Here is a 57,027-nt window from a genome sequence, read left to right as displayed (position 1 = left end):
TAGGCCAGCGTGGCATAGCCCATGGCCACGCCGATGTTGCGCAGCACGGTCGAATCGGTCAGGTCACGCTGCCAGCGCGAGATGGGCAGCTTTTCGGCCAGGTGCTTGAGCAGGGCGTTGGCCAGGCCCAGGTTGCCTTCGGCATTCTCGAAGTCGATGGGATTGACCTTGTGCGGCATGGTCGAGGAGCCGATCTCGCCGGCCTTCAGGCGCTGCTTGAAGTAGCCCAGGGACACATAGCCCCAGACATCGCGCGAGAAGTCGATGAGGATGGTGTTGGCGCGCGCGATGGCGTCGAACAGCTCGGCCATGTAGTCATGCGGCTCGATCTGGATCGAGTAGGGCTGGAAGCTCAGGCCCAGACCCTGGGGCTCGGGCGACTCGATCACGTTCTTGCTGAAGGCTTCCCAGTCGAACTCGGGCCAGGCGGAAAGGTGGGCGTTGTAGTTGCCGACGGCGCCGTTCATCTTGGCCAGGAGCTTGACCTCGGCGATGCGGGCAGAGGCCTTTTCCAGGCGCACCAGCACGTTGGCGATTTCCTTGCCCACGGTGGTGGGGCTGGCGGTCTGGCCGTGCGTGCGGCTGAGCATGGGCACGGCGGCATAGGCATGGGCCATCTCGCGCAGCTTGGCCGTGATGCCGGAGATTGCGGGCAGCAGCACGCTGTCGCGGCCGGCGCGCAGTTGCAGCGCGTGGCTGGTGTTGTTGATGTCTTCGCTGGTGCATGCAAAGTGCACGAATTCGGCGGCCTTGAGCAGCTCGGGACGGCCGTCGAACTTGCCCTTGATCCAGTACTCCACGGCCTTGACGTCGTGGTTGGTGGTCTTTTCGATGTCCTTGATGGCCACGGCATCGGCCTCGGAGAAGTTCTTCACCAGGTCCTGCAGATAGACGCGCGCGCCTTCGGACAGGGGCTTGAACTCGGCAAAGCCGGCATCCGACAGGGCGATGAACCAGGTGACCTCCACCTGCACGCGGCGGTGCATGTATCCCATCTCGCTCATGATCGGGCGCAGAGGAGACAGTTTGGCGGCGTAGCGGCCGTCGAGCGGGGACAGGGCGGAGATGTGCGGCAGATTCATGGGCCGTGATTGTAGGTGCGCGCGGCAAAAACGGGGGCCGAGGGGGAGATCGCCGGGCAGCGCATAGAATCTGCTGCCCGCCCATGGGCCGCCTCTTCGCCACGGAAAATTGCCATGAAACTGATAGGTTCCTCCACCAGCGCCTACGTACGCAAGGTACGCGTCGTACTGGCAGAGAAAAGGCTCGACTATCAGTTCGTCGAGGAAAACCCCTGGAGCCGCGAGCTGTCGCCCGGCACCGGCAACCCGCTGGGCAAGGTGCCGCGCCTGGTCATGGACGGCAGCGATGCCATGTTCGACTCGCGCGTGATCGTCGAATATCTGGACACACTTTCCCCGGTAGGCAAGCTGATCCCCGGCACGGGGCGCGAGCGCGCCGAGATCAAGACCTGGGAAGCACTGGCCGATGGCCTGCTGGATGCCGGGGCGCTGGCCCGCCTCGAAGCCACCTGGGATGGCCGCAGCGAAGAACAGCGCTGCCAGGCCTGGATAGACCGCCAGCTTGCCAAGGTGCGGGCTGCACTGAACGTGATGTCCCAGGGGCTGGGCGACAAGCCGTATTGCTGCGGCATCCACTTCACCCTGGCCGACGTGTGCGTGGGCTGCGCCCTGGGCTGGCTGGACTTTCGCTTTCCCGAGCTGGACTGGCGCGCCGACCACCCCAATCTGGCCGCACTGCAGGCCAAGCTGGCCGAGCGTGCCAGTTTTGCAGCCACGCGCCCTCCCCAGCCCTGACGCCGCACCAGCCCGGGAATGCAAAAAGGCCACCCGATAGGTGGCCTTTTTGCTGGCATAAAAAAGTTGCGAAGCATCCCGAAACGAATAAAGAGAGGGAGGGAGGAGAAGCGCTTCGGGCGGAACAGTTCAGGACTGTGGCCCCAGAGGCTTCGCAACGTGAAATTCGGTCTGGATACTCTCTCTCAACAAGCTGTTCAATAGATGAGCTACTTTTGCAGAAGTTCCAGGGGTCGTGGGCAGGAAAAATGTAACATTTTGAGGATGCCCGCGATCCTGCTGTAGGCCAATTTCCACGGATGCTGAAGTGAAGGCGTTCGCAGCCGCAAGCCGCCTTCTTTGCTTCACATCGTCAAGCCGCAACGGCGTTGGCGAAAACCGCATCCCACAAGGCCTTGACGGGCGCACTCAGCGGCTCGGCCTGCCCTGGCACCAGCTGTGCCGAGCGCTCATCCAGCCGTGCCACGTGCTGCAGGCGGCGCAGCTCGCGGTAGGCCCGGGCCGCCTGCTGGCCTACGCCGGCCGGGATCAATCCTGCCTGTTCGGCGCGCTGCAGCAACGCGATATTGCCGAGGTTGGCCATCAGTTCCGGGTGCGAGGCCGATTGCGAGAGCACGAGGTACTGGACCGCGAATTCCACATCGACCATGCCGCCCGGGCTGTGCTTGACATCGAACAGGCCGCCGCGCACCGGATGGGCGCCGCGCACGCGTTCGCGCATGGCGACGATTTCGTCGCGCAGCGCCGAGGCGTCGCGAGGCGCGGTGATCACAGCCTCGCGCACGGCATCGAAGCGGGCCTGCAGATCGTCGCTGCCCAGCACGAAGCGCGCCCGCGTCATGGCCTGGTGCTCCCAGGTCCACGCCGTGTTGCTGCCGCGCTGCTGCTGGTAGTTGGCATAGGAGGCGAAGCTGGTCACCAGCAGGCCCGAGTTGCCGTTGGGGCGCAGCGCGGTGTCGATCTCGAACAGGTCGCCCTCGCCCGTCTTGACGGCCAGCCAGTTGATGAGCTTGCGCACAAAGGCGGCATAGATCTCGGAGGCGTGTTCGTCTTCGTCATCGAAGACGAAGACGATGTCCAGGTCGCTGCCGTAGCCCAGCTCCTTTCCGCCCAGCTTGCCGTAGCCGATGATGGCGAACTGCGGCGACTCGCGGTGGCGGTTCTTGAGCCGGCTCCAGCACCAGCTGGCCGTCACCCGCAGCACGCAGTCGGCCAGCGCGCTGAGATCGTCCGCCACCTGCTCGACCGTGATGCGGCCTTCGATATCGCGCGCCAGCGTGCGAAAGACCTCGGCATGGTGGGCGCGGCGCAGCAGGTTCAGCAGGGTTTCGTCATCGTCCTCGCCCGTGGCCTGCAGCGCGGCCAGGCGCAGGGCCAGCTCATGCTCGAAGTCCATGGGCGAGAAACGCTCGCCCAGCATGGCTTCGTTGGCCAGCTCGTCGATCACGCCCGGGTGCTGCTGCAGGTAGCGCGCGGGCCAGCGTGCCGCGCCCAGCAGGTCCAGCAGCCGCTCGTGCACGGCGGGGCGCTCCAGCAGCAGGGCCAGATAGCTTTCACGGCGCAGCAGCGGCTCCAGCCAGTTCAGAAAGCGCAGCGCGGCGTCTTCGGGCACGCTGCGCTCGGCCACCCATTGCGCCGTGCGCTGCACGAGTCGAAACAGCCGGCCGCGCGCCTCGTCGCGCAGGTTGGCGATGCGGGCATTGCCGCGCCAGTCGGCCACATGGGCGGCCAGGGCTGGCGGCAACTGCTCCATGAGGCCGTCTATCTCGCGCGGCGTGCCCTGGGCGGGGCTGCGCGCGCCATTGCAACGGCCCGAGCCGCACTGGGGCTGGGCCGAGCCGCCCAGCAGGGTGTCGAATTCCTCGGCCACCTTTTCGCGATGGGCATCGAGCTGGTGCAAAAAGGCGCAGGCATCGGCAAAGCCCATGGTGCGCGCAATCCATTCCAGGTCATCGTCGCGGGTGGGCAGCACATGGGTCTGCTGGTCGTCCAGGTACTGGATACGGTGCTCGACACGGCGCAAAAAGGTGTAGGCCGAGCCCAGGGCGTCGGCCACTTCCTGGCTCATGAGGCCGGCGCGCGCCAGGCGGCCCAGCGCCTCCAGCGTGGGGCGGCAGCGCAGTTCGGGGAACTGGCCGCCACGCACCACCTGCAGCAGCTGCACGGTGAATTCGATCTCGCGGATGCCGCCGCGCGAGAGCTTGACGTCATTGGAGCGGCCCGGATGGCCCGCGCTGCGCCGCGCCGCATGCTCGCGGATCTGGCGGTGCAGCGAGCGCAGCGCATCAAAGACCGCGTAGTCCAGGTAGCGGCGAAAGACAAAGGGCAGGACCACGGCACGCAGCGCCTGCACCTGCTGGGAGCGCACGCAGTCCATGGGCGCCACGACGCGGCTCTTGAGCCAGGCAAAGCGCTCCCACTCGCGTCCATGGGTCTGCAGATACTCCTCCAGCGAGGCCAGCGAGACGGCCGAAGGCCCCGAGTTCCCGTTGGGACGCAGCGCCAGGTCCACGCGGAAGACAAAGCCGTGCTCGGTGGTGTCGCCGATCAGGCCGTAGATGCCCTTGACCACGCGCGCGAAGTACTCGTGGTTGGAGATCACCCCGCGCCCATCGGGCAGGCCGGCGGTGTCGCCGTCCTGCTCGTAGACGTAGATCAGGTCGATGTCGCTGGAGACGTTGAGCTCGCGTGCGCCCAGCTTGCCCATGCCGATGATCCACAGCTGCACTGGCCGGCCGTCGGGGCCTTGAGGCGCGCCATGGCGCGCGTCGAGCTCGGCGCGCGCCTGGATGCAGGCGCGCTCCAGCGCCAGCTCGGCCAGCTCGGTCACGGCGCGCGTGACCACGGCCAGCGGCGCCTGCTGCTCGCAGTCGAGCACCATGGTGCGCTCCATGACCAGCTGGCGCAGCACACGCAGCGCAGCCGACAGGTCCAGGCCACGCTCCAGCAGTGCCGCCAGGGCCTGCTCCATGGACGCGCGCTCGGGCGGACCCGGCGGCAAAAGGCTCAGCTCGTCGCCATAGCGACGGTGCAGCCGTTGGTGAAAACGGGAATAGGCGGCCTGTGCGGGGACATTCAAGGCCGTACCTGCCATTGCGTGAACTGAGGATTGCATACGGAACGCGAAAGAAGCGGCCACTCACGCGCAGAGGGATTGCAGCAACCCTTGGTTACCGCCCAGGCCCTGAGGGCGCCGGTCATAATTCCCGTCATAGCTGATGCCGCCGATGATCGAACCGAAACCGCACCCCACACGCCTGACCCGTTGGATGGCCGGCCTTGCGCGGTGGTCACTGGGGCTGGTCCTGGCCTTCTGGCTGGTCCTCGCCTCCGTGTGGGGGGTGCTCCATGGCTGGATTGTGCCGCGAATCGGCGAATGGCGTCCTCAGCTGGAATCCCTGGCCTCACGCACGCTGGGCCTACCGGTTCGCATAGGCAGCATCACGGCCCGCAGCGAGGGATTGGTCCCCCGCTTCGAGCTGGGCGACGTGGTGGTGCAAGACCCCGAACATTCGGCAGACGCCCTGCGCCTGCCCAGCGTGGTGGTCGCCGTTTCGGCACGCTCGCTGATGCGCCTGGGCGTGGAACAGATCTACATAGACCGTCCTGAACTCGTGGTGCGCCGCGCGGCCGATGGCCGAGTCTTCGTGGCCGGCATCGAGATCAGCCCTTCGGCCGGCGGGGACAATGCCGCCGCCGACTGGCTGTTTTCGCAGACCGAACTGGCGCTGCGCGGCGGCAGCCTGCTGTGGTTGGACGAACTGCGCCAGGCTCCGCCGCTGGCCTTGCGCGATGTGGACCTGGTGCTGCGCAACAAGGGCTGGGGCCACGGACTGCGCCTGGATGCCACGCCGCCCGAAGGCTGGGGCGAGCGCTTCATGCTGACCGGCCTGTTCCGCGAGCCGCTGCTGTCCACGCACGAGGGCAACTGGCGCCGCTGGAGCGGCCAGGCCCATGCGATGTTCACGCGGATCGACCTGTCCCAGCTCGGCCAGTACATAGACACCTCTGGCTTGCGCCTGCAGCAGGGCCGGGGCGCGCTGCGCGCCTGGATAGACCTGCGCCAGGGCCAGCCCGTGGGCGCCATGGCCGACGTGGCCGTGAACGCGCTGCAGCTGCAGTGGCGCGAAGAGCTGCAGCCGCTGAAGCTGCAGGCCGTGACGGGCAGGCTGAGCGTGCAACACCAGGACGGCTGGCGCTTCGCTGCGCAGAACCTGGAATTTTCCACGGGCGATGGCCTGCACTGGCCGGCTGGCAATCTGCGCGCGCGCTACAACCCCGCCGGCGCCAGCACGCAGGGGGCGCTGGGTGAGCACGGCGAGTTCCAGGCCGATGGCATTGACCTGGCCATCCTCACCCAGTTGGGCCAGCGCCTGCCGCTTCCAGAGCAGGTGCAGCAGCACCTGGCCGATCTGGCACCGGCCGGCCGTCTGCACCAGTTCCAGGGAAGCTGGCGCGGCCCGCTGGAGTCCTTGCAGCAGTACAAGGCCAGTGGCGAACTGCAGCAACTGTCGATCAACGGCGTGGCATCGTCCGAAGGCCCCGCGGCGCCGGGCATGCCCGGCCTCAAGGGCCTGAACGCGCGCTTCTCGCTGGACCAGGACGGCGGCCAGGCCCAGCTGGAGATGGAGGGCACAGAGCAGCGGCCGGCGTCGCTGTCGTTCCCCGGCGTGTTCGAGGAGCCCGAGATCCCGCTGCACCGCCTGCAGGCCAGCCTGCGCTGGCAACTGCGCGGCCAGGCCATCAGCGTGCAGGTGCCCAGCCTGCGCTTTGCCAATGACGACACCGAAGGCGAGGCCCGCGCGCAATGGCATACCGGCGACGGCAGCGACAGGCAGCCGCGCTTTCCCGGCGTGCTGGACCTGCAGGGCCAGCTGCGCAACGCCGATGGCACGCGCGTGCACCGCTACCTGCCGCTGGAGATTCCCGCCGACGCGCGCCACTATGTGCGCGAGGCCATACACGCCGGGCGCGCGAGCACGGTGAACTTCAAGGTGCGCGGCAACCTGGACCACGTACCCGCCGACAAGCCCAGCCAGGGCGAGTTCCACATCGCGGCCAAGCTGCATGACGTGCACTATGAATATGTGCCGCCCCATCTGCTCACGCATGGCGAGGCGCCCTGGCCGGCCCTGGTCGATCTGTCCGGCGAGCTGGTGTTTGACCGCTCCTCCATGGCCGTGCGCAATGCGCGCGGCCAGTTCGCCGGCTATCCGCAGCTGCAGATGCGCGACATCCAGGCCAGCATTCCCAACCTGGCCCACACCGAGGTGGCCGTCACCGCCAAGGGCCAGGGCCCGCTGGCCGACATGCTGGGGGTGGTGAAGACCTCGGCCCTGTCGGCGCTGACCGGGCACGTACTGGACGGCAGCGAGGCCACGGGCGCCGCGCAACTGGCCCTGCAACTGCAATTGCCCATCGACCATCTGGACCGCAGCAAGGTGTCCGGGCAGGTCACGCTGGCGGGCAACTCGCTGCAGCTCGATGACGAGACACCGCACCTGAGCCAGCTGCGTGGCGCCGTCAAATTCTCCGACACCGGCTTCTCGCTGGTCGGCTTGCAGGCGCGGGCCCTGGGCGGTGAACTGCGTGCCGATGGCGGCATGCAGGCGCTGGCGCGCAATGCGCCAGCCACCGAATCGTCCGTCAAGGTGCGGGTGCAGGGCACGGCCACGGCACAGGGGCTGCGCGATGCCAGGGAACTGGGCTGGGTGGCCGACCTGGCCCGCCATGCCGAGGGCCAGTCGCCCTATTCCCTGCTGCTGAAGGTGCGCCGTGGCACGCCCGAAATCCAGGTCCAGTCCAGCCTGCAGGGCATGCGCATCAACCTGCCGGCTCCGCTGGGCAAGGCCGCCGAGTCCATCCAGCCGTTGGCCGTGAGCCACCAGCTCGCGCCCGCCAGCTTCGCCGCGCCCGATGCCCCGCTGCGCGACCAGATCAGCGTGCAACTGGGCGACACGGGCTCGGTCTTCTATGAGCGCGACATCAGTGGCAAGCACAGCCGCGTGCTGCACGGCAGCATCCTCATCGGCCAGGAAGCGGGCACGGCCCCCACATCGGGCCAGGGCGTGCAGGCCCATGTGCAGTTGCCGCTCTTCAATATCGACGACTGGCTGGCGCTGGCGCCGCAGTCCAACGGCGCCAGGCCAGAGCCCGCCGACGCCGCCACGGACCCTGCGCGCGAATACCTTCCCGATCGGCTGAGCCTGCGCGTCAAGCAACTGCAGGCCAAGGGGCGGCAGCTGCACGATGTGGTGGCGGGCATTTCGCGCGATGGCGGCTCGTGGCACAGCAACCTCACCTCCCAGGAGCTGGATGGCTATGTGGGCTTTCGCGAAGGCACGGACGCCCAGCCCGAAGGGCAACTGGTCGCCCGGCTGTCCCGCCTGACGGTGCCGGAGGCCAAGTCCGAACGCGTGGACGCCCTGTTCAACGAAGGGCCGCGCCAGCTGCCGGCGCTGCAGATCGTGGTGGACGACATGCACCTGTCGGGCCATGCGCTGGGCCGCCTGGAGGTCGAGGCCCGCAACCGCCCCGTGCCCGGCAACGCGGCGGCACGCGAATGGCAGCTGTCGCGCTTCAACATTTCCACGCCCGAGGCCACGCTGACGGCCAACGGCCAGTGGCGCCTGCCCCAGGGGCAGTCCGAGCATCCGGGGCGCAGCCAGCTGCAGTTCCAGCTGGACCTGCGCGACGTGGGCAAGCTGCTCACGCGCTTTGACATGCCCGGCGTGGTGGGCAATGGCAAGGGGAGCCTGCAGGGCTCGGCGGGATGGACGGGCTCGCCCATCACGCCCGATTTCCGCAGCCTCTCGGGCTCCATGCACCTGGATGTGCAGACCGGCCAGTTCCTCAAGGCCGAACCGGGCCTGGCCAAGCTGCTGAGCGTGCTCAGCCTGCAGGCGCTGCCACGCCGGCTGACGCTGGATTTCCGCGATGTCTTCAGCAACGGCTTTGCCTTCGACTTCATGCGCGGCGACGTGCAGATCACCGATGGCGTGGCGCGCACCAACAACATGCAGATGAAGGGCGTCAACGCCGCCGTGCTGATGGAAGGCACGGCAGACCTGGTCCAGGAGACGCAGAATCTGCACGTGGTGGTGGTGCCCGAGATCAACGCGATGACCGCCTCCCTGGTGGCCACGGCCATCAACCCCGTGATCGGCCTGGGCAGCTTTCTGGCGCAGGTGCTGCTGCGGGGCCCGCTGATTGCGGCAGCCACCAAGGAATTCCGCATCGACGGCAGCTGGGATGATCCCCAGGTCACTGCCTTGCCGCGCCGCCGGGCCGCAACGCCCTCTGACACACCGTCGCGCACGCCCTCCACCGCCACCGAGTCAGCCCCTTCAGGAGAGAACCCATGAAAATCGCAGCCCTGCAAATGGTGTCGGAACCCGATGTGCGCGCCAACCTCGACCAGGCCATGGCCCTGCTGCGCCAGGCGCGCGAGCAGGGCGCCGAACTCGCGGCCCTGCCCGAATACTTCTGTGCCATGGGCCTGCGCGATACCGACAAGCTGGCCTACCGCGAGAGCTTCGGCCAAGGCCCCATCCAGGACTTCCTGGGCCGCGCCGCGCGCGAGCTGCAGCTGTGGATCGTCGGCGGCACCCTGCCTCTGGTGGCCGATGACGATGCCCACGTGCTCAACAGCTCGCTGGTGTTCTCGCCCCAGGGCGAATGCGTGGCGCGCTACGACAAGATCCACCTGTTCCACTACGACAACGGCCGCGAGCGCTACACGGAGGCCGCCGTAGTCCAGGCCGGCCACACGCCCGTGACCTGCGACATCACCTCGCGCGAGGGCGAGTCCTGGCGCCTGGGCCTGAGCGTGTGCTACGACCTGCGCTTTCCCGAGCTGTACCGCCGACTGGCCGAGCAGGGTGCCGACCTGCTGCTGGTGCCCGCCGCCTTCACCCACATCACGGGCCTGGCCCACTGGGAGGTGCTGCTGCGCGCCCGCGCCATCGAAAACCAGGCCTACCTGCTGGCGCCCGCCCAGGGCGGCCACCATGAGAACGGCCGCCGCACCTGGGGCCACAGCCTGCTGGCCGACCCCTGGGGCATGGTGCTGGCGCAGCAGGCCGAGGGTGCCGGCGTGGTGCTGGGCGAGATCAAGCGCGAGCGCCTGGCGCATGTGCGCCGCCAGTTGCCGGCCCTGGAGCACCGCGTCCTGTGAATCCGCTGCACCTGTCCACGCCCGCCCCTGCCGAAGGCCGCTGGCCCTGGCGCCGCTGGCGCACTGCCTGGCGGCGCTGGTCGCTGTGGAGCCTGCTGGTCGCTTTGGTGGCCAGCATGCTCATCACCATGGTCTGGCTGGCCGGACGCTATGAGGCCTCCCAGGTCCAGGACAAGCTGGAGCGCGACACCGCCAATGCCGTGGCCGACATACGCGCCGCCCTCAACCGCAACCTGCAGGACCTGCAGGCGCTGAACGCGCCCGACAACGACCCTGCCGAGTGGAAGACCCGCGCCGCCGAGCTGCTGCAGGTGCGCCGCGAGCTGATGCGCATCGAATGGCGCGATGCGGGCCTGCAGATCCGCTCCCATGCCGAGACGCCCTACCGCAACGTGCAGTGGGAAGACCAGCTGCGCACGCAAAACACCCATCCGGAGGCCGTGCTGACCTGCACCCACGCGCGCCGCCTCAACGGCCCGGCCTACTCGCCCAGCTACTTCCAGCTGCTGGCCGAAGGCCTGGGCACGGAGATGATGGAGGTCTGCCTGCCATTGACGCAAAGCGGCCACATCATCGGCTTTGTCATCGGCACCTACAGCCTGCAAAGCCTGCTGATCACCCAGGTCAGCAAGAACCTGCCGCGCACCCAGGAAGTGTCCTTCACCGAGCCGGACGGCACGCGCCTGGCCCTGCTGGGCGCCTCCTGGCGCGGCACGCGCATGTTCACGGCGCAGCAGCTGCTGGACCTGCCGGGCAGCACCCTGGTGCTGCGCATGGACAGTTGGCACCGCGCGCCCAGCGTATTCCCCAACGTGCTCACGGCCCTGGTGACGCTGATGTCCATCGCCCTGGTGTCCGTGGTCGCCGTGCTGGTGCGCGACAACCGCCGACGCCTGCGCGCCGAGCGCGATCTGGGCGATGCGCTGGCCTTTCGCAAGGCCATGGAGGACTCGCTGGTCACGGGCCTGCGCGCGCGCGATCTGCAGGGCCGCATCAGCTATGTGAACCCGGCCTTCTGCAGCATGGTGGGCTTCACGGCCGAGGAACTGCTGGGACTGAGCATTGCGCCCTACTGGCCGCCCGAGCGCGCCGAGATCTACGCGCGCCGGCGCGACAGCCGCCTGTCCGGCAACGCCCCGCCGCCGCGCGAGGGCCATGAAAGCATCTTCATGCGCAAGGACGGAACGCGCTTTCCGGTGTTGATCTTCGAGGCGCCGCTGATCAATGCCCAGGGCCAGCACACCGGCTGGATGAGTGCCTTCATCGACATCAGCGAGCAAAAGCGCATGGAAGAGATCTCACGCGCCTCGCAGGAGCGCCTGCAGGCCACGGCCCGCCTGGCCACGGTGGGCGAGATGGCCTCGCTGCTGAGCCATGAACTCACCCAGCCGCTGGTGGCCATCTCCAGCTACGCCACGGGATCGCTGAACATGCTGGGGAGCGACGATGGCACGGGCACGGGCACGGGCACGGGCACAGGTGCAGGTGCGGGCAGCGCCATCTCGGACCATGAAGCCCGGCTGCGCCAGCAACTGCAGGACCTGCGCATGGCCATGGAGCGCATCAGCTTCCAGGCCGACCGCGCAGGCCGCGTGATCAAGAGCGTGCGCGATTTCGTGCGGCGGCGCGACCAGTCCCGCGAAGTCATAGGCGCCGCCGAACTCATAGACGCCGTGCTGCCGCTGATCAGCCTGCAGGCACGCAACCTGGGCGTGCGCGTGACCACCGACATCGAGCCCGGCCTCCCGCCCGTGCTGTGCGATCCGACCATGATCGAGCAGGTGCTGCTCAACCTGGCGCGCAACGGCATGCAGGCCATGGACTCGCCCGAGACCATGGAGCGCGAGCTGCAGCTGCGCGTGCGCCGTGCGGCCGCCAGCACGCGCCGCAGCTGGGTGGAGTTCGCCGTCATCGACTGCGGCACCGGCATTCCCCAGCATGTGGCGGAGCAACTGTTCACGCCCTTTTTCACCACGCGCAACGAGGGCATGGGCCTGGGCCTGAGCCTGTGCCGTACCGTGGTCGAGCAGCATGGCGGCCACCTGCAGCACAGCCCCCACAGCCCGCGCGGGACCGTCTTCGCCTTCACGCTGCCGGCGCACAGCCCTGCGCAGGTGCAGGCATAGATGGCACCAATGGAACAAATGGAACAATAGGCCCATGGAACCTGTACCCGACGCCACCGTCTACATCGTCGACGACGACACCGATGTCCGCGAAGCGCTGGCCTGGCTGCTGCGCTCGCGCCGCCTGCTCAGCGAATGCTATGACAGCGCAGAGGCCTTCGACGCCATGCTGCAGTCGCGCCCACCGCCACGCAATCCCTGCTGCCTGCTGCTGGACATGCGCATGGGCGGCATGAGCGGGCTGGCGCTGTTCAACCTCATGCTGGAACGCAACCAGATCGCAGGCATGCCCGTGATCTTCCTGACCGGCCATGCCGACGTGCCCACGGCCGTGGACACCGTCAAGCGCGGCGCCTTCGACTTCTGCGAGAAGCCTTTCTCGGACAATGCCCTCGTGGACCGCATCGAACAGGCGCTGGAACTGTCGGCCCAGCACCAGGCTGAAACCCGTGCGCGCGAAGCCGTGCGTGCACGCTTCAACGAGCTGACGGAGCGCGAGCGCGACGTGATGCGCCTGGTGGTCGAGGGCATTCCCAACAAGCTCATCGCCGACCAGCTGGACATCAGCGTGCGCACCGTCGAGGTCCACCGCGCGCGCGTCTTCGACAAGATGCAGGTCAAGTCGGCCGTTGAACTGGCCAACCTGCTGCGCACACACGGCTGACCCCTTCAGAAATACGTGGCAATCACGTCCACCACGTCATAGCGGTCATTGACGACGGCCAACTGCCGCCATTTGTCAAAGGTCAGGCAGGGGTGGGAGATGCCGAAGGCCAGCATGTCGCCTATGCGCAGGCCATCGTCCTCGGCCACCTTCAGGAAAGCATGCTGGTCCATCATGGCCGTGACCTCCCAATGCGGTGGCGCCGCCACGGGCGCGGCATCGCCGGGGCGGTAGCGCAGAGCGGGCCGGGGAGGCACGGCCTCGAAGGCCGTATCGCGCTTGCCCAGCGCCACGATGGCGCGGCCGGGCTCGGGCAGCGACTGCACATAGGCCCAGACCTGCAGCGCAGGCTGCAGGCTGGCACGCATCTGCTGCGCCACGGGATTGGTCTGGTCGATGCGCCGCTGCGCTGCCTGGTAGATGCCCGCGTCATGCGTGAGATAGCAGCCCGGACGCAGCACCAGATCCAGCGGACCGCCGATGTCGGCCTTGCCGAACTCCTGGGCCACCACGTCATACCAGGCCGAGCCGGCGCCGGTGAGCACGGCCGGGCTGCGCTGCAGCCGGCCCTCGCCCGCCAGCCGCTGGAGCCAGTCCACGGCGCGCCGCAGCAGGGTGCGGATGGGTTCTTCTTCCTTGAGCACGCCCTCGTAGACCTCGATCCCGGCCAGTCGCACGCCGGCACCGGCCCGAGCCAGCGCGTCCAGCAGCGGCTGCATCTGCGCATCGGAGCGAACGCCCGTGCGCCCGCCGGGCGGGCCCAGTTCGATCAGCACCTGCACGGACCGGCCCGCTGCGCCAAAAAAGGCGGCCAGCTGCTCGACCTGCTCGGCACAATCGACCAGGCAGAAGAACTCGAAGCCGGGATCGGCCAGCAGCTCGGCCACGGCCGCCATGTTGCGCCGGCCGATCAACTGGTTGGCCATGAGCACGCGGCGCACGCCATGGGCATGGGCCACGCACGTCTGCTGAGCGGTGGCCAGCGTGATGCCCCAGGCGCCCGCGTCGATCTGCTGGCGGAACAGGCGGGGCGCCATGGTCGTCTTTCCGTGGGGCGCGAGCTGGGCGCCGTAGGCATCCACAAAGCGCTGCATCCAGGCCAGGTTGTGCGACAGGCGCGACTGCGACAGCACGGCCACCGGCAAACTCAAGTCTTCCCGCAGCAGATTCCAGCCCTGCGCGGCAGCGTCCTGCGGCGTGCAGGGGGCGGACAGCGCGCCCAGGCCCTTGTCGAGCGGGCTGACCACGTCGGCCGCGCCCGCTGTGCTTGCTTCACTCATACGACTCCCCATTGATGGATGGGAGCCAGCATAGGGCAATGCCGGTGCCCGCCCACGCAAAAACGCCCCGCGTTGCGGGGCGTTGCATCTGGCACAGAGACCGGGTCAGCGGGGCTGCTGGTACTGGGGCTGGTATTGAGGCTGCTGGTACTGCGGCTGCTGTTGATACTGTGGCTGCTGTTGGTGCTGCTGCGGGATCTCGCCCACGAAGATCTCCACGCGGCGGTTCATGGCGCGGCCGCTGGCCGAGTCGTTGGAAGCCACGGGCTGGTGCGAGCCACGGCCTTCGGTGGCGATGCGGGCGCCCGAGACGCCGCGCATGGTCAGGTAGTTGCGCGTGCTGTTGGCGCGGTCCAGCGACAGCGGATTGTTGATGGCGTCAGAGCCGGTGCTGTCCGTGTGGCCGATGATGCGCACCTCGGCATTGGGGTTGTTGCGCAGGCCCTCGGCGAAGCGGTCCAGGATGGGAGCGAAGTTGCCCTTGATGTCGGAACGGTTGGTATCGAACGAGATGTCGCTGGGAATGTCGAGCTTGAGCTGGTTGTCGGCCGTCTGGCTCACGTTCACGCCCGTACCCTGGGTGGCCTGCTCCATCTCGCGCTTTTGCTTTTCCATGTTCTGCGACCAGATGTAGGTGCCCAGTGCGCCCACGCCAGCGCCGATCACGGCACCCGTGCCGGCCCTGCCGCCGGTGACGGCGCCCAGCACGGCGCCAGCTGCAGCGCCCACGCCAGCGCCCGTGGCCGTGCGGCGCTGGGTGTCGCTCATGTTCGCGCAGCCGGAGATGAACAGTGCGGCCGCCGTTGCGGCGGCCAGAACGATGTGCTTGCGCATTGGAAACTCCTTTTGAATCTTGGGAACGCACCGTGCGGTAGCGCCAGGGTCCCCATTATGGAAAGCAGGCTGCGCACAGCCTATCAGTGCGGGCAGGGCATACCCGTAGGACGGCGCCCGCTCCGCGAGGCTGCCTCCACGGCCGTCACGGGCCGCTGCGATCCTGCCCGGGAGAGGGTTTGTCTGGAGACGGATGCGAATCCCGTGGCGTGTCCACGGGCAACTCGCCCTTGCGGCGTCCGGAGAACATGGTCCACCACACAATAGCGACCAGAATCACCAAGGCCAGCAGTGCTTCGAGCAAAATCAACCCCATGAATTTCCACCTCCTGCGCCATGCCGCGATGGCGCTGATTGTAGGGACGCTGGTCGCCTGCACGACCACCACCAAGCCGGTCTACGACCCCTCGCCCGTACCCGATCTGCAGCCGGGCGGCTCTCCCGCCGTCACGCCCAGGCCCCCGCTGGTCACCAACACGCCCACCAAGAGCCGCTGGATCGCGGCCGACTGGAGCGAATTGCCCGGCCTGCAGGAGGACGCGCTGCACGAGGCCTGGAATGCCTGGCTCAAGAACTGCGAACGACCCAGTTCGGTCTTCGCAGGCCTGTGCCGCGATGTGCGCCAGCTGAGCATCGCCACGGGCGACGAGCAGCGCGCCTGGCTCATGGCCAATCTGCAACCCTACCGCATCGAGGCGCTGGGCGGCGGCCCGGACGGCATGCTGACCGCCTACTACGAGCCGCTGTTCGAGGCGCGGCGCCTGCCCGGCGACGGATTCAACGTGCCCCTGTACAAGACGCCGGCCGGCGCCGGCTTCGGCAGCCGCAAGCCCTGGTTCTCGCGCCAGCAGATCGAGACCCTGCCAGAGGCCCAGGCGGCCCTGGCAGGCCGCGCCATCGCCTGGCTGCGCGACCCGGTCGATGCGATGGTGCTGCACATCCAGGGATCGGGGCGCCTGAACATCACCGAGCCCACGGGCGCGCAACGCACGATCCGCGTCGCCTTTGCGGGCACCAATGACCAGCCCTACAAGAGCGTGGGCCGCTGGCTGCTGGACCAGGGACTGGTGCGCGACGCCACCTGGCCCGGCATCAGCGCCTGGGTGGCCGCCAACCCCGGCCGCGTCAATGAAATGCTGTGGAGCAACCCGCGCTACGTCTTCTTCCGCGAGGAGCCGCTGGAAGGCCTGGACCTGCAGTTCGGCCCCAAGGGCGCCCAGGGCGTGGCCCTGACGCCAGGCCGCTCCATCGCCGTGGACAAGCAGAGCATCCCCTACGGCACACCGGTCTGGCTGTCCACATCCGGGCCCACCGTGGCGCTGAACCGCCTGGTCTTCGCCCAGGACACGGGCAGCGCCATCGTCGGCGCCGTGCGCGCCGACTACTTCATGGGCTGGGGCCCCGAAGCCGGCGACCTGGCAGGCCGCATCAAGCAGAACCTGCGCCTGTGGGCCTTCTGGCCGCGCGCCCTGGCGAGCCAGGCACCGCACTTGAGGTGACCCCCTGAGCGGCTACGCCGCTTCCTCCCGCTTTGGGGTGCGCCGGTTTTATCCTTTGCGCCAAGGCTCGCCCCGCATGGCACAAGACCAGCGCAGACACACCTCTATCCACTGTCCCTCGCTCTGGCGCGGCCCAACGCCAGGGGCGCCGAGCAAGAGCCGCCTCGCTGCGAGGGCGCCGTCCCCCTCTGGGGGAAGGCGCGCAGCGCCTCAGGGGGTATCGAAGTACCTCGTGACGCGCGGCGGTTCCTTGCCCTTGTGATACGCCAGCTTGCGGTCGCGCAGGGCCACGTCGGCGGCGGTGACGCGGTCGAAGCGGCGCAGGTGCTCGGTCCAGGACTCGTCGATGATCTGCTCCACATAGCGCTCGGGATGGCTCATGCTGTGCAGCAGGCTCCAGCCCAGCGCGCCCTGGCGCATGCGGCTGCGGCGGCTTTCCTGCATGAGGGCGCGGAAGGCCTCGGCCTGGGTGGGGTCGATCTGGTACTCGATGGTGACGACCACGCGGCCGGCTTCGGGGATGTTGACCTCGGGGCGCTGGAAGGCCTTGGAGGGGCTCAGGTCCTCCTCGATCTGGCGGTCGCGCACCAGGCGCTGCACCAGCAGCATGCAGGCCACGCCGCTGGCGGCGGCCACCATGAGGCTGCCGCGCACGCCCACCATGCTGGCCACCTGTCCCCAGAGCGCGGCGCCTGCCGCCGTGCCGCCCATGATGGACATCTGGTAGATGGACATGCCTCGCGCCCGCACCCAGTTGGGCAAGGCCATCTGGGCCGAGACGCCCAGCACGTTGGCGGTGGAGATCAGCGCCATGCCGGCCAGCATCATGGCCGGCACGGCCATGTAGACATTGGGCGACAGGGCCACTGCCAGCGTAGCCAGCGCATGCACGGCAGAGCCCGACCGGATCAGCCTTTCCTTGGACATGGCCTGGCGCAGGCGCGGCAGGAACATGGCGCCCACGATGGCGCCCGCCCCCATGGAGGCCAGCAGCAGCGTGAAGGTCTCGGCGCCGCCCCCGCCCTCGGTCGGGCCGTGCAGGCGCTGGGCCACCAGGGGCAGCAGGGCCATCACCGCCGTGCACTGCAGGAAGAAACACACCGTGCGCGCCAGCACCGCATGCATGCGCGGCGACTCGCGCACGAACTGCAGGCCCACGCGCATGGCCGAGGGCAGGCGCTCGCGGCCCAGCGGGTTGGCCACGTGGCGGCGTTTCCAGCGGATCAGCACGATGCCCGAGATGACGGACAGCACGGCGTTCAGCACGAACACCCAGGCACTGCCCAGGCTGGCGATGATGGCGCCCGCCACCAGGGGGCCGATGATGCGCGAGGCGTTCATGGCCACCGCGTTCAGCGCCATGGCCGAGGGCAGGTGGTGCTTGGGCACGAGTTCGGGAATCAATGCCGAGAACACGGGCCAGCGCATGGCCAGGCCGATGCCGTTGGCAAAGGTCAGCACCAGCAGCCAGTGCGCCGTCATCCGGCCCGAGAGCACGAACAGGCACAGCACCAGAGCCACGGCCGCCACCCAGAACTGGGTGACGATGAAGTAGCGGCGCCGGTCCAGGATGTCGGCCAGCGCACCGCTGGGCAAGCCCAGCAGGAAGACGGGCAGCGTGGAGGCCGATTGCACCAGGGCCACGAGCACGGGCGAGGTGGTCAGCGAGGTCATGAGCCAGGCCGCCGCCACATCGTTCATCCACATGCAGGTATTGGCCGCCATCCAGATCAGCCAGAGCATGCGGAAGGTGGGGCCGGACAGCGGCGCCCAGACGCCCTGCTGGGCCTGGGCCGTCTTCTGGCCTTCGGCCTCGGCGGCCGCCCTGTCGGCAGCGGCCATGCCGGACGGGTCCTCGAGCAGGGTGCCCGGCGCCCCCGCGCCCGAGGGCTCGGCCGGGGGCTGGGTGGAAGGCTCGGTTTCTGAGGCGGGTGGCTGGGCGGGGTCTGGTGTTGATTGTTCTGCGGCCATGTGTCCCGATTCTCGGGCCAAACGCGGGGTGGCGCCAGAAATGGTTGCCTTACTAATAACCACGACCACCGCCTTGTACGACAACCGCTTTTCGCTCCTGTTACAGGAGCACACTGTCGCTTCGGCGCGACCTTCATAGGCCAGTCCGCCGGCCTGCGGCTACTGGCCCGGCAGTCCCTGGCCCGCCATGGGTCCCAGCTGGGACAGCGGCAGCGCATGGCTGGACTTGATCTCGCCCAGCGAGAAACTGGTCTGCATGTCCTTCACGTTGGGCAGGTTCAGCAGCGTGTTGCGCGCGAACTGCGCAAAGCTGTCCAGGTCGCGCGCCACCACCTGCAGCTCGAAGGTGCCGGTGCCACTGATGTAGTGGCAGGTGACCACCTCGGGCAGCTTGCGGATGGCGTCCTCCATCTCCAGCGTCAGCGTGCCGGCCGTGCGCACGGCATCGAGCCGCACGAAGGCCAGCACGCCCAGGCCGATCTTGTGGCGGTCGATGTCGGCGTGGTAGCCGCGGATGAAGCCCGCTTCTTCCAGCGCCCGCACGCGGCGCCAGCACGGCGCGGCCGACAGGCCCACGCGCTGGGCCAGCTCGGCATTGGTCAGGCGCGCGTCGGCCTGCAGGTGGCCGAGGATGGCAATGTCGAATTTGTCCAAAGTTTGCACAAAACACCATTTTCAAGAAAGATCCTTGCTCAGGATACTTGAAACAGCGCAAAGAAAGCAAAGACCTATCAGACGAGCACGAATACACTGAAAAAAGGCGATTTGGTTCAGACAACGAGTGCCGTGCATGCCTCTTTCCCGTTCCGGGCAGGACATGACAGGGCGCCGACCATCGATGGAGACAAGCCATGAATGCCCCACTGCCCGAAGACGTGCGCCGCGCCCTGGAGACGGTCACCCTCGACGACAAATACGCTCTGCAGCACGGCCGTGCGTTCATGAGCGGAGTACAGGCCCTTGTGCGCCTGCCCATGCTGCAGCGCCAGCGCGACGCTGCAGCGGGCCTGAATACCGCAGGCTTCATCAGCGGCTACCGGGGCTCCCCGCTGGGCGGCTATGACCAGGCGCTATGGGCGGCGAAAAAGCACCTCGAATCCAACAACATCGTCTTCCAGCCCGGCGTCAATGAAGAGCTGGGCGCCACGGCCGTCTGGGGCACGCAGCAACTGGATCTCTATCCCGAGACCAAGAAGTTCGACGGCGTCTTCGGCCTGTGGTACGGCAAGGGCCCGGGCGTGGACCGATGCTCCGACGTGTTCAAGCACGCCAACATGGCGGGCACGGCCCGGCATGGCGGCGTGATCGCGCTGGCCGGCGACGACCACATCAGCAAGAGCAGCACCGCCGCCCACCAGAGCGACCACATCTTCAAGGCCTGCGGCACGCCGGTGTTCTTTCCCAGCAATGTGCAGGACATCCTGGACATGGGCCTGCATGCCTTTGCCATGAGCCGCTTCTCGGGCCTGTGGTCGGGCATGAAGACCATCCAGGAGGTGGTCGAGTCCTCGGCCAGCGTGTCGGTGGAGCCAGACCGCGTGAACATCATCCTGCCCGAGGACTTCCAGATGCCGCCCGGCGGCCTGCACATCCGCTGGCCCGATGCGCCGCTGGAGCAGGAGCAGCGGCTGATGAACTACAAGTGGTATGCGGCCCTGGCCTATGTGCGCGCCAACCGGCTCAACCACAACGTGATCGAGGGCCCCAACGACCGCTTCGGCCTGATCGCCAGCGGAAAGGCCTACAACGACATGCGCCAGGCCCTTGCCGACCTGGGCCTGGACGACGACACCTGCCGCCAGCTGGGCATACGCGTGCACAAAGTCAACGTGGTCTGGCCGCTGGAGGCCACCATCACGCGCGACTTCGCGCGCGGCCTGCAGGAAATCCTGGTGGTGGAGGAAAAGCGCCAGGTCATCGAATACCAGATCAAGGAAGAGCTGTACAACTGGCGCTCCGACGTGCGGCCCAACGTGGTCGGCAAGTTCAGCGACGAACACGGCGGCGAATGGTCGGTGCCCAATCCCAGCCAGGACTGGCTGCTGCGCCCCAATGCGGACCTGACGCCGGCCCTCATCGCGCGCGCCATCGTCCAGCGCCTGACCAAGATCGGCGTGCCCGAACACATCGCCCAGCGCATGCACGAGCGCATTGCCGTGCTGGACGCCCGCGAAGCCGCGCTCAAGGTGGCCCAGAGCCAGCCCACGGGCGACCGCGTGCCATGGTTTTGCAGCGGCTGCCCGCACAACACCAGCACCCGCGTGCCCGAGGGCAGCCGCGCCGTGGCCGGCATCGGCTGCCACTACATGACGGTGTGGATGGACCGCTCCACCAGCACCTTCACGCAGATGGGCGGCGAGGGCGTGACCTGGGTGGGCCAGGCGCCCTTCACCAAGGACGCCCATGTCTTCGCCAACCTGGGCGACGGCACCTACTTCCACAGCGGCCTGCTGGCGATACGCCAGAGCATCGCGGCCGGCGTGAACATCACCTACAAGCTCCTGTACAACGACGCCGTGGCCATGACGGGCGGCCAGCGCGTGGGCGAGCGGCCCGAGGGCCATTCGGTGCTGCAGATCATGAACAGCCTCAAGTCCGAGGGCGTGGCCAAACTGGTCATCGTCACCGACGAGCCCGCCAAGTACGACGGCGTGGCGCTGGCCGAGGGCGTGACCGTGCACCACCGCGACGAGCTGGACCGCATCCAGCGCGAGTTCCGCACCCTCAAGGGCTGCACGGCCATCATCTACGACCAGACCTGCGCCACCGAAAAGCGCCGCCGCCGCAAACGCGGCACGCTGGCCACGCCCGACAAGACCGTGGTCATCAACGAATTGGTCTGCGAGGGCTGCGGCGACTGCTCGGTGCAGTCCAACTGCCTGTCGGTCGAGCCGGTGGAGACCGAGTTCGGCCGCAAGCGCCGCATCAACCAGAACACCTGCAACAAGGACTACTCCTGCGTGAAGGGCTTTTGCCCCAGCTTCGTCACCATCGAAGGCGGCCAGCTCAAGAAGCCCAAGAAGGAGAAGAAGGGCGACCTGTCCATGCTGCCCGCCATCCCGGAGCCCGTGCTCCCCGTGGCCGAGCAGGCCTGGGGCATCGTCGTGGCCGGCGTCGGCGGCACGGGCGTGATCACCATCGGCTCGCTGCTGGGCATGGCCGCCCACCTGGAGGGCAAGGGCGTGATCACCCAGGACGCGGCCGGCCTGGCGCAAAAGGGCGGCTCCACCTGGAGCCACATCCAGATCGCCAACCGTCCCGAGGCCATCTACACCACCAAGGTGGACATGGCCAAGGCCGACCTGGTGATCGGCTGCGACCCCATCGTCACGGCCACGCCGACCACCATGTCGGTGATGCAGCCGGGCCGCACCTTCGTGGCACTCAACAGCCATGGCTCGCCCACGGCAGCCTTCGTCACCAACCCTGACTGGCAGGCACCGGACGACCGCTGCGCCAGCGCCCTGGCCCAGGCCGTGGGCCCCGAGCTGCTGGGCAGCTTCGACGCCGAGCAGGTGGCCGTGCAGCTGCTGGGCGACAGCATCTACACCAACCCGCTGATCCTGGGCTATGCCTGGCAAAAGGGCCGCGTGCCGCTGTCGCATGCGGCGCTGATGCGCGCCATCGAACTCAACGGCGTGCAGGCCGACAACAACAAGGCCGCCTTCGAGTGGGGCCGCCGCTGCGCCCATGACCTGGCTGCCGTGCGCGCCCTGTTCCAGACGGCCCAGGTGATCCAGTTCGTCAAGAAGCCTTCGCTGACCGAGATGGTGGCCAAGCGCGTGGACTTCCTCACGGCCTACCAGAACGCCGCCTATGCGGCCGAGTACCAGGCCTTCGTGGACAAGGTCCATGCCGCCGAGCGCGCCGTGGCGGGCTCGGGCACGCGCCTGTCGCAAGCCGTGGCCCGCTATCTGTTCAAACTCATGGCCTACAAGGATGAGTACGAGGTCGCGCGCCTGCACACCGATGCGGCCTTCAGCCAGCGCATCGCCAGCATGTTCGAGGGCGACTACCGCGTGGTCCACCACCTGGCGCCGCCGTCGTCGGCCGCCAAGGACGAGCAGGGCCATCTGGTCAAGAAGTCCTACGGTCCCTGGATGCGCAAGGCCATGCAGGTGCTGGCGAAGATGAAGGGCCTGCGCGGCACGGCGCTGGACCCCTTCGGCCGCACGCAGGAGCGCCGCACCGAGCGCGCACTGATCCAGGAATACCGCCAGTGCATAGAAGGACTGCTGTCCGAGCTCACGCCCGAGCGCCTGGCGCTGGCCGTGGAGATCGCCAGCATTCCCGAGGACATCCGCGGCTACGGCCACGTCAAGGAGCGCAACCTGGCTGCGGCCCGCACCAAGTGGAAGGCGCTGATGGCACGCTGGAACGCCCCGTCACGGGGCGCAGGCAGCACGGGACAGCCCGCAGTCGGCGTGGCCTGAAACCACACGGACAGCCCCGCCACAGGGGCGTCCTGTAAGATCGCGGCCGCCGCCCGTACCGTGAGGTGCGGGCGGCGCGGCTGCCTCCGGGGCCGCTTCAAGTGCCGTCACGCCGGGCGCAAAAACCACGAAAAACCGCGCTCCGCCCCTTTAAAAACGGCAGATGGCCGCCAGTTGCAGCCATCGTCGCCGAAAAACCCGCAGCAGCCAGATCCTGGCAGCCCATGTGGGTCAGGGCTGACGCATACAATGCTCCGTTCTCCTGCGCGGGCCCGTGCATATCGGCGTGCGCAGCGACCCTTTTTCGACCTTCCAATCCTGGAGTCTTGCCCGTGTTTATTTCTTCCGCTTTTGCCCAGACCGCACCCGCAGCAGCAGCCTCCGGTGGCGACTTCATGTCGCAGTTGATGGGCATGGCGCCTCTGGCGCTGATGTTCGTGGTGCTGTACTTCGTGATGATCCGTCCGCAGATGAAGCGCCAGAAGGAGCATCGCTCCATGATCGAGGCACTGGCCAAGGGTGACGAAGTGGCAACGGCCGGCGGCATCATCGGCCGCGTGACGCGCATGTCCGAGCAATTCCTGCACATCGAGATCGCCTCGGGTGTGGAAGTCCAGATCCAGCGCAGCGCCGTCGTCCAGGTGCTGCCCAAGGACACGCTGAAGTAAGCGCTGTCCCTGTCTTGCGGGTGTGCGGACCGCGCAGGCGGCAGCACACCCTTTTGTGCGTTGCTGTCTACAAAGAGCGAAGAGCGCGATCATGAACCGATATCCGGTCTGGAAGTACGCGATCATCGTGATCGCGCTGCTGGTAGGGGTGCTCTACACCCTGCCCAATTTTTTCGGTGAGGCGCCTGCGGTGCAGGTCTCCTCGGCCAAGGCCACCATCAAGGTGGACAACGCCGTGCTGCAGAAAGTCGAAGAGGCCTTGAAGGCTGCCGATGTCAAGCCCGACGTCCTGTCCATCGAAGGCACCTCGGTGCGCGCGCGGTTCAACACGCCCGACGAGCAGCTCAAGGCCAAGGACGTGATCCAGAAGGCCCTGATCCCCGATGCCAACGACCCGGCCTACATCGTGGCCCTGAACCTGGTGTCGCGCTCGCCGCAATGGCTCACGGCCGTCGGCGCCAAGCCCATGTACCTGGGGCTGGACCTGCGCGGTGGCGTGCACTTCATGCTGCAGGTGGACATGGCTGCCGCCCTGACCAAGAAGGCCGACTCCTTTGCCGGCGACCTGCGCAGCTCGCTGCGCGACAAGAACATCCGCCACGGCGGCGTCTCGCGCAACGGCAACACCGTCGAGATCCGCGTGCGCGACGAAGCCATGCTCACGGCCGCGCGCAACCTGGTCTCCGACCAGTTCCCCGATCTGGCGGCCACCTCCGAGCCGGATGGCGCAGGCTTCAAGCTGCTGGCCTCCATCAAGCCCGAAGCCCTGCGCAAGGTGCAGGAGCAGGCGCTCAAGCAGAACATCGTCACCCTGCACAACCGTATCAACGAGCTGGGCGTGGCCGAGCCCGTGATCCAGCAGCAGGGCCTGGACCGCATCATCGTGCAACTGCCCGGCGTGCAGGACACGGCCAAGGCCAAGGACATCCTGGGTCGCACGGCCACGCTGGAAGTGCGCCTGGTCGACGAATCCTCCGAGGCGCGCGGCGCCGAACTGGGTTCGGGCCCCGTGCCCTTCGGCTCCGAGCGCTACCTGGACCGCAACGCCCAGGCCGTGATCGTGCAAAAGCAGGTCGTGCTGACCGGCGAGAACCTCACCGACGCACAGCCCGGCTTCGACAGCCAGACCCAGGAGCCCACGGTCAACCTGGTGCTGGATGCCAAGGGCGCACGCATCTTCAAGGACATCACGCGCGAGAACGTGGGCAAGCGCATGGCCATCATCCTGTTCGAAAAGGGCAAGGGCGAGGTCGTGACGGCTCCCGTGATCCGCACCGAGATCGGCGGCGGACGCGTGCAGATCTCGGGCCGCATGACCACGGCGGAAGCCAACGACACGGCCCTGCTGCTGCGCGCCGGCTCGCTGGCCGCGCCCATGGAGATCATCGAGGAATACACCATCGGCCCCAGCCTGGGCGCCGACAACATCAACCGCGGCATCCACTCCGTGGTCTGGGGCCTGGTGGCCATCGCGGCCTTCATGTGCGTGTACTACCTGCTGTTCGGCGTGATCTCCACGGTGGCCCTGTCGGTCAACGTGCTGCTGCTGCTGGCCATCCTGTCCATGCTGCAGGCCACGCTGACCCTGCCCGGCATCGCCGCCATGGCGCTGGCGCTGGGCGTGGCCATCGACTCCAACGTGCTGATCAACGAGCGCATCCGCGAGGAACTGCGCGGCGGCGCGTCGCCGCAGGCGGCCATCCATGCGGGCTACGAGAACGCATGGCACACCATCCTGGACTCGAACGTGACCACGCTGATCGCGGGCCTGGCGCTGCTGGCCTTCGGCTCCGGCCCGGTGCGCGGCTTCGCCGTGGTGCACTGCATCGGCATCCTGACCAGCATGTTCTCGGCCGTGTTCTTCTCGCGCGGCCTGGTCAACCTCTGGTACGGCCGCCGCAAGAAGCTCAAGAGCATTTCCATCGGCCAGGTCTGGAAGCCTGAAGACACCAGCCAGCTGCGCTCGGTGACGGCCAAGGGATCCAGCGTCGCCGATTCCGGCGCCAACAACTGAAAGGGGGAAGACCATGGAGTTCTTCCGCATCCGCAAAGACATCCCCTTCATGAAGTACGCGTTGATCCTCAACGCGGTGTCCTTCATCACCTTCGCGCTGGCCGTGTTCTTCCTGCTCACCCGCGGCCTGCACCTGTCCGTGGAATTCACGGGCGGCACCGTGATGGAGGTGGCCTATACCCAGCCCGCCAACATCGCCAAGGTGCGCGACACGGTCGCCGGCCTCGGCTACGCCGATGTCACGGTGCAGAACTTCGGCACATCGCGCGACGTGATGATCCGCCTGCCCGTGCAAAAGGACGTGACCTCGGCCCAGCAAAGCGAGCAAGTACTCACGGCACTCAAGAAGGAAGACGCCGAAGTCACGCTGCGCCGCACCGAGTTCGTGGGCCCGCAGGTGGGTGACGAGCTCATGCACAACGGCCTGATGGCCCTGGGCTTCGTGGTGCTGGGCATCGTGATCTACCTGGCCATGCGCTTCGAGTGGAAGTTCGGCGTGGCCGCCGTGATCGCCAACCTGCACGACGTGATCATCATCCTGGGCTTCTTCGCGTTCTTCCAATGGGAGTTCTCGCTGTCGGTGCTGGCCGGCGTGCTGGCCGTGCTGGGCTACTCGGTCAACGAGTCGGTCGTGATCTTCGACCGTATCCGCGAAGCCTTCCGCAAGTTCCGCAAGCTCAGCACCACCGAGGTGATCGACCACGCCATCACCAGCACCATGAGCCGCACCATCATCACCCACGCCTCCACCGAGGCCATGGTGCTGTCCATGTTCTTCTTCGGCGGTCCCAGCCTGCACTACTTCGCGCTGGCGCTGACCATCGGCATCCTGTTCGGCATCTATTCCTCGGTCTTCGTGGCCGCCGCCATCGCCATGTGGCTGGGCGTCAAGCGCGAGGATCTGATCAAGGCGCCCAAGGCTTCCACGGACCCCAACGACCCCAACGCCGGCGCCACCGTGTAAGCGGATGTTTTAGCCCTGGACCGGCTTACACTCCCGGGCATGCCCTCCCTGCCCCACCCTTCCAACGCGCCTGCTGGCCCCCAGTCCTCCCTGGGCCAGCAGGCGCGTTTGCATTGGGTGCGAGGACTGTGCAAGGGCCTGCCCGGCGTGGCCCAGCAGCTGCTGGCGCAGATGGAGCAACAGGCCCAGGCCGTGGGCACGCAGCGCGAAATGCAGGAGCGGCGTGAAGCCTGGGGCAACTACCGCCAGCACCAGAGCGCCTGGCTGAACGCCAGCATGCAGGCCCTGCAAGGCGCGCTGCAGCCGGCCAAAGCCGCGCCTGCCGCCGTGCCGCAGCGCGGCGCGCTGCAGTTCGAGTTGCTCAGCGACGATGTGGTGGAGAACAAGATCCTGGCCTCCCGCATGGCCCTGGCCATGGGAGAGACCGCAGCGCCGGCCTTCGACACGCTGCGTCTGCGCATGCAGTTCATCGAGGGCCGCGAGCTGCCCTCGGACGACATCCTGCGCACCGAAACCGTGTGCCGGCACCTGGTCGAGCAATGGCTGGCCACGGGCCTGCAGCGCGGTGATCTGCAGCGCGTGCTGGACCTGCTGCAGACGGCCCTGGCGCCCGTGCTGGTGACCGAGTACCAGGCCGCCCATGTGCTGCTGGACGGCCAGGGCGTCACCCGCTCGCAGGACGTGGCCATGCGCGTGCGGCGCACCGAGGCAGGCAACTCCACGCGCGCCATGGGCCTGGGCCAGACCGCCGCGCCACCTGCTGCGGCCTCGCAGCATGCCACTGCATCACAGCATTCCTCGGCCTATGCGCCCACGCAGATGGGCGGCGTGCCCGGCGCTGCCGCCTACCCGCCTGACGCCGCCGCGCCCCATGGCCAGATGCCGGCGATGCCCGCCATGCCCGTAGGCCTGACAACCCTTTCGCGCGCACGCCACCGCGCCCAGGAAGTCGTGGGCCAGTTGCGCCGCCTGCTCATGCAGCCGGGCGTGGGCGTGCAGGGCCTGGTGCCCGGTGTGGGCGCAGGCATGCCCCAGGCGCCCGCATCGGCCGCGCTGACCCAGGCCTTGCTGGAGCAGCGCGTGGTGGCCCAGACGCAGTACCAGCAGATGCTGGCCCAGGGCCTGACCACGCTGCACATCGATGTCAGCCCGGCTGCCATCGGCCAGCTGGTCGGGCAGGTGCGCGAACGTTCGGCCGACCTCAAGCGCAAGGCCACCACCTCGGGCGAAAAGGCCACCATCGAGATCGTGGCCCTGATGTTCCAGGCCATCCTGACCGAGGACCGCATCCCGCCCTCGGTGCGGGTCTGGTTTGCCCGGCTGCAGGTGCCCGTGCTGCGCGTGGCACTGGCCGAGCCGGAATTCTTCAGCAACCTGCGCCATCCGGCCCGGCTGCTGATCGACCGCCTGGGCTCCTGCGTGATGGGATTCGACGCCTCCAGCATCAGCGGCAGCGCGCTGGAGTCCGAGATCCGGCGCATCGTCCAGGTCATCGAGCAATACCCCGAAACGGGCCAGAAAGTGTTCGTGCTGGTGCTGCGCGAGTTCGAGGATTTCCTGGCGCGCTACCTGACCCAGTCGCAGGACAAGGCCAAGATCGTCACCGTGGCCCAGCAGGTGGAGCAAAAGGAAACCCTGGCCATCCAATACACGATCGAGCTGCGCCACCTGCTCACCGACATGCCGGTGCGCAAGGAGATCCGCGAGTTCCTGTTCAAGACCTGGACCGAGGCGCTGGCCCTGGCCGCCGTGCGCCACGGTGCCAAGGACGCGCGCACCATGCGCTTCAAGCAGGCCGCCAGCGAACTGGTCTGGGCCGCCAGCGCCAAGCCCACGCGCCAGGAACGCTCGCGCGTGATCCAGACGCTGCCGACGCTTTTGCAGACCCTGCGCGAAGGACTGGCCCTGATCGGTGTCACGGGCGACGCCCAGTCCACGCGCATCAAGCTGGTCACCGACACGCTGGCCGAGGCCTTTGTCTCCAAGACCGCGACCATCGCCCCGGCCCGCATCGAGGCCATGGCGCAGCGGCTGGCCCATCTGGAGCAGTACATCAATGAAGACGGCATGCTCGACGAGGACATGCCGCTGTCGCCCGAGAACATCGAGATGATCCTGGGCGTGGACACGGCCGGCCTCAACGTCATCCCGAGCACGAACACGGCCGTGGAGCCGGTGATGCTGGAATGGGCGGCCTCTCTGGAGACGGGCCGCTGGTTCACCCTGGACCACAACGGCGCGCGCATCCAGGTGCAATACACCTGGCGCAGCCGCCGCAAGCAACTGCACCTGTTCGCCGCGCTCGATGGCACCTGCCACCTGCTGCAGCTGCGGCGCATGGCCTCCTACCTGCAGTCCGGCCTGCTGGCCGTGCATGACGAGGAGGCGCTCACCGTGCGCGCGACGCGGGATGCGCTGCAGAAGATTCAGGCGAACCCTGAAAGGCTAAGCTCCCCCTGAGGCGCTACGCGCCTTCCCCCCGGGGCACGGCGCCTCTCTACCCGCTTCGCGGGGGAGGGGGACGATGCCATCGGCTAGGCGCCCCCACTGCGAGGCGGCTCTTGCTCGGCATATCCCGCTTGGGGACGCGCCAGTTTTTGAGATCAGGCCTGGGCCAGGCGCTGGAACAGGCCGCCGGGCAGGCGTTCCACGCGGCCTTCCAGTTCCAGCTCCAGCAGGTGGGCCTGCAGGACTGCGGCGTCCATGCCTGTGCGGTCCATGAGCTCGTCCAGCGACAGCGGGTCGTGGGCCAGGGCGCGCAGGGTGGCGTCGCTCTCAGGGTCCTGGGCGGACTGGACAGCTGCCGCTGCCGATACAGGCTTGGGAAGCGGCAGGCGCGCGGCCGTGCCCTGCAGCTCATCGAGCACGTCCTGCGCCGTTTCCACGAGCTTGGCGCCCTGGCGCAGCAGCCCATGGCAGCCGCGCGACTGGGGCGCGTGGATGGAGCCAGGAATGGCAAAGACTTCGCGGCCCTGTTCGCTGGCCAGCCTGGCCGTGATCAGCGAGCCCGACTGCAGGGCCGCCTCGACCACCAGCGTGCCCTGGGACAGGCCCGCGATGATGCGGTTGCGCTGCGGAAAGTGCGCGGCCATGGGGCCGGTGCCCAGCGGATATTCGCTGACGATCAGCCCGTGGCTGGCCACTTCGCGGGCCAGGGCGGCATGGCGCCGCGGGTAAACCTGGTCCAGGCCCGTGCCGACGACGGCAATGGTGACGGGAGCACCCAGCCCGCCCAGGCGTGGCGCCGCGCGCAGCGCGCCTTCATGGGCCGCGCCATCCACGCCCTGCGCCAGTCCGGAGACGATGCACAGGCCGGCCTCGGCCAGCGCCTGCGCCATGGCACGCGCGTTGGCCGCGCCCTGGACCGTCGGCCCGCGGCTGCCGACCATGGCCAGGGACTGTGGATAGGGGAACCAGGGGCCAGAACCTGTCATGCAGCGCTCGCTGCCCTGCACATGCAGCAGCAGCGGCGGATCTTCGGTCTGCAGCAGCGCCTGCGGATACTGGGGATGGCCCAGCGCAAGCACGGCATGCAACTGCCCGGAAGCGGGCTGGTCCAGCCATTGCGCCGTGGCCGCCACAAGCTGCTCCAGGCGCTGGGGCACGGTCTGCAGGGCATGGGCCTGAGCGGCGGTCACCAGTCCGTGCCAGGCGGACGGCGGGCCGCTCCAGATGTCCTGCGCAACACCGCAGGCCGCCAACAGACGCCGGGCCGTGGTGCGGCCCACTCCGGGCGTCAGCAGCAGCCGGAGCCAGGCAGAGAGTTCGTCAGGAGCCAACCGGTCCGTGGACTGCAGGGCGGCCGCCATGACGCTGCCGGCAGGCCGTGGTGGCTCAAGGAGCCGGCGAGGTCAGGCTGTCGCCGACCTCGACACCGCGCCGCGCCTCCAGGATCAGCGCGTAGGAGACGCGATCGAAGGTCCGGAACACCATGGCATGGCCGTTGTGTTCGTCGGGCAGTTGCACCTCTTCCTTTTTCTCGCCCGTCTTGTCCACGATGCGTGCGCCGCGGCGTATCAGCTCCAGCACCGTGCCCACGTCCATGCCGTCCTGCGTGCCCTTGTTGATGGCAATGACCTGGTTGTTGGCCGCCCAGCGCACGGCCTGATCACCGTACAGGGAAACCACATGGGCCTTCACTGCCTGTTGCGGCGCGTGGGGCGCGTAGTTCATGTAGGTGCGCTCGGGCGCGGGCAGCAGGCGGTCGCCGGCGCGCATTTCGGTCTTGGAACGCGACAGGTCCACCGTGGCGGGAGAGTTCTGCTGGTGCTTTTCGCCCTTGCTGTCGACGATCTCCAGCGTGGTCTCGCCCTCGATGAGATCGGCCAGGCCCAGGTACTTGGCCTCATAGCCCAGCACCTCGCCGGAGATGGGATCCTTGAGCGCCACGGCATCGCGGAAGACGCGGTACTGGCGCGGCAGGCCGTCGCCCTTGCGCAGCGGCGCCTCGGCGGTGCCGCGTGCATAGGCGCGGTCGCCGCTGGCCATGAGCACGCGCTCGTCCGTGGTGGCGATCAGGCGTGGCGCGCGCAGCAGCGTTTCGGCATCGACGACCAGGGGCTCGGCCAGGAAGGGCTCGATCAGATGGGGCTGCAGCGTGGGCAGGGCCGCCTGGGCCAGGGATTCGCTGCGCGTGCTCGGAGTGATGCGGACCACGCCGGGCTCGCCGCCATCGCCCATGGGGCGGGCCGTGCTCAGGCGGGCGTAGCCGTCACGCTTGTCCAGGTACAGCACCTGGCCCGGATAGATGAGATGGGGGTTGGCGATGGCCTGCATGTTCATGCCCCACAGCTCGGGCCAGCGCCAGGGACGGCGCAGGAACATGCCGGAGATGCCCCACAGCGTGTCGCCGCGCTTGACGGTGTAGCTGTCGGGCGCATCGGGCGCCAGCTCACCCACGGGAACGCCCTGCTGCGCCACCTGCTGGGCTGCCGAGCGCTGCGATGGCGTCACCGGATACTGCTGCGCGTGGGCCGCCGCACACGCGGCGATCAGGGCCGAGGCAACAGTCCAGGTACGAGCTGTGGCGAATGCAGTCATGGAATTCCTCTTCTTGTGTCTGACACAGCGTCCCTCCTAGGCACTGCGGCACGGCCGATCTTGTCATGAACGGCCATACAGGTCTTACAAATCAGCAAAGATTCTGCGTGCAAGGCCATGAGAGGGCAACGCTTATTGCGTCGTCCCGCTGCGCCCAGGCAGAAAAGTGGCGAAAATAACGACATTCACCGACCACGCCATGTCCATTCTGCCCATTCTTTGCTATCCCGACCCCCGCCTGCACACCGTCGCCAAGCCGGTCGCCAAGGTCGATGACCGCATTCGCCAACTGGTCCAGGACATGTACGCCACCATGTATGACGCCCAGGGCGTGGGACTGGCCGCCACCCAGGTGAATGTGCATGAACGCGTGGTCGTGGTCGATGTCTCCGAAGGCCGCGACGAGCCCTTTGCGCTGATCAACCCCGAGCTGCTCTGGGCCAGCGACGAGAAGCAATTGGGCGAGGAAGGCTGTCTGTCCGTGCCCGGCATCTACGACGGTGTCGAACGCTCCACGGCCATCAAGGTCAAGGCGCTGGACGAGAACGGCAACGAACGCATCATCGAGGCCGAAGGCTTCAAGGCCATCTGCATCCAGCACGAGATGGACCACCTGATGGGCAAGGTCTTCGTCGAATACCTGTCGCCGCTCAAGCGCAACCGCATCAAGACCAAGCTGCTCAAGCAGCAGAAACAGGCAGAACGCGCATGACCCGCCTGCCAGCGCCTCGCTTCATGCCGCGCTGGAAGATGGACGGCGCGGGCCTCGTTGCCTGGGCGCTGCTGGCCCTGTCCCTGCTGCTGGCCGGCTGCACCGTACCCGAGTGGCAAAAGCCCGGCACGCCACGGGCCGACATCGAGCGATCCATGGGCCGCCCGACCCTGAGCCTGCCGCTGGACGGCGGCGGCACGCGCCTGGTCTACAGCTGGCAGCCTGCAGGCCAGCAGGTCTATCATATGGATTTCGACGCCAGCCAGCGCCTGGTGCGCGTGGAGCAGGCGCTCACCATCGAACGCTTCCACGCCCTGCGCAATGGCGAGGACACCCGGGAAAGCGTACGCCAGCTCTTCGGCCCGCCTGCGCTGATCGAGAGGGTCTACAGTTTCAACGGCGACATCTGGACCTACCGTATCCTGGAAAATGGCATTCGCCGCCAGGCCCATGTGCATATCGACCCCGCCGGCGTGGTGCGCCGCGTGATGTTCACCGACGAAGTGTTCAATGACGACGATCGGCGTTGAGCCTGCACACCGTCCCCACCGTCCCTACTGGATTGCATGAGAGTCATTTTTGCCGGCACGCCCGAGTTCGCGCGCGTTGCCCTTGAACGCCTGCTCGCCGCGGGCTTCACCGTCCCCCTGGTGCTGACCCAGCCCGACCGTCCCGCCGGGCGCGGCATGAAGCTGCAGGCCTCTCCCGTCAAGCAGTGCGCTCTGGAGCATGGCATTGCCGTGGCCCAGCCGCGCAGCCTGCGCCTGGACGGCAAATACCCCGAAGAGGCCGCCGCCGCCCGCGCCGCCATCGAAGCGGCCCAGGCCGATGTCATGGTCGTGGCCGCCTACGGACTGATCCTGCCGCAGTGGGTGCTCGATACGCCTCCGCGCGGCTGCCTGAACATCCACGCCAGCCTGCTGCCGCGCTGGCGCGGCGCCGCCCCCATCCACCGCGCCATCGAGGCCGGTGATGCCGAGACCGGCGTCACCATCATGCAGATGGATGCGGGCCTGGACACGGGCGACATGTGCCTGATCGAGCGCCTGCCCATCACCGCCGACGACACCACGGCCAGCCTGCACGACAAGCTGGCCGACCTGGGCGGGCGCCTCATCGTCGAGGCGCTGGAGATGAGCGCCTGCGGCGGCCTGCCGCGCACGCCCCAGCCTGCCGAAGGCGTGAACTACGCGCACAAGATCGAAAAGGCCGAAAGCCAGATCGACTGGCGCCAGGATGCCGAGGCCATTGCCCGGCGCCTGCGCGCCTTCAACCCCTTCCCAGGTGGCGCCACGCAGTACGGCGATGAAGCCATCAAGGTCTGGGAGGCTCACGCCGACCCCGCCGCCGCCGTGGCGGCGGCAGTGCCCGGCACCGTGCTGTCCGCAGGCGCCGACGGCGTGCGCGTGGCCTGCGGCCAGGGCGTGCTGTGCATGACGCTGCTGCAGCGCGCGGGCGGCAAGCGGCTGGCGGCGGGCGATTTCCTGCGCGGCTTCGATCTGCCTGAAGGAGCCATCCTGGACGGTGCTGCCAGCGGCGGCACGCCATGAACCTGCAGCCCCTGGTGGAGCGCGCACGCGGCATTGCGCGCGATCCCGCCTTCATGACCGGCGTGCGCGACATGTCGGGCACGGCGCTGGGCATCGGCGCCTGGGGCCTGGTCACGGGCGTGGCCATGATCAAGAGCGGCATGTCCCTGCCCCTGGCGCTGTTCATGGGCCTGCTGGTCTATGCCGGCAGTGCCCAGCTGGCCGTGCTGCCGCTGATGGCCGTGGGCGCGCCCATGTGGGTGGTCTGGTTCACGGCCATCTGCGTGAACCTGCGCTTCGTCATCCTCAGCAGCATGTGGCGCAGCTACTTTGCCCACCTGCGCCTGCGCCACCGCCTGGCCATCGCCTATTTCAGCGGCGACGTGATCTTCGTGGGCTTCATGAAGCGCTACCCCGATGCCCGGCCCCAGCCCGAGCAGCTGCCCTATTTCTGGGGTGCCGCATCGACCAACTGGCTGGCCTGGCAGATCCCGTCCACGCTGGGCATCCTGCTGGCCGACCAGGTGCCCCTGTCCTGGGGCCTGGGCTTTGCGGGCGTGCTGGCCCTGATGGGCGTGCTGCTGTCCATGCTCAACGACCGTGCCACCTGGGTGGCAGGCGTGGTTGCAGCCAGCGCGGCCGTGGCGGCCTTTGCGCTGCCGCTCAAGCTCAATATCCTCGTGGCCATCGCGGCAGCCGTGGCCGCAGGCCTGCTGGCGGAATCGCTGCAGCAGCGCCTGCGCGCACTGCAGGCGCCTGAAAAAGAGGAGCCAGGCCCGGTGATTCTCCCGCCCGATACAGCCCATGGCGAGCGCCATGCCCGGCTGCCGCTGGACGAAGACGTCCGACCCGTGGAAACAACCAAGGAAAAGGAAACGCTCTGATGGATCTGTCCTGGCTGTGGCCCTGGCTGGCCTGCGTGGGCCTGGCGGCCATTACGCTGTTCACACGCGCCTTCTTCCTGATTCCCGAGCGCGAGGTGCCCTTGCCGCAATGGCTCAAGCGCGGCCTCAAGTACGCGCCGCTGGCGGCCCTGGCGGCCGTGATTGCGCCCGAGATCGTGATGACCAACGGCCGGCTGATCTCCACCGTGGTCGATGCGCGCCTGCCGGCCCTGGCTTGCGCGGTCATGTATTTTTTTTACAAGCGCAGCATCATGGGAACGATCGCGCTTGGCATGGCGGTCTATCTGCCACTGCATATCGGCCTGGGCTGGTAGGCGCAGCGCGGCCGAGAGCGACCGAGAGCGCCCGGCTGCCCGGCTGAAACCGGATTACAGGCGCTCCCGATGCCCCGGATCGCCGGTGCGCCCGCCCGCTGCCAGGGCGGGCACGCCGCCTACAATGGCCGCGCTTTACCCCTTTTTCGTTTCAATTCCATGGCGATCGCCACCGATCGCAACGCCGCCGTCATGAACATTCTCCGCTTCTCCGATCTGTGCGCCCAGGGCAAGGCCCAGGGCCAGCGCGTCTTCATCCGCGCCGACCTCAACGTGCCCCTGAACGATGCTGGCGAGATCACCGAGGACACGCGCGTGCGCGCCTCCGTGCCCGCCATCGAGATGGCACTGAAGGCCGGCGCCGCCGTGATGGTGACCAGCCACCTGGGCCGTCCCACCGAAGGCGAGTTCAAGCCCGCCGATTCGCTGGCGCCCGTGGCCCGCCGCCTGGGCGAGCTGCTGGGCCGCGAAGTGCCCCTGGTCGCCGACTGGGTGGACGGCGTGCAGGTGGCGCCCGGCCAGGTCGTGCTGCTGGAGAACTGCCGCGTGAACGTGGGCGAGAAGAAGAACAAGGAAGAACTGGCCCGCAAGCTGGCCGCGCTGTGCGACATCTTCGTGCACGACGCCTTCGGCACTGCCCACCGTGCCGAGGGAACCACCTACGGCATCGCCCAGTTCGCGCCCATTGCCTGCGCGGGACCGCTGCTGTCGGCCGAGATCGACGCCATCACCAAGGCCCTGGCCAACCCGCGCCGCCCGCTGGCCGCCATCGTGGCCGGCTCCAAGGTGTCAACCAAGCTGACCATCCTGCAGTCGCTGGCCAAGAACGTGGACCAGCTCATCGTGGGCGGCGGCATTGCCAACACCTTCATGCTGGCGGCGGGCCTGAAGATCGGCAAGAGCCTGGCCGAGGCCGACCTGGTCGGCGAGGCCCGCGCCGTGATCGACGCCATGGCCGCACGCGGCGCCGAGGTGCCGATTCCCACCGACGTGGTGGTCTCCAAGACCTTTGCGGCCGACGCGCCCGCCACCGTCAAGAAGGCCACCGAAGTGGCTGACGACGACATGATCCTGGACATCGGCCCCGAGACCGCCGCCCGCCTGGCCGAGCAACTGCGCAAGGCCGGCACCATCGTCTGGAACGGCCCCATGGGCGTGTTCGAGTTCGACCAGTTCGCCAACGGCACCAAGGTCGTGGCCCAGGCGATTGCCGAGTCCGACGCCTTCAGCATCGCCGGTGGCGGCGATACCCTGGCCGCCATCGCCAAGTACGGCATCGAGGACAAGGTCGGCTACATCTCCACGGGCGGCGGCGCCTTCCTGGAGGTGCTGGAAGGCAAGACCCTGCCTGCCTTCGAGATCCTGCAAAAGCGCGCCAACGGCTGAGCACGGCAACATCCGGATACGGGGCACTTTCTTGTCAGTGCCTCGCGGCGAAGCCACAATCGACACTTTGCGCAGCTGCAGCAATCCGCCGCAGCGCGCCCCCGCACCGAGGAGAAATCCATGCGATCGTTCAAATCCGCCAGCGGCCTGGCCCTGGCGGGCCTCTGCCTGGCCCTGGCGGGCTGCGTCAATGCACCGATGACCAGCTACTTCGAAGCCACGGCCCAGCCCAAGATCGGCGCTGCCGGCCACTGGGACTCCGTGGCCAACGATGTCGTCGCCAAGACGCTGGAGACACTGCAAAAGACCGGCATCGAGCGCACCACGCCGGTCCACGTGGCCCTGCCGGCCGAGCCCAGCCCGTTCGACAAGGGCTTTCGTGAGCTGATCATCACCAAGCTCGTGCAAAGCGGCGTGACCGTCATGCTGCAGCCGGCCCAGGCCCAGCTGCAGGTGAGCTACGGCGCCCAGGTCGTGCGCCACGGCAAGCGCCTGCCCAACCCCGAACTCGTGCTGACGACGACGGTGGTGCGCAACAACCAGTACCTGGCGCGCAAGACCGACGTCTACTACCTCGAAAAGAGCGACGCCGTGCTGTTCACGGCCGAGGACGAGCGCCCCGAATTCCCCACCAAGAACCTGAAGGTGGTGGGCCAATGACGCTGCGCACGCCCCTCCTGCCGGCCGCGCTGGCTGCGGCAGCCCTGCTTTCCGCCTGCGCCGTGCCCGCCCCCGCGCCTTCGCCCGAGTTCTCGGCCGCACGCCGTGGCGAGCCCACCTACCAGTCGGCCGCAGCCAACCCCTTCATCGCCAGCAGCCGCGCTGCCGTGGACGAGCTGGTCAAGGGCCTGAACACCGAGGAACTGGGCGAGGCGCCCGTGCTCGTGGCCACCGTGGTCAACGTCAACGACCTGACGCGCTCGGCCCCGCTGGGCCGCACGCTCAGCGAGCTGTACGCCTCCCAGCTGTCCGCCAAGGGCTACAACGTCAAGGAGCTGAAGCTGCGCGGCGATGTGTACGTCAAGGAAGGCACGGGCGAGCTGCTGCTGTCGCGCGAGATCAAGGACATCGCCCGCAACCACAATGCGGCCCTGGTCCTGGTGGGCACGTACTCGGCAGCTGCCAAGTACACCTATGTGAGCCTGAAGCTGGTTCGCACCGACGACAGCCGCATCGTGCGCAGCCACGACTACGCGCTGCCCAACAACATCGACATCCAGCGCCTGCTGGGCGCCCCGGCCACGGCGCAACGCTGAGGCCCTGCAGCCTGACTGCGCCCGTGTGCGCAGTCAGGCTGCGTCTTCTTCTCCCGACCTTCCCCTGCTTGCCCTCAGCGGCCGCGCGCCGGCCACAGCACCGAGGCGATGGCCACCACCATCAGCGCCACGGCCGTCCAGTCCTGCCAGTGCAGCACCTCGCCCAGCCACCAGGCGCCGCTGAACACGCCCAGCACGGGGATCATCATCACGCTCAGCGTGGACGCCACGGGCGGCAGGCTGCGCGCCAGGAAGAACCAGACCGTCTGGCCAAAGCCCAGCACCAGCACGCCGTTGAAGACGATGGCGCCCGTGGCCTGGGCATCGGGCCAGTGCCACTGGTGGCGCTCGAAGACGAAGGCCAGCACCGTGAGCGTCAGCGCGGTCAGCGCCACCATCCACAGCGTCATCGTCAGCAGGGGCACGGGCACCTCGGCGCGGCGCAGCTTCTGCGTGCCGAAGGCCCAGCTCAGCGCGGCGGCCAGCATCAGGCCCACGCCGATGGGGCGGCTGCCCAGGGCGCCGACCTCGTGCCACAGCAGCAGGAGCACGCCCGCCAAGGCCGCCGCCACACCCGCCCAGGCACGCGGCGCCAGCCGGTCATGGAAGAACAGGCTGCCCAGCACGGCCGAGAAGATGGGCATGGTGTAGCCCAGGATGGCCGCCCGCCCGCTGGACAGCATGGGGATGGCAATGATGATCAGGCTGTTCCACAGCACCATGTTGAACAGCGTCAGCTGCGCCAGCCGGGGCCAATAGGCGCGCGGCACGGCCAGCGGCAAGCGGCGCCAGACCACGAAGGCCGCCAGGATGGGCAGCCCCACCCACATCGAGGCCATGCGGAAACTCAGCGGCGGGAAATGCTGCACGCCCAGCTTCATCACCGGCCAATTGATGCCCCAGATCAGGGTCAGCGCGATCAGCAAAAGGATTTGTCGGGCGGTGAAGGCAGGCATAGGCCGCCGATTGTGCCCATGGGCCGCCAAACCCGCTGGATGCCCGGCGACAGGCCCCGGGAAGGGCCGATCGCTAAAATCGCGCCCCATGACCTTTCTCGACATGCTGCGCAATGCCACCGCCCAGAACCAATCCATGCTGTGCGTGGGCCTGGACCCCGAACCCAGCCGCTTTCCTGCGGCCATGCGCGGCGATGCAAGCAAAATCTACGAATTCTGCGCCGCCATCGTCGAGGCCACGGCCGACCTGGTGAACTCCTTCAAGCCCCAGATCGCCTACTTCGCGGCCCACCGCGCCGAAGACCAGCTGGAAAAGCTCATGGCCCACATGCGCGCCGTCGCGCCCCATGTGCCCATCATCCTGGACGCCAAGCGCGGCGACATCGGGTCCACCGCCGAGCAGTACGCCAAGGAAGCCTTCGAGCGCTATGGCGCCGACGCCGTGACCCTGTCGCCCTTCATGGGCTTCGACTCCATCACGCCCTACCTGCAGTACGAGGGCAAGGGCGCCTTCCTGCTGTGCCGCACCTCCAACCCCGGCGGCGACGACCTGCAGGCCCAGCGCCTGGCCGACCTGCCGGGCCAGCCCCACCTGTTCGAGCATGTGGCGCGCCTGGCGCAAGGCCCCTGGAACACCAACGGCCAGCTCGGCCTGGTGGTGGGCGCCACGCGCCCGCAGGAGATCGAGCGCGTGCGTGAATTCGCGCCCTCGCTGCCGCTGCTGATTCCCGGCGTGGGCGCCCAGGGGGGCGATGCCGTGGCCACGGTCAAGGCGGCGCGCATCGGCGGCGGCCCCATCATCATCAATTCCTCGCGTGCGGTGCTCTATGCATCGCAGGGCGACGACTTCGCTGCCGCCGCGCGCACCGCCGCCCAGGCCACGCGCCAGACGCTGCAAGACGCAGCCGCCGCCTGAGACGGCAGGGAAGCCCGGCCATGCAAGGCAAATGGCTGGAAGACTTCCTGCTGCTGGCCCAGGAGCGCAGCTTCACGCGCGCGGCCGAGCTGCGCCATGTCACCCATCCGGCCTTCGGGCGGCGCATCCGCGCGCTGGAGGCCTGGGCCGGCACGCCCCTGGTCGAGCCCGGCGGCGGCCCCGTGCGGCTGACGCCGGCCGGTGAAGCCTTCCGCGACACGGCCGAGCAACTGGTGCGCACGCTGGCCCAGTCGCACGATGAACTGCAGGCCGTGGCCGGGCGCCAGGCCCGCGTGATCACCCTGGCCACGGGGCGCACGCTGGCGCGCACCATCGTGGCCGACTGGCTGACGCGCCACGGCAGCGTGCTGCAGACGGCCGAGCTGCGCGTGGTCACGCGCACGCTGGACGAGACCGTGGCCATGCTGCAGCGCGGCGAAGTCAGCTTCACGCTGGTCTACCACCACGCCGCCATTGGCGTGCGCCTGGACGGCCGCCAGTTCAGCTACCTGACGGTGATGCAGGACAGGCTGGTGCCCGTGGCCCGCGCCGATGCCCGGGGCCGCCCGCTGTACGAGCTGTCGGCCAGCCACCAGCCCGTTGCTCCCGTGCCCTACCTCGCCTTCTCCCACAGCATGGCCCTGGGCCGGCTGGTGGAAGACCACCTGGCCCGGCATCCGCTGGCGCCGCGCCTGCGCCGCTGCGTGGACTGCGACTCGGCCGACGCCCACTACGAATACGTGCTGCGCGGCCTGGGCCTGGCCTGGATGCCGTGGTCCATGGTGCGCGGCGACTGCCAAGCCGGCCGCCTGGCCGTGGCCGGCGACCCGGGCCTGGAAGTGCACTTCGACGTGCGCCTGTACCGTCCCAAGCGCCACCTGGGCCCCGCGGCCGAGCAGTTCTGGAGCGACATCACGGGCGCCTGACGGGTGCATGCATGCGCCCTCCTGGTGCAAACCCGCACCGCGCTGTGGAACAAGCGGGTTTTGGTGCTGCAATGGCTCCGCCTCGTGCCGAATCAGCACCAAATGCCTTGGTAGTCCTTCGCACAATCAATCCCATACATTTCAGGAATAACCCCATGCCCAGCAACTCCCTCCTGCGCCGCACCGCCCTGGCCTGCGGCCTGCTGATCGCCGCCACCGGCAGCGCCTTGGCCGACGACGCCGCCAGCTACCCCAACCGCGCCATCACCATGATCGTGGGCTACCCCGCCGGCGGCAGCACCGACCTGGTGGGCCGCTTCGTGGCCGATGGCCTGGCCTCGCGCCTGGGCCAGCCCGTGGTGGTGGAAAACCTGGGCGGCGCAGGCGGCGCCATCGGCGCGCAAAAGGCCGTCAAGGCCACGCCCGACGGCTACACGCTGTTCGTGGGTGCCAACAACGAGCTGGCCATCGCCCGGCTGATCAACAAGAGCATCAAGTACTCCATCGGCGACTTCACGCCCATCGGCATGATCGGCTCCCAGCCCATGGTGCTGGTGGCCTCGCAGAAGGCCGGCGTGAAGACAGCCGCAGAGTTCAGCGCCCTGGTGGCCAAGAACCCGGGCAAGTTCAGCTACGGCAGCTCGGGCGTGGGCACGGCACTGCACCTGGCCGGCGAGATGGTCAAGGAGCAGGGCAAGCTGCACATGACCCACATCCCCTACCGTGGCGTGGCGCCCCTGACCACGGACCTGGTGGGCAACAACATCGAGTTCGGCATGTTCGTGCTGTCCTCGGGACTGCCCCAGATCCGCGCGGGCAAGGTCATCGCCCTGGGCACGACGGAGGCCAAGCGCTCGGCCATCACGCCCGACATCCCGGCCCTGTCCGAGCTGCCCCAGTACAAGAACGTGGACATCAACGTCTGGTTCGCGCTGATGGCACCCAAGGGCCTGCCCGCACCCGTGGCCGCCAAGGTCAAGAAGGCGCTGGACGAGACCATGGCCTCGCCCGAGTTCCGCAAGAAGATGGAAGAGTCGGGCTCGGTCGTGGCCGATCCCAAGACCGATGCCGGCAAGTACATCAACGCCGAGATCGCCAAGTACACCAAGATCGTCCAATTTGCCCACATCGAGAACTGAGCCAGCCATGGACGCTTTGCGATTTGACCTTCCCCTGCCCGACCTGAGCGCCTGGCGCGCAGGCAATACCGGTACCGAGGGCGTGTGGCAATTCGACTCGGGACGCCCGGGCCGCCACGTGATGATTTCCGCGCTGGTGCACGGCAACGAGATCTGCGGCGCCTGGGCCGTGTCCGGGCTGCTTCAGGCCCTGCACAACGGCCTGGCGCTGGACAACGGCCGCCTGACCCTGGTGCTGGCCAACCTCGATGCCTTCGACCGCTTCGACGCGGCCAGCCACGATGCCTCGCGCTTCGTGGACGAGGACATGAACCGCCAGTGGATAGACGCACGCATCGACGAGGGCAGCACCCGCGAACGCCGCCGCGCCGCCGCGCTGCGCCCCTTCGTGCAGCAGGCCGACTGGCTGCTGGACCTGCATTCCATGCACGAGCCCTCGGCCCCGCTGCTGCTGACCGGCATGCAGCCGCGCAACCGCGATCTGGCACGCCAGATGGGCGCGCCGGCGAACATCGTCGTGGATGCCGGTCACAAGGACGGCACGCGGCTGCGCGACTACGGGCGCTTCGGCCTGCCCGACGCCGAGGCCGGCGACTCGCGCTCGCTGCTGATCGAATGCGGCTTCCATGGCGATCTGGCCAGCCGCGACGTGGCACACGACCAATGCCTGCGTTTCCTCGAAGTGGCCGCCATCTTCGACAACGGCGCGCTGCACGCCGCCCTGCCCGGCTGGAAGCAGGCCGACGCACCGGCCCAGTGGGCTCTGGAAGTCACGGCGCCCGTGGTGGCCAAGAGCAGCGGCTTTCGCTTCACGGCGCCGTTCACGGGGCTGGAGCGCTTCGAGAAGGCCGGCACGGTGATCGGCGACAACGATGGCGAGCCGGTGATCACGCCCTATGGCGACTGCGTGCTGGTCATGCCCTCGGTGCGCCAGGCGCGCGCGGGCGTGACCGTGGTGCGCTTTGCGCGGCGCTCGCCGCTCTGAGCGGCACGCTTCAACCGAACCTCAGCCGCGCTGGCAGCGCGCAGGCGACAGCCGTTCAGGCTGCACGCCCTGCGCGGCCAGGCGCGCATCCGGCGGCTCGCCGCGCAGCAGGTTGCGCGCCAGCAGGCTGTAGCCGAAGGCGCTCTGTATGCCGTAGCCGCCCTGGGCGGCCACCCAGAAAAAGCCCGGCAGCGGCGCAGGCGAGGCATCCCAGCCCACGGCCATCTCGCCATCGGCCACAAAGCTGCGCAGCCCGGCCCAGGTGTGGGAGGGGCGGCGGATCTGCAGCGTGGTCACTTCCTCGATGCGCCAGATGCCCGTGGCCACGTCCAGCTCCTCGGGCGCCACGTCCTGCGGCGCCACGGGGTCGGCGTTGGCGGGCGAGCCCAGCAGCTGGCCTGCATCGGGCTTGAAGTAAAAGCCCTCGTCGGCGCTGATCACGGCGGGCCAGTGCGCGGCGTCCATGCCGTCGGGCACGGCAAAGGTGAAGGCACTGCGCCGCTTGGGCACCAGGCCGATGGGCGCTGCGCCCGCCAGTGCGCCCAGCGCATCGGCCCAGGCGCCGGCCGCGTTGACCACGCAGCGCGCGCGCACCTGGCTGCCGTCGGCCAGGTCCACGGTCCAGACACCTGCGGCATGCGCCAGCGCACGGACCTCGGCGCTGCAGCGCAGCTCGCCGCCGCACTGGCGCAGGCCGCGCAGGAATCCCTGGTGCAGGCCATGCACGTCGATGTCGCGCGCGCCGTCGTCCGCAAAGCCATCGACCAGCAGCGTGGTGTTCAGGCAGGGCACCAGGGCCTTGAGTTCATCGGGGCCCAGGCGCCGCGCCTGGGGCGAGTGCAGGAGCGCCTCGGCATGGGCGGCATCGAGCAGGTCCTTCTGCGCGGCCGTGCCCACATAGAGCACGCCGCGCGGCGCCAGGATGGGCGCCTGCACAAAGCCCTGCGGCGGCTGCTCGTAGAAGGCGCGGCTGGCGCGCGTCAGCGCCTGGACTTGCAGCGGGCCATAGTGCTCCTCATACAGCGCGGCCGAGCGGCCCGTGCTGTGGTAGCCGGGCTGGGATTCGCGCTCCAGCACCAGCACCGAGGCGCCGCCATCGCGCGCCAGCTGCCAGGCCACCGAGGCACCGGCCATGCCCGCGCCCACCACCACGAAATCAAGGATGCTGCTGTCCATGGCCGGCCTCACTGTGCTTTCCGGCGACCAGCCTTGGCCGCTGCAGGAGCCGACACCGACGCTGCCTCCAGATAGGGCCGCAGGTAGCGCCCCGTATGGCTGGCCGGGTTGGCCGCCACGTCCTCGGGCGTGCCCGTGGCCACCACCTGGCCGCCGCCCGAGCCGCCTTCGGGGCCCATGTCGATGATCCAGTCGGCCGTCTTGATCACGTCCAGGTTGTGTTCGATGACCACGATGGTGTTGCCCGCATCGCGCAGCTGCTGCAGCACCTTGAGCAGCAGGGCGATGTCGGCGAAGTGCAGGCCCGTCGTGGGCTCGTCCAGGATGTAGAGCGTGCGCCCCGTGTCGCGCTTGGACAGCTCCTGGGCCAGCTTGACGCGCTGCGCCTCGCCGCCCGACAGCGTGGTCGCGCTCTGGCCCAGCCGGATATAGGACAGGCCCACGTCCAGCAGGGTCTGCAGCTTGCGGGCGATGGTGGGCACGTCCTTGAAGAAGGCATGGGCGTCCTCCACCGTCATCTCCAGGATCTGGGAGATGTTGCGGCCCTTCCACTGCACCTCCAGCGTCTCTCGGTTGTAGCGCTGGCCGTTGCAGATGTCGCAGGGCACGTAGACATCGGGCAGGAAGTGCATCTCCACCTTGACCACGCCGTCGCCCTGGCAGGCCTCGCAGCGGCCGCCGGCCACGTTGAAGGAGAAGCGCCCGGGGCCGTAGCCGCGCTCCTTGGCGGTGTTGGTCTCGGCCATCAGGTCGCGGATGGGCGTGAACAGGCCCGTGTAGGTGGCCGGGTTGCTGCGCGGCGTGCGGCCTATGGGCGACTGGTCCACATTGATGACCTTGTCGAAATAGCCCATGCCGATGATGTCGTCGTGCGGCGCGGCCTCGCCGCCGGCACGGTGGATCTGGCGCGCGGCCTCGGTATAGAGCGTGTCGTTGACCAGGGTGCTCTTGCCCGAGCCCGAGACGCCGGTCACGCAGGTCAGCAGGCCCACGGGAAAGTCCGCCGTCACGCCCTTGAGGTTGTGGCCGCGTGCCCCCACCACGCGCAGGGCCTGCAGTTGCGGCGCAGCCGCACCGGCCTCGGCCGGATGCTGGCCCGTGCGTGCGGGGAAGCCCTTGGCAGGAGACCGGACCTCGCCCTCGGCCGGCGCCTCGACCACGGGCTGCCAGGGCGTGCGCCGCGCAGGCACTTCGATGCGCTGGGTGCCCGCCAGGTAGCGGCCCGTGGGCGAATCGGGGTTGGCGCGCACCTCTTCGTAGCTGCCCTGGGCCATGACGCGGCCGCCATGCACGCCCGCGCCCGGCCCCAGGTCGATGATCTGGTCGGCCGCGCGCATCATGTCCTCGTCGTGCTCGACCACGATGACGCTGTTGCCGATGTCGCGCAGGTGCTGCAGCGTGCCGATGAGCTTGTCGTTGTCGCGCTGGTGCAGTCCGATGCTGGGCTCGTCCAGCACATACATCACGCCCGTCAGGCCGCTGCCGATCTGGCTGGCCAGGCGGATGCGCTGGGCCTCGCCGCCGGACAGCGTGTCGGCCCCGCGCTCCAGGCTCAGGTAGCTCAGGCCCACGTCGTTGAGGAACAGCAGGCGCGAGGCGATCTCGCGCACCACCTTGCCCGCGATCTCGGCCTTGGCGCCCGACAGCTGCAGGGACGCGCACCAAGCATGGGCCTCGGCCAGCGTGGCATGGCCCACCTCGTAGATGGCGCGGGCCTGCTCGCCCTCGCCGATGCGCACGAAGCGCGCCTCGCGGCGCAGCCGCGTGCCGCCGCAGTCGGGACAGACGGCGACGCTGCGCAGCCGCGCCAGGTCGTCGCGCACCACGCTGGACTCGGTCTCGCGCCAGCGCCGCGTGATGTTGGGGATGATGCCCTCGAAGGGATGGCTCTTGACCAGGGTCTCGCCCTTGCGCGCACCGCTGTCGAAGACATAGGTGAAGGGCATTTCCTCCTCGCCCGAGCCCCACAGCATCACGTTGCGCACCTTCTCGGGCAGCTCCTCGAAGGGCAGCTCCACATCGGCGCCATAGTGGCGCGCCACGCTCTCCAGCATGGAGAAGTAGTAGCCGTTGCGCCGGTCCCAGCCCTTGACGGCGCCGCTGGCCAGGCTCAGCGTGGGAAAGGCCACCACGCGCTCGGGATCGAAGGACTCCGTGCAGCCCAGGCCATCGCAGCCCGGGCAGGCGCCCATGGGCGAGTTGAACGAGAACAGGCGCGGCTCCAGCTCGGGCAGCGAATAGCTGCACAGCGGGCAGGCGAACTTGGCGCTGAAGAGGTGTTCCTTGCCGCTGTCCATCTCCAGGGCGATCACGCGGCCGCCGGCGTCGGCGCCGCCCGCGCGCAGGGCGGCCTCGAAGCTCTCGGCCAGGCGCTGCTGGGCGTCGGCGCGCACCTTGAGGCGGTCGATCACCACGTCGATGTCGTGGCGCTCGTTCTTCTCCAGCGCGGGCAGGGAATGGGACTCGTGGATCTTGCCGTCGATGCGAAAGCGCACATAGCCCTGGGCCTGCATCTGCGCGAACAGCTCGGCGAACTCGCCCTTCTTGTTGCGCGCCAGCGGCCCCAGCACCATGAGGCGCGTGTCCTCGGGCAGGGCCAGGGCCGCATCCACCATCTGGCTGATGGTCTGGGACTGCAGCGGCAGGTTGTGGTCGGGGCAGTAGGGCGTGCCGGCGCGTGCGAACAGCAGGCGCAGGTAGTCGTTGATCTCGGTCACCGTGCCCACGGTGGAGCGCGGGTTGTGGCTGGTGGCCTTCTGCTCGATGCTGATGGCGGGCGACAGGCCCTCGATCAGGTCCACATCGGGCTTGTCCAGCCGCCCCAGGAACTGGCGCGCATAGGCCGACAGGCTCTCCACATAGCGGCGCTGGCCCTCGGCGTACAGGGTGTCGAAGGCCAGGCTGGACTTGCCCGAGCCCGACAGCCCGGTGATCACCACCAGCCGGTTGCGCGGAATGTCCAGGTCGATGTTCTTGAGGTTGTGCGTGCGCGCACCGCGGATGGCGATGCGTGACTGCGCCAGCGCCTGGCCGAGGTAGCGGCCGTCGGGCTGGGAGCGGGAGTCGGCGGCCCGGTCCAGGCCGCCGTCTTCGGAAATCGTGTGGGAACCAGGCATCGGGAAAACCCCTGCGAAGGCGAACCCGCCATGATAGGTCAGAACCCGTGCCACCGCATGGCGGCTCGGTCTGCGGGGCGGCTGGGCCTTCTGTGGCGCCCCTTCACAAAACTGTCTTGCACTGCCTTGCATAACCCAGCCACCCCGCAGCGCCGGCCTATGGGCGAGAATGGCGGATTGCTTGCCCCCACAACAGTGCACCCCGTGCTCGATTCCCCCACACCCGTCCACGGCGCCCAGGCGCCAGCCCCCTCCTCGGCCGCATCGGGCCGCATGACCTCGCAGGAACGCCGATCCAGCGCCAGCCTGGCGCTGATCTTTGCGCTGCGCATGCTGGGCCTGTTCCTGGTGCTGCCGGTGTTCGCGCTGGAGGCGCGCAAATACCCGGGCGGGGATGATCCGGCCATGATCGGCCTGGCCATGGGCCTGTACGGGCTCACCCAGGCCGTGTTCCAGCTGCCCCTGGGCCTGGCTTCGGACCGGTTCGGGCGCAAGCGCGTCATCGTCGCCGGGCTGCTGGTCTTTGCGGCGGGCAGCCTGCTGGCGGCCACGGCCGACTCACTGCTGGGCCTGATGTGGGGCCGGGGCCTGCAGGGCGCAGGCGCCGTCTCGGCCGCCGTGACCGCGCTGCTGGCCGACCTCACGCGCGACAGCGTGCGCACCAAGGCCATGGCCATGGTGGGCGGCAGCATCGGCCTCATGTTCGCGCTGGCCCTGGTGCTCAGCCCCCTGCTGGCGGCCTGGGGCGGGCTACCCGGCATCTTCGGCCTGACCTGCGCCCTGGCGCTGGCGGGCATTGCCGTCGTGCTCTGGGTCGTCCCGCCCGAGCCCGCGCGCCACGCCGACCAGCCGCGCGGCCGCATGGCCGAGCTGTGGCGCCACGGCGACCTGGTGCGGCTGAACCTGGGCGTGTTCGTGCTGCACACCGTGCAGATGTCCATGTGGGTGGCCGTGCCCGTCATGCTGGTGCAGGCGGGCCTGGACAAGCAGGCGCACTGGCATGTCTACCTGCCGGCCGTGGTGCTGTCCTTCGCCGCCATGGGCGGCCTGTTCGCCATGGAGCGGCGCGGGCGCCTGCGCGCGGCCCTGCTGGGCGCCATCGCCCTGATCACCCTCGTGCAGATCGGCCTGGGCCTGCTGGCGGCCGGCGGCACGCAGCCGCCGCTGTGGGCCATGGCCGTGCTGATGTTTGTGTTCTTCTGCGGCTTCAACGCGCTGGAGGCCACCCAGCCCAGCCTGGTCTCTCGCATGGCCCCGGCCCCGCTGCGCGGCGCGGCGCTGGGCGCCTACAACACGCTGCAATCGCTGGGCCTGTTCGCAGGCGGCGCGCTGGGCGGCGCCGTCGCCAAATGGGCCGGCATGCCGGGCCTGTTCACCCTGACGAGCGTCCTGGCCGTGCTGTGGCTGGTCGTTACCTGGCCGCTGCGCCCCGTGGGCCGCCACGGCTGAACGGCAGTTTTCCGACGGTTACAAACTGCTGCAGCCAGCCGCTGCACCGGCATATCCGCCCCCTGCCAACGGCGGACGGCTTGCGGCACAATGGCGCGTCTGGCCCGGGATCCATCCTTCTATGCCCGGGCCACTTCTCTCTGTAAAGGTATTTCACTCATGGCATCCGTCAACAAGGTCATCATCGTCGGCAACCTCGGGCGCGACCCCGAAATGCGCACCTTCCCGAGTGGCGACCAGGTGGCCAACGTGACCATCGCCACCACCGACCGCTGGCGCGACAAGAACACGGGCGAGAACAAGGAAGCCACCGAGTGGCACCGCGTGGTCTTCAACGGCCGCCTGGCCGAAATCGTGGGCCAGTACCTGCGCAAGGGCAGCCAGGTCTATGTCGAAGGCAGCCTGCGCACGCGCAAGTGGACCGACCAGGCCTCCGGCCAGGAACGCTACGCCACCGAAATCCGCGCCGACACCATGCAGATGCTGGGCAGCCGCCAAGGCGGCGGCGGTGGCCAGCAAGGCGGCGGCTATGGCGATGAAGGCTATGGCGACAGCGGCTACGACGCCCCTCCCCAGCAGCAACAGCGCCGCCCGGCCCCTGCCCCCATGGCAGCGCCCGCACCGCGCCAGGCCCCTGCCCAGCGCCCCGCTCCCGCACCCATGGCACCCCCGCCCCAGCGCGCGGCCTCGGGCTTTGACGACATGGATGACGACATTCCGTTCTGATTCGGACCATCAAGGTTCTTGAGCATCCAGACCCGCTTTCCCCGGAAAGCGGGTTTTGTTTTTCCAGGCGCCCGACGACAAATCCCATGCCCCTGCCGCGTGCCAGAACCCTGTTGTGGAGTCTTGTCCTGTGCCTGCCGCTGGCCGTGTTCGGCTGGCTGGCTGCAGCCCTCTGCCTGATCTCGCAAGAGGACTACACGCCCGAGCCCGGCAGCTTCACCTACTACATCGGCATCTCGTCCCTGGTGCGCCATGCGCCGCTGGTGGGCGCGCTGGGCAAGGCGGAGTACTTCGGCACCGTGGGCGACGGCAACAAGCCGCCACACGACCTGATGTCCTATGACGTGGAGTTCGCAAGCATTGGCCCCGCCACGCACGCCTTCGATGCCTACCTGCTCGGCAAAGGCTATTCCCGGAGTGCGGACGACGAAACGCCCGGCCCCTCCTATGGCATGGGGCGGCGCGTTCGCCATGCCAGGTACACGGCGTCTTCGGGCCAAGTCGTCTACGTGGAAGTGGTGCAGGCCTCGTCGGACGAGCAAGGCCCTGTGCGCTACCGCGCCACCATGGCGCACTACGACTGATTGCGGCCAGGGGCCCATCCCGCGGCAGGCAGCACCCCCTCGTACAATCGCGCCCGTGATTTCAGTCCACCGGCACCCTCAACCCGAGGCTCGCCAAGCGCGCAGCCGCGATGCCGCACGCCTTCACAGCTTCACGCTGGCCCGCATCGCGCGCGGCTCGCAGAGCCGGCGCTCGGGCTGCACCCGCCTGGCGCCGCCGTAGCACGGTCGAACCGTACAAGCCGCCAGGTTGTTTCGGGCATCGCCCGACGCCCGGCATGTTCATTCCCGTCTACAAAATCCTGCCCCGCCCTGCCACACCCAGCGCGGCGGGGCTGGCCATTTCCATGTCGAAGCATCCCCATCCCTTTCGCGCCGAGTGGGCGCCCAGCATTCCGCGCGAGCTCATGGCCGGCGCCGTGGCCACCTTTGCGCTGATCCCCGAGGTCATCGCCTTCTCCTTCGTGGCCGGGGTCGATCCCGCCGTCGGGCTGTTCGCCTCCTTCATCATCAGCATCGTCATCGCCTTCACGGGCGCGCGCCCGGCCATGGTGTCGGCGGCTGCGGGCTCGGTCGCCCTGGTGGCCGCTCCGCTGGTGCATGCCCATGGCGTGCAGTATCTTTTTGCGGCCGGCATTCTTGCGGGGGCCGTGCAGATCCTGTTCGGCCTGCTGCGCCTGGGCGTGCTGATGCGCTATGTGTCGGGCTCGGTGCGCACGGGCTTCGTCAATGCGCTGGCCATCCTGATCTTCTCGGCCCAGATGCCGCACCTGATCGGCGCCAATGCCGCCACCTGGGCCATGGTGGGCGCCGGCCTGCTGATCATCTACGGCCTGCCCCGGCTGACCACGGCCGTGCCCTCGCCCCTGGTCTGCATCGTGGTGCTGACGGTGGCGGCGCATTGGCTGGACCTGCCCCTGAAGACGGTGGCCGACCTGGGCCTGCTGCCGGACGGCCTGCCCAGCTTCGGGCTGCCGCAGGTGCCGTGGTCGCTGGAGACGCTGCGCCTGATCGCCCTGCCCGCGCTGGCGATCGCCATGGTGGGATTGCTGGAGTCCATGATGACGGCCAGCGTGGTCGATGAGCTCACGGACACGCCCAGCTCCAAGAACCGCGAGTGCAGCGGCATCGGCGTGGCCAACATCGCGGCCAGCCTGTTCGGCGGCATCGCGGGCTGCGCCATGATCGGCCAGACCGTGGGCAATGTGCGCTACGGCGGCCGCGGCCGGCTGTCCACGCTGTTCGCGGGCGCCTTCCTGCTCATCCTGATGGTGCTGCTCAAGCCCTGGGTGTCGCAGGTGCCGGTGGCGGCGCTGGTGGCCATCATGGTGATGGTGTCGGCCTCCACGCTGGACTGGGGATCGGCCCGCGCCCTGCTCAGGCACCCCAAGCTGTCCAGCGCCGTGATGCTGGCCACCGTGGTGGTCACCGTCGCCACGGACAACCTGGCCGCCGGCGTGGGCGTCGGCGTGCTGCTCAGCGGGGTGTTCTTCACCTTCAAGGTCTCAAGGCTGCTGTCCGTCGAGAAGACGCAGGACGATGCAGGCCTGACCTACCGCGTCTCGGGCCAGGTCTTCTTTGCCTCGGCCGACCTGCTGGTCGATGCCTTCGACGTGCGGGACATCGAAGGCCGGCCGGTGCGCATCGAACTGACCAACGCCCATTTCTGGGACATCACGGCCGTCAATGCGCTGGACAAGGTCTGCCAGCGCCTGCGCAAGCACGGCAGCACGGTCGAGGTGACGGGCCTGAACGAACACGGCCGGGCACTGGTGTCGCGGCTGGATATCGGCATCGAGTAGGAAACCTGCCCCGGGCATTGTTTTCCAGCGCTGGCAGACCGCTTGCTTTCCTGGGGCAGGCGCGGTCTGCTCTTTCGCAAAGAGAAATCCGTCAAATATCGAATGGGTCATTCAGAAAATTCTCTATTTCAAAGAGTTACTCTTTTGAAATAAAGATTTCAGCCCGCTCATTTAGGATCTGGACCGCTGCCACCTCCCCGAACCCGTTCCATCTCTTCCATGCGACTCAGATCCGTTATCTTGGGCCTTGTCCTCCTGGTCTTTGTCGCATCCGCATCCTGGTTGGCCGTGTATGGGTTTCTCATCTCCCAGGAGGACTACTCGCCTGAGCGGGGATCGCTCAGATATTACGTAGGCATCTCTTCCCTGATACGCAATGCGCCAGCGACAAGGACGATGGCGCAGCCCACCTACTTCGGCTCCGTCGGTGATGGCAACAAGCCACCGCAGTCCGAGATGACCTTCGAGACCAGCGCCAAGGACATCACCGAGGCCACTGCGGCCCTCACCAGCTACCTGCGCCAGAAGGATTTCCACCAGAGATCCATCGATGCCGGAAATGCCGCCGCATCGCTTGTCCCCGAGGGAGAGCGCCTTGTCCAATACGCGCAATACGCGTCGTCGGCCGGCGAAGTTGCCGTACTGGCGGTCACCCAGGCAATCGCAACAGGCCTGTGCAAGGTCACGCTCACCCATTACGACTGAACATGTCCAGCAGATCCCACATACCCCGAAGACTCATCTATACCTGCAACTGCGGATGGATTGACCTGGGCCACCTCCAATCGGTCGAGAGCCATCGCAATCGCTACGCCAGTGCGGCCTATCTCTGGAAAGACATACTGCATGAGCGCGGCATCGGGATTCCCGGTCACTCCGACAGCCATCTGATTCAATACAAGCAATCCATGGGGCGCTTTGGCCTGACCCAGGAATTTGCCAAGTTCTATTTCGTCAAGAAAGGCCTGTCTCTTTCAGCGAAGCGCTCCGTGGCCCTGGCCATATTCATGGAGGTTTCCATGGGCTTCGAGAGCCTGCAGGCATCCATGTCGCTCCTCACAGACAGTGGATTCAGCCAGGAAGACCTCGTTTCCAACCTGATTGGCTTCTACATGGTCGTGCACGGGGCACTGGACTGGAAGAACCTGTGCAGGCCGGTTTCCACCGAGGCATCGCTGGCCGTCTGGGATGCCAACGGTCCCGTGGGAAGCCATAAAAACAAAGTCTTCCAGCCGCAGTTCCACGCCTGCGAGGAATGCAAGAGCAAGCACAATGTGCAGCTGCCCCGCTTTCCTTCCGCGTTTCAGTCCATACAGCCCGCATCCAAGGGTCTGCACTTCATCGAAGCATCTGATGGACTGCCAGTGCCAAAGCACATGCTTTCGACACTGTTTCCCTGAGTCTTCCTGCCCTGCGCCAGAACGCAGGCGCCCTCAACGCTCATCGAACGACAGCACCACCCGCTCGGTCAGCGGATGCGCCTGGCAGGTCAGGACAAAGCCGCAGGCGACCTCGTTCTTGTCGAGGGCGAAGTTGCGCTCCATGCGCACTTCGCCCTCGACCACCTTGGCGCGGCAGGTGCCGCAGACGCCCGAGGTGCAGGAATAAGGCACTTCCAGCCCGGCCGAGGAGGCCGCGTCCAGGATGCTGGCCTGGCCGCGCGTGAAGGGGATCTCGCGCGAGAGGCCGTCGCGCACCAGGGTGATGCGGGCGGTGGCGGCGTCGCCGGGCTGGGCCTCGTGCACCACGGCGCCCACCGTGCCCTGGCCTGCGGCCGGCAGGGCCACGCCGAAGCGCTCGATGTGGATGCGCTCCTCGGGCACGCCGGCGGCCAGCAGAGCGGCCTCGGCCTCGTCGTTCATCTGGAAGGGTCCGCAGATGTAGACATGGTCGATGTGCGCGGCCGGCACCACGCCCTGCAGGAATTCGGCGATCTTGGCTCGGTCCATCACGCCCATGTTCAGCGGCAGGTCGGTGTGCTCGTCCGAGAACACATGCTGCAGCGACAGCCGCGACATGTAGCGGTTCTTTAGGTCCTCGATCTCCTCCTTGAACATGGTGGACTGCAGTTGGCGGTTGCCGTAGATCAGCGTGAAGCGGCTGGCGGGCTCGCGCGCCAGCACGGTCTTCATGATGGACAGGATGGGCGTGATGCCGCTGCCGCCGGCGATGCCCACATGGTGGCGCGCGGCCCCGGGCTCGATGGGCACGAAGAAGCGGCCCTGGGGCGCCATGACCTGCAGCGTGTCGCCGGGGCGCAGATGCTCGTTGATCCAGTTGGAGAACTGGCCGCCGCGCACCTTGCGCACGCCCACGCGCAGCTCGCCGTCATCCACGCCTGCGCAGATGGAGTAGCTGCGGCGCAGGTCCTGGCCGTCGATCTGGTGGCGCAGGGTGAGGTACTGGCCCTGGGTGAACCCGAAGACCTCGCGCAGCGCGGGCGGCACGTCGAAGGAGACGACCACGGCCTCGGCCGTGTCGGGCGCAATGCTGCGCACGCGCAGCGGGTGGAACATCGTGGTCGTGGTCATATCGGCTTGAAGTGTTCGAAGGGTTCGCGGCAGTCCAGGCAGCGGTGCAGGGCCTTGCAGGCCGTGGCGCCAAAGGCCGAAAGCCGCTCGGTGTGCACGCTGCCGCAGTGCGGGCAGGCAACGGGCTCGGGCACGGCAATGCCCTGGCGGCGGCGCACCAGGCGGATGGGCGAAGTGCCCTCCGGCAGGCCGGCGTCGCCACAGCGCCCGGGGGGCGCGATGCCGTATTCGCGCAGCTTGCGCCGGCCGTCGTCGCTGATCCAGTCCGTGGTCCAGGCGGGGGCGCGGCGCAGCACGGCGCGCGCGGGGCCCAGGCCTGCGGCCTCGATGGCATCGAGCACGCTGCGCTCTATGACCTCGGTGGCCGGGCAGCCCGAGTAGGTGGGCGTGAGCACGATCTCCATGCCCTGGCCTTCGGGCAGGGCATGGACCTCGCGCACGATGCCCAGCTCGCAGACCGAGATCACGGGCACCTCGGGATCGGGCACGTCCTGCAGCGCGGCCCAGGCCAGGCGCTCGCGCTCGGCCGAGGCGGATGTGACGGCCACAAGCCGTGCGGCAGCCATCACCACACCCCGCCCGGATAGGCGCGCTGCAGGTGCTGCATCTCGGCCAGGATGAAGCCCATGTGCTCGCTGTGCACGCCGTTGCGGCCCGTACTGCGGAAGGCGGATTCGGCCGGCATGTCCAGCGTGGCCTCCTGCAGCAGGGCGGCCATTTCGGCCTGCCAGGGCTCGCGCAGCTCGGACCAGGCCGGGCCCAGGCCGCTGGCGCGCGCGGCAGCGTCCGTGGCGTCGTCGGTGAACAGCTCGGCCGCATAGCGCCACAGCTGGGCCAGCGCCGCCTCCATGCGCTGGCGCGATTCCTCGGTGCCGTCGCCCAGGCGCACCACCCAGTCGCCCGCGTGCTGCTCGTGGTAGCGCGCCTCCTTGAGCGCCTTGGCGGCGATGGCGGCCAGCTCGGCGTCGCTGGAGTGCACCAGGCGCTCCCACATCAGGCGCAGCCAGGTGGCGGCCATGGCGTTGCGCAGCACGGTGAAGGCGAAGTCGCCGCGCGGCAGCTCGGCCAGCGTGGCGTTGAAGTAGTCGCGCTCGTCGCGCAGAAAGGCGAGCTGGTCCTCGTCGTGCGCGCGGCCTTCGAGCTGGCCGGCGCGCGTGAGCAGCGCACGCGCCTGGCCGACCAGGTCCAGCGCCATGTTGGTCATGGCGATGTCCTCTTCGAGGATGGGCGCGTGGCCGCACCACTGGCCCAGGCGCTGGGCCAGGATCAGGCAGGTATCGCCCAGGCGCAGCAGGTATTGCACCTCGGGCCGGGCGTCGATGGAGATGGAGGAGGCGGAGGCGTTCATGGCAGCTCCCCGCTCACATGTGGTCCACCGAGGGGGGCAGCTGGTAGAAGGTCGGATGGCGGTAGACCTTGTCCTGGGCCGGGTCGAAGAACATGTCCTTGTCGCCGGGGTCGCTGGCCACGATCTGGTCCGAGCGCACCACCCAGACGCTCACGCCCTCCTGGCGCCGCGTGTAGACATCGCGCGCCATCTGCAGCGCCATCTGCGGGTCGGCCGCATGCAGGCTGCCGCAGTGCTTGTGGTCCAGGCCGGCCTTGCTGCGGACGAAGACTTCCCACAGCGGCCATTCGTTGGTGATGTTCTGTTCGGCGGTGGTCATGCGGCCTCCTTGCGGGTCTGGTTTCTCTGTGTCTGCTTGCGGGCATGGGCCAGGGCGGCCTCGCGCACCCAGGCGCCTTCGTCCCAGGCCTTGACGCGTGCGCCCAGGCGCTCGCGGTTGCAGGGGCCGTCTCCGGCGATCACGCGCCAGAACTCGTCCCAGTCGATGGGGCCATGGTCATGGGCCTGGCGGGCCTCGTTCCATTTCAGGTCGGGATCGGGCAGGGTGACGCCCAGCACCTTGGCCTGGTCCACCGTGGCGTCGATGAACTTCTGGCGCAGCGCGTCGTTGGAGATGCGCTTGATGCCCCAGCGCATGGACTGCGCGCTGTTGGGCGACTGGTCGTCGGGCGGGCCGAACATCATGATGGACGGCCACCACCAGCGGTTGACGGCGTCCTGCACCATGGCCTTCTGCGCCTCGGTGCCCTGCTGCATCATGGTCAGCAGCGCCTCGTAGCCCTGGCGCTGGTGAAAGCTCTCCTCGCGGCAGATACGCACCATGGCACGCGCATAGGGTGCATAGGAGCAGCGGCAGATGGGCACCTGGTTCATGATGGCCGCGCCATCCACCAGCCAGCCGATGGTGCCCATGTCGGCCCAGGTCAGCGTGGGGTAGTTGAAGATGGAGCTGTACTTGGCCTTGCCCGTGTGCAGCGCGTGCAGCATCTGGTCGCGGCTGCTGCCCAGCGTCTCGGCGGCGGCGTAGAGGTACAGGCCATGGCCGCCCTCGTCCTGCACCTTGGCCAGCAGGATGGCCTTGCGCTTGAGCGTGGGCGCGCGGCTGATCCAGTTGCCCTCGGGCAGCATGCCGACGATCTCGCTGTGCGCGTGCTGGCTGATCTGGCGCAGCAGCGTCTTGCGGTAGTTGTCGGGCATCCAGTCCTTGGCCTCGATGAATTCGCCGGCATCGATGCGCTCGTCAAAGCGCTGCTGCAGGCGCATTTCGTCGGCCGAGCGCACGGCCTTGCCGCCATCGCCCGCTTCCTTGCCCATGGTGTCCATGGCCTGGGTGTACATGTGCGATCTCCTTGAATGAAATGGTTGACGACGGCCGGCGGTGCCTCAGCGCGGCCGCCTGTCGTACACGCGCCGGGCCTTGCCGGTCTGCGTGCGCTCGATGGTGTCGGGATCGAAGACGCGCACCGCCGTGGAAATGCCCACCAGGGTCTTGATGCGCTGCTGCACCCACTGCGCGATCTCGCCGCGCTCGGCATCGCCCAGGCCGCGCCGCTGCGGCTGCAGCTCGCAGTGCACCTCGACGGTGTCCAGCAGGCCTTCACGGCTGATGTGCATCTGGTACAGGCCCGTGAGGCTGGCATTGGCCAGCACGATTTCCTCGATCTGGGTAGGAAAGACGTTGACGCCGCGGATGATCATCATGTCGTCGCTGCGCCCCACGATCTTGCCCATGCGCCGGAAGCTGCGCGAGGTCGGCGCCAGCAGCCGCGTCAGGTCCCGCGTGCGGTATCGCACGATGGGCATGGC

46 protein-coding genes and 1 pseudogene (1 of these 47 only partly in view) are annotated in these 57,027 nt (G+C 68.2%); 29 read left to right on the top strand and 18 right to left on the bottom strand.

The features are described 5' to 3' along the window. On the bottom strand, nucleotides 1-1,082 hold the 5' portion of the coding sequence (gene purB, locus ACF8O7_RS13895) for an adenylosuccinate lyase (RefSeq protein WP_016449379.1). The gene continues 298 nt to the left of window position 1, outside the view; only the first 1,082 of its 1,380 coding nucleotides appear in the window; it begins with the start codon at nucleotides 1,080-1,082; the stop codon falls past the left edge of the window. Between the two features lie 114 nt (nucleotides 1,083-1,196). Between purB and ACF8O7_RS13890 the strand changes: the two genes are divergently transcribed. Continuing rightward, on the top strand, nucleotides 1,197-1,817 hold the full coding sequence (locus ACF8O7_RS13890) for a glutathione S-transferase family protein (RefSeq protein WP_016449378.1): 621 nt from the start codon (nucleotides 1,197-1,199) through the stop codon (nucleotides 1,815-1,817). A gap of 352 nt (nucleotides 1,818-2,169) precedes the next feature. Here ACF8O7_RS13890 and glnE read toward each other — a convergent pair whose 3' ends face one another. After that, nucleotides 2,170-4,911, bottom strand: coding sequence for a bifunctional [glutamate--ammonia ligase]-adenylyl-L-tyrosine phosphorylase/[glutamate--ammonia-ligase] adenylyltransferase (glnE, locus tag ACF8O7_RS13885; RefSeq protein WP_070080730.1), 2,742 nt, complete (start codon nucleotides 4,909-4,911; stop codon nucleotides 2,170-2,172). A 133-nt stretch (nucleotides 4,912-5,044) separates the two neighbouring features. Between glnE and ACF8O7_RS13880 the strand changes: the two genes are divergently transcribed. The 4 genes from ACF8O7_RS13880 to ACF8O7_RS13865 are packed head-to-tail and all read left to right on the top strand — an operon-like array spanning nucleotide 5,045 to nucleotide 12,783. Next, entirely contained in the window at nucleotides 5,045-9,181 is a 4,137-nt protein-coding gene (locus tag ACF8O7_RS13880) for a YhdP family protein (RefSeq protein ID WP_392443554.1), read from the top strand. Next, nucleotides 9,178-9,993, top strand: a complete 816-nt coding sequence (locus ACF8O7_RS13875) for a carbon-nitrogen hydrolase family protein (protein WP_016454246.1) — start codon at nucleotides 9,178-9,180, stop codon at nucleotides 9,991-9,993. The genes ACF8O7_RS13880 and ACF8O7_RS13875 overlap by 4 nt, the downstream gene beginning before the upstream one ends. After that, a complete protein-coding gene (locus ACF8O7_RS13870; RefSeq protein ID WP_392443551.1) occupies nucleotides 9,990-12,119 on the top strand; it encodes a nitrogen regulation protein NR(II) in 2,130 nt (709 codons plus the stop codon). Before ACF8O7_RS13875 ends, ACF8O7_RS13870 begins: the two co-directional genes overlap by 4 nt. A 34-nt stretch (nucleotides 12,120-12,153) precedes the next feature. After that, entirely contained in the window at nucleotides 12,154-12,783 is a 630-nt protein-coding gene (locus ACF8O7_RS13865; protein WP_012202778.1) for a response regulator transcription factor, read from the top strand. A 5-nt stretch (nucleotides 12,784-12,788) separates the two neighbouring features. Here ACF8O7_RS13865 and ACF8O7_RS13860 read toward each other — a convergent pair whose 3' ends face one another. The 3 genes from ACF8O7_RS13860 to ACF8O7_RS13850 form a co-directional block, all read right to left on the bottom strand. Beyond that, nucleotides 12,789-14,063: an amino acid deaminase gene (locus ACF8O7_RS13860; protein WP_392443549.1), complete on the bottom strand. Its 1,275-nt coding sequence runs from the start codon at nucleotides 14,061-14,063 to the stop codon at nucleotides 12,789-12,791. A 105-nt stretch (nucleotides 14,064-14,168) separates the two neighbouring features. Next, entirely contained in the window at nucleotides 14,169-14,897 is a 729-nt protein-coding gene (locus ACF8O7_RS13855) for an OmpA family protein (protein ID WP_016449372.1), read from the bottom strand. A 145-nt stretch (nucleotides 14,898-15,042) separates the two neighbouring features. Further along, entirely contained in the window at nucleotides 15,043-15,213 is a 171-nt protein-coding gene (locus ACF8O7_RS13850; RefSeq protein ID WP_016449371.1) for a hypothetical protein, read from the bottom strand. Here ACF8O7_RS13850 and ACF8O7_RS13845 point away from each other — a divergent pair. Beyond that, complete coding sequence (locus tag ACF8O7_RS13845) at nucleotides 15,212-16,396, top strand: murein transglycosylase A (protein ID WP_017404060.1); 1,185 nt, start codon at nucleotides 15,212-15,214, stop codon at nucleotides 16,394-16,396. The genes ACF8O7_RS13850 and ACF8O7_RS13845 overlap by 2 nt on opposite strands. A gap of 210 nt (nucleotides 16,397-16,606) precedes the next feature. On the opposite strand, the gene ACF8O7_RS13840 is transcribed toward ACF8O7_RS13845, so the two are convergent. Both ACF8O7_RS13840 and ACF8O7_RS13835 read right to left on the bottom strand, forming a co-directional pair. Next, nucleotides 16,607-18,367: an MFS transporter gene (locus ACF8O7_RS13840; protein ID WP_374006324.1), complete on the bottom strand. Its 1,761-nt coding sequence runs from the start codon at nucleotides 18,365-18,367 to the stop codon at nucleotides 16,607-16,609. A gap of 159 nt (nucleotides 18,368-18,526) precedes the next feature. Then, a complete protein-coding gene (locus ACF8O7_RS13835) occupies nucleotides 18,527-19,030 on the bottom strand; it encodes an Lrp/AsnC family transcriptional regulator (protein WP_016449368.1) in 504 nt (167 codons plus the stop codon). Nucleotides 19,031-19,218: 188 nt separating this feature from the next. Between ACF8O7_RS13835 and ACF8O7_RS13830 the strand changes: the two genes are divergently transcribed. From ACF8O7_RS13830 to ACF8O7_RS13810, 5 genes are all read left to right on the top strand, one after another. Continuing rightward, nucleotides 19,219-22,800, top strand: a complete 3,582-nt coding sequence (locus tag ACF8O7_RS13830; protein ID WP_047328048.1) for an indolepyruvate ferredoxin oxidoreductase family protein — start codon at nucleotides 19,219-19,221, stop codon at nucleotides 22,798-22,800. Nucleotides 22,801-23,132: 332 nt separating this feature from the next. Beyond that, the gene (yajC, locus tag ACF8O7_RS13825; protein ID WP_016449366.1) at nucleotides 23,133-23,468 is read left to right on the top strand and encodes a preprotein translocase subunit YajC; all 336 of its coding nucleotides are present in this window, start codon (nucleotides 23,133-23,135) and stop codon (nucleotides 23,466-23,468) included. Between the two features lie 91 nt (nucleotides 23,469-23,559). Beyond that, nucleotides 23,560-25,482: a protein translocase subunit SecD gene (secD, locus tag ACF8O7_RS13820; RefSeq protein WP_016454252.1), complete on the top strand. Its 1,923-nt coding sequence runs from the start codon at nucleotides 23,560-23,562 to the stop codon at nucleotides 25,480-25,482. A 13-nt stretch (nucleotides 25,483-25,495) separates the two neighbouring features. Further along, the gene (gene secF, locus ACF8O7_RS13815; RefSeq protein ID WP_016449364.1) at nucleotides 25,496-26,446 is read left to right on the top strand and encodes a protein translocase subunit SecF; all 951 of its coding nucleotides are present in this window, start codon (nucleotides 25,496-25,498) and stop codon (nucleotides 26,444-26,446) included. Between the two features lie 39 nt (nucleotides 26,447-26,485). Beyond that, nucleotides 26,486-28,906, top strand: a complete 2,421-nt coding sequence (locus ACF8O7_RS13810) for a DUF1631 family protein (RefSeq protein ID WP_133072862.1) — start codon at nucleotides 26,486-26,488, stop codon at nucleotides 28,904-28,906. A 143-nt stretch (nucleotides 28,907-29,049) separates the two neighbouring features. Here the strand turns inward: ACF8O7_RS13810 and dprA are convergent, their stop codons facing one another. Continuing rightward, nucleotides 29,050-30,255 (bottom strand): DNA-processing protein DprA, encoded by a 1,206-nt coding sequence (dprA, locus tag ACF8O7_RS13805; protein ID WP_392443546.1) that lies wholly within the window; start codon nucleotides 30,253-30,255, stop codon nucleotides 29,050-29,052. A 25-nt stretch (nucleotides 30,256-30,280) separates the two neighbouring features. Next, nucleotides 30,281-31,486, bottom strand: a complete 1,206-nt coding sequence (locus tag ACF8O7_RS13800) for a LysM peptidoglycan-binding domain-containing protein (RefSeq protein ID WP_047218912.1) — start codon at nucleotides 31,484-31,486, stop codon at nucleotides 30,281-30,283. A gap of 199 nt (nucleotides 31,487-31,685) precedes the next feature. Between ACF8O7_RS13800 and def the strand changes: the two genes are divergently transcribed. From def to ACF8O7_RS13760, 8 genes are all read left to right on the top strand, one after another. Beyond that, nucleotides 31,686-32,198 (top strand): peptide deformylase, encoded by a 513-nt coding sequence (gene def, locus ACF8O7_RS13795; RefSeq protein ID WP_016449360.1) that lies wholly within the window; start codon nucleotides 31,686-31,688, stop codon nucleotides 32,196-32,198. Then, the gene (locus ACF8O7_RS13790; RefSeq protein ID WP_016449359.1) at nucleotides 32,195-32,728 is read left to right on the top strand and encodes a hypothetical protein; all 534 of its coding nucleotides are present in this window, start codon (nucleotides 32,195-32,197) and stop codon (nucleotides 32,726-32,728) included. The genes def and ACF8O7_RS13790 overlap by 4 nt, the downstream gene beginning before the upstream one ends. Before the next feature lie 36 nt (nucleotides 32,729-32,764). Further along, a complete protein-coding gene (fmt, locus tag ACF8O7_RS13785) occupies nucleotides 32,765-33,748 on the top strand; it encodes a methionyl-tRNA formyltransferase (RefSeq protein ID WP_126311108.1) in 984 nt (327 codons plus the stop codon). Next, a complete protein-coding gene (locus ACF8O7_RS13780) occupies nucleotides 33,745-34,611 on the top strand; it encodes an AzlC family ABC transporter permease (protein ID WP_046986000.1) in 867 nt (288 codons plus the stop codon). The genes fmt and ACF8O7_RS13780 overlap by 4 nt, the downstream gene beginning before the upstream one ends. Beyond that, nucleotides 34,611-34,946, top strand: a complete 336-nt coding sequence (locus ACF8O7_RS13775; protein WP_012202761.1) for an AzlD domain-containing protein — start codon at nucleotides 34,611-34,613, stop codon at nucleotides 34,944-34,946. The genes ACF8O7_RS13780 and ACF8O7_RS13775 overlap by 1 nt, the downstream gene beginning before the upstream one ends. Nucleotides 34,947-35,138: 192 nt before the next feature. Next, nucleotides 35,139-36,332: a phosphoglycerate kinase gene (locus ACF8O7_RS13770; RefSeq protein WP_026062985.1), complete on the top strand. Its 1,194-nt coding sequence runs from the start codon at nucleotides 35,139-35,141 to the stop codon at nucleotides 36,330-36,332. Nucleotides 36,333-36,452: 120 nt separating this feature from the next. Beyond that, nucleotides 36,453-36,992: a hypothetical protein gene (locus ACF8O7_RS13765; protein WP_046985999.1), complete on the top strand. Its 540-nt coding sequence runs from the start codon at nucleotides 36,453-36,455 to the stop codon at nucleotides 36,990-36,992. Then, a complete protein-coding gene (locus tag ACF8O7_RS13760; protein ID WP_017407706.1) occupies nucleotides 36,989-37,588 on the top strand; it encodes a FlgO family outer membrane protein in 600 nt (199 codons plus the stop codon). Before ACF8O7_RS13765 ends, ACF8O7_RS13760 begins: the two co-directional genes overlap by 4 nt. Before the next feature lie 74 nt (nucleotides 37,589-37,662). Here ACF8O7_RS13760 and ACF8O7_RS13755 read toward each other — a convergent pair whose 3' ends face one another. Then, the gene (locus ACF8O7_RS13755; RefSeq protein WP_126311107.1) at nucleotides 37,663-38,544 is read right to left on the bottom strand and encodes a DMT family transporter; all 882 of its coding nucleotides are present in this window, start codon (nucleotides 38,542-38,544) and stop codon (nucleotides 37,663-37,665) included. Nucleotides 38,545-38,632: 88 nt separating this feature from the next. Between ACF8O7_RS13755 and pyrF the strand changes: the two genes are divergently transcribed. The 4 genes from pyrF (at nucleotide 38,633) to ACF8O7_RS13735 (ending at nucleotide 42,510) form a co-directional block, all read left to right on the top strand. Then, complete coding sequence (gene pyrF, locus ACF8O7_RS13750; protein ID WP_016449352.1) at nucleotides 38,633-39,460, top strand: orotidine-5'-phosphate decarboxylase; 828 nt, start codon at nucleotides 38,633-38,635, stop codon at nucleotides 39,458-39,460. A 20-nt stretch (nucleotides 39,461-39,480) separates the two neighbouring features. Continuing rightward, nucleotides 39,481-40,386, top strand: coding sequence for a LysR family transcriptional regulator (locus tag ACF8O7_RS13745; protein WP_017407708.1), 906 nt, complete (start codon nucleotides 39,481-39,483; stop codon nucleotides 40,384-40,386). A gap of 155 nt (nucleotides 40,387-40,541) precedes the next feature. After that, nucleotides 40,542-41,525 carry a tripartite tricarboxylate transporter substrate binding protein gene (locus tag ACF8O7_RS13740; protein WP_034366202.1) on the top strand — a complete coding sequence of 328 codons (984 nt, stop codon included), beginning with the start codon at nucleotides 40,542-40,544 and terminating at the stop codon, nucleotides 41,523-41,525. A 7-nt stretch (nucleotides 41,526-41,532) separates the two neighbouring features. Next, nucleotides 41,533-42,510 (top strand): succinylglutamate desuccinylase/aspartoacylase family protein, encoded by a 978-nt coding sequence (locus ACF8O7_RS13735; protein ID WP_016454260.1) that lies wholly within the window; start codon nucleotides 41,533-41,535, stop codon nucleotides 42,508-42,510. 21 nt (nucleotides 42,511-42,531) lie between these two features. On the opposite strand, the gene ACF8O7_RS13730 is transcribed toward ACF8O7_RS13735, so the two are convergent. Continuing rightward, a complete protein-coding gene (locus ACF8O7_RS13730) occupies nucleotides 42,532-43,686 on the bottom strand; it encodes an FAD-binding oxidoreductase (RefSeq protein ID WP_126311106.1) in 1,155 nt (384 codons plus the stop codon). Nucleotides 43,687-43,694: 8 nt separating this feature from the next. Next, nucleotides 43,695-46,802, bottom strand: a complete 3,108-nt coding sequence (gene uvrA / locus ACF8O7_RS13725) for an excinuclease ABC subunit UvrA (protein ID WP_016449348.1) — start codon at nucleotides 46,800-46,802, stop codon at nucleotides 43,695-43,697. Between the two features lie 273 nt (nucleotides 46,803-47,075). Here uvrA and ACF8O7_RS13720 point away from each other — a divergent pair, with 273 nt between their 5' ends. The 6 genes from ACF8O7_RS13720 to ACF8O7_RS13695 all read left to right on the top strand — a co-directional run bounded on the left by ACF8O7_RS13720 (nucleotide 47,076) and on the right by ACF8O7_RS13695 (nucleotide 52,742). Then, the gene (locus ACF8O7_RS13720) at nucleotides 47,076-48,251 is read left to right on the top strand and encodes an MFS transporter (protein WP_126311336.1); all 1,176 of its coding nucleotides are present in this window, start codon (nucleotides 47,076-47,078) and stop codon (nucleotides 48,249-48,251) included. 159 nt (nucleotides 48,252-48,410) lie between these two features. Next, nucleotides 48,411-48,977 (top strand): single-stranded DNA-binding protein, encoded by a 567-nt coding sequence (ssb, locus tag ACF8O7_RS13715; protein WP_016449346.1) that lies wholly within the window; start codon nucleotides 48,411-48,413, stop codon nucleotides 48,975-48,977. 86 nt (nucleotides 48,978-49,063) lie between these two features. Further along, a complete protein-coding gene (locus ACF8O7_RS13710; protein ID WP_392443541.1) occupies nucleotides 49,064-49,561 on the top strand; it encodes a hypothetical protein in 498 nt (165 codons plus the stop codon). Between the two features lie 326 nt (nucleotides 49,562-49,887). Further along, nucleotides 49,888-51,342 (top strand): SulP family inorganic anion transporter, encoded by a 1,455-nt coding sequence (locus ACF8O7_RS13705; protein WP_392443539.1) that lies wholly within the window; start codon nucleotides 49,888-49,890, stop codon nucleotides 51,340-51,342. A gap of 396 nt (nucleotides 51,343-51,738) precedes the next feature. After that, nucleotides 51,739-52,047: a hypothetical protein gene (locus ACF8O7_RS13700; RefSeq protein WP_392443537.1), complete on the top strand. Its 309-nt coding sequence runs from the start codon at nucleotides 51,739-51,741 to the stop codon at nucleotides 52,045-52,047. Nucleotides 52,048-52,049: 2 nt separating this feature from the next. Next, entirely contained in the window at nucleotides 52,050-52,742 is a 693-nt protein-coding gene (locus ACF8O7_RS13695) for a hypothetical protein (protein ID WP_392443535.1), read from the top strand. A gap of 33 nt (nucleotides 52,743-52,775) precedes the next feature. Here ACF8O7_RS13695 and paaE read toward each other — a convergent pair whose 3' ends face one another. The 6 genes and pseudogenes from paaE to ACF8O7_RS13665 form a co-directional block, all read right to left on the bottom strand. Further along, nucleotides 52,776-53,873, bottom strand: a complete 1,098-nt coding sequence (gene paaE, locus ACF8O7_RS13690; RefSeq protein WP_016449341.1) for a 1,2-phenylacetyl-CoA epoxidase subunit PaaE — start codon at nucleotides 53,871-53,873, stop codon at nucleotides 52,776-52,778. Further along, a complete protein-coding gene (gene paaD / locus ACF8O7_RS13685) occupies nucleotides 53,870-54,439 on the bottom strand; it encodes a 1,2-phenylacetyl-CoA epoxidase subunit PaaD (RefSeq protein ID WP_047218903.1) in 570 nt (189 codons plus the stop codon). The genes paaE and paaD overlap by 4 nt, the downstream gene beginning before the upstream one ends. Continuing rightward, nucleotides 54,439-55,221 (bottom strand): 1,2-phenylacetyl-CoA epoxidase subunit PaaC, encoded by a 783-nt coding sequence (paaC, locus tag ACF8O7_RS13680; RefSeq protein ID WP_047218902.1) that lies wholly within the window; start codon nucleotides 55,219-55,221, stop codon nucleotides 54,439-54,441. Before paaC ends, paaD begins: the two co-directional genes overlap by 1 nt. A gap of 13 nt (nucleotides 55,222-55,234) precedes the next feature. After that, entirely contained in the window at nucleotides 55,235-55,540 is a 306-nt protein-coding gene (paaB, locus tag ACF8O7_RS13675) for a 1,2-phenylacetyl-CoA epoxidase subunit PaaB (RefSeq protein ID WP_013804631.1), read from the bottom strand. Then, nucleotides 55,537-56,559 carry a 1,2-phenylacetyl-CoA epoxidase subunit PaaA gene (gene paaA, locus ACF8O7_RS13670; RefSeq protein WP_012202742.1) on the bottom strand — a complete coding sequence of 341 codons (1,023 nt, stop codon included), beginning with the start codon at nucleotides 56,557-56,559 and terminating at the stop codon, nucleotides 55,537-55,539. Before paaA ends, paaB begins: the two co-directional genes overlap by 4 nt. 45 nt (nucleotides 56,560-56,604) lie before the next feature. Further along, a pseudogene (locus ACF8O7_RS13665) lies at nucleotides 56,605-57,027 on the bottom strand (phenylacetate--CoA ligase); the annotation flags it as partial.

It is taken from the genome of Delftia sp. WSY_16 (assembly GCF_043104415.1).
Taxonomy (GTDB): domain Bacteria; phylum Pseudomonadota; class Gammaproteobacteria; order Burkholderiales; family Burkholderiaceae_C; genus Comamonas; species Comamonas tsuruhatensis.
This window is presented reverse-complemented; position numbering and strand designations above follow the sequence as displayed.

Excerpts from the sequence above, each read along its gene's own strand:
- ACF8O7_RS13845 (WP_017404060.1), top strand. The coding sequence starts at position 15,212 with ATGAATTTCCACCTCCTGCGCCATGCCGCGATGGCGCTGATTGTAGGG.
- ACF8O7_RS13790 (WP_016449359.1), top strand. The coding sequence starts at position 32,195 with ATGACCCGCCTGCCAGCGCCTCGCTTCATGCCGCGCTGGAAGATGGAC.
- ACF8O7_RS13800 (WP_047218912.1), bottom strand. The coding sequence starts at position 31,486 with ATGACTGCATTCGCCACAGCTCGTACCTGGACTGTTGCCTCGGCCCTG.
- ACF8O7_RS13875 (WP_016454246.1), top strand. The coding sequence starts at position 9,178 with ATGAAAATCGCAGCCCTGCAAATGGTGTCGGAACCCGATGTGCGCGCC.
- glnE (WP_070080730.1), bottom strand. The coding sequence starts at position 4,911 with ATGGCAGGTACGGCCTTGAATGTCCCCGCACAGGCCGCCTATTCCCGT.
- ACF8O7_RS13770 (WP_026062985.1), top strand. The coding sequence starts at position 35,139 with ATGAACATTCTCCGCTTCTCCGATCTGTGCGCCCAGGGCAAGGCCCAG.
- ACF8O7_RS13735 (WP_016454260.1), top strand. The coding sequence starts at position 41,533 with ATGGACGCTTTGCGATTTGACCTTCCCCTGCCCGACCTGAGCGCCTGG.
- secD (WP_016454252.1), top strand. The coding sequence starts at position 23,560 with ATGAACCGATATCCGGTCTGGAAGTACGCGATCATCGTGATCGCGCTG.
- ACF8O7_RS13855 (WP_016449372.1), bottom strand. The coding sequence starts at position 14,897 with ATGCGCAAGCACATCGTTCTGGCCGCCGCAACGGCGGCCGCACTGTTC.
- fmt (WP_126311108.1), top strand. The coding sequence starts at position 32,765 with ATGAGAGTCATTTTTGCCGGCACGCCCGAGTTCGCGCGCGTTGCCCTT.
- paaA (WP_012202742.1), bottom strand. The coding sequence starts at position 56,559 with ATGTACACCCAGGCCATGGACACCATGGGCAAGGAAGCGGGCGATGGC.
- ACF8O7_RS13700 (WP_392443537.1), top strand. The coding sequence starts at position 51,739 with ATGGCGCAGCCCACCTACTTCGGCTCCGTCGGTGATGGCAACAAGCCA.
- ACF8O7_RS13705 (WP_392443539.1), top strand. The coding sequence starts at position 49,888 with ATGTCGAAGCATCCCCATCCCTTTCGCGCCGAGTGGGCGCCCAGCATT.
- paaE (WP_016449341.1), bottom strand. The coding sequence starts at position 53,873 with ATGACCACGACCACGATGTTCCACCCGCTGCGCGTGCGCAGCATTGCG.
- ACF8O7_RS13720 (WP_126311336.1), top strand. The coding sequence starts at position 47,076 with ATGACCTCGCAGGAACGCCGATCCAGCGCCAGCCTGGCGCTGATCTTT.
- ACF8O7_RS13830 (WP_047328048.1), top strand. The coding sequence starts at position 19,219 with ATGAATGCCCCACTGCCCGAAGACGTGCGCCGCGCCCTGGAGACGGTC.
- paaD (WP_047218903.1), bottom strand. The coding sequence starts at position 54,439 with ATGGCTGCCGCACGGCTTGTGGCCGTCACATCCGCCTCGGCCGAGCGC.
- ACF8O7_RS13730 (WP_126311106.1), bottom strand. The coding sequence starts at position 43,686 with ATGGACAGCAGCATCCTTGATTTCGTGGTGGTGGGCGCGGGCATGGCC.
- dprA (WP_392443546.1), bottom strand. The coding sequence starts at position 30,255 with ATGGCGGCCGCCCTGCAGTCCACGGACCGGTTGGCTCCTGACGAACTC.
- ACF8O7_RS13695 (WP_392443535.1), top strand. The coding sequence starts at position 52,050 with ATGTCCAGCAGATCCCACATACCCCGAAGACTCATCTATACCTGCAAC.
- ACF8O7_RS13880 (WP_392443554.1), top strand. The coding sequence starts at position 5,045 with ATGATCGAACCGAAACCGCACCCCACACGCCTGACCCGTTGGATGGCC.
- ACF8O7_RS13860 (WP_392443549.1), bottom strand. The coding sequence starts at position 14,063 with ATGAGTGAAGCAAGCACAGCGGGCGCGGCCGACGTGGTCAGCCCGCTC.
- ACF8O7_RS13740 (WP_034366202.1), top strand. The coding sequence starts at position 40,542 with ATGCCCAGCAACTCCCTCCTGCGCCGCACCGCCCTGGCCTGCGGCCTG.
- ACF8O7_RS13840 (WP_374006324.1), bottom strand. The coding sequence starts at position 18,367 with ATGGCCGCAGAACAATCAACACCAGACCCCGCCCAGCCACCCGCCTCA.
- pyrF (WP_016449352.1), top strand. The coding sequence starts at position 38,633 with ATGACCTTTCTCGACATGCTGCGCAATGCCACCGCCCAGAACCAATCC.
- ACF8O7_RS13775 (WP_012202761.1), top strand. The coding sequence starts at position 34,611 with ATGGATCTGTCCTGGCTGTGGCCCTGGCTGGCCTGCGTGGGCCTGGCG.
- ACF8O7_RS13745 (WP_017407708.1), top strand. The coding sequence starts at position 39,481 with ATGCAAGGCAAATGGCTGGAAGACTTCCTGCTGCTGGCCCAGGAGCGC.
- paaC (WP_047218902.1), bottom strand. The coding sequence starts at position 55,221 with ATGAACGCCTCCGCCTCCTCCATCTCCATCGACGCCCGGCCCGAGGTG.
- uvrA (WP_016449348.1), bottom strand. The coding sequence starts at position 46,802 with ATGCCTGGTTCCCACACGATTTCCGAAGACGGCGGCCTGGACCGGGCC.
- ACF8O7_RS13780 (WP_046986000.1), top strand. The coding sequence starts at position 33,745 with ATGAACCTGCAGCCCCTGGTGGAGCGCGCACGCGGCATTGCGCGCGAT.
- paaB (WP_013804631.1), bottom strand. The coding sequence starts at position 55,540 with ATGACCACCGCCGAACAGAACATCACCAACGAATGGCCGCTGTGGGAA.
- def (WP_016449360.1), top strand. The coding sequence starts at position 31,686 with ATGTCCATTCTGCCCATTCTTTGCTATCCCGACCCCCGCCTGCACACC.
- ACF8O7_RS13865 (WP_012202778.1), top strand. The coding sequence starts at position 12,154 with ATGGAACCTGTACCCGACGCCACCGTCTACATCGTCGACGACGACACC.
- ACF8O7_RS13755 (WP_126311107.1), bottom strand. The coding sequence starts at position 38,544 with ATGCCTGCCTTCACCGCCCGACAAATCCTTTTGCTGATCGCGCTGACC.
- secF (WP_016449364.1), top strand. The coding sequence starts at position 25,496 with ATGGAGTTCTTCCGCATCCGCAAAGACATCCCCTTCATGAAGTACGCG.
- ACF8O7_RS13710 (WP_392443541.1), top strand. The coding sequence starts at position 49,064 with ATGCCCCTGCCGCGTGCCAGAACCCTGTTGTGGAGTCTTGTCCTGTGC.
- ACF8O7_RS13760 (WP_017407706.1), top strand. The coding sequence starts at position 36,989 with ATGACGCTGCGCACGCCCCTCCTGCCGGCCGCGCTGGCTGCGGCAGCC.
- ACF8O7_RS13890 (WP_016449378.1), top strand. The coding sequence starts at position 1,197 with ATGAAACTGATAGGTTCCTCCACCAGCGCCTACGTACGCAAGGTACGC.
- ACF8O7_RS13810 (WP_133072862.1), top strand. The coding sequence starts at position 26,486 with ATGCCCTCCCTGCCCCACCCTTCCAACGCGCCTGCTGGCCCCCAGTCC.
- ACF8O7_RS13850 (WP_016449371.1), bottom strand. The coding sequence starts at position 15,213 with ATGGGGTTGATTTTGCTCGAAGCACTGCTGGCCTTGGTGATTCTGGTC.
- ssb (WP_016449346.1), top strand. The coding sequence starts at position 48,411 with ATGGCATCCGTCAACAAGGTCATCATCGTCGGCAACCTCGGGCGCGAC.
- ACF8O7_RS13765 (WP_046985999.1), top strand. The coding sequence starts at position 36,453 with ATGCGATCGTTCAAATCCGCCAGCGGCCTGGCCCTGGCGGGCCTCTGC.